The organism is Pseudocitrobacter sp. RIT415, from assembly GCF_003057695.2.
In the GTDB taxonomy this organism is placed as follows: Bacteria; Pseudomonadota; Gammaproteobacteria; order Enterobacterales; family Enterobacteriaceae; genus Pseudocitrobacter; species Pseudocitrobacter faecalis.
Genome location: NZ_QBJC02000014.1, coordinates 54,680 through 111,364, shown reverse-complemented (window position 1 = coordinate 111,364; position 56,685 = coordinate 54,680). Strand labels below are relative to the sequence as shown.

Genomic DNA, 56,685 nt, shown 5'->3' with positions numbered 1-56,685 from the left:
CGGCTGGCGGAAAGCGCCTGACGCGCGGTGTCGGCACGCGAGAGAGAGGCCAACTGACGTTCAACGGCTTCTGCCACGCCACGCGCGATGTCGGCATCGGGCGTTAGCAGGATCACTTGCGAATCCGGGCCGTGTTCCGCCTGTGAAAGAAGATCGGCGGCGATGAAATCTGGCGTCGCGCCGCTGTCGGCAATCACCAGCACTTCGGACGGCCCAGCAGGCATGTCGATGGCGGCACCATCAAGGCGTTGACTCACCTGGCGTTTGGCTTCGGTGACGAATGCGTTGCCCGGGCCAAAGATTTTATCCACCTTAGGAACTGATTCGGTGCCGAGTGCAAGTGCAGCAATGGCCTGTGCGCCCCCCACTTTAAACACCTCTTTCACGCCGCACAGTTGCGCGGCATACAGAATTTCATCGGCAATCGGTGGTGGCGAGCAGATCACCACTTTCTGGCAACCGGCAATGCGCGCCGGCGTCGCCAGCATTAAGACGGTGGAGAAAAGCGGCGCGGAGCCACCCGGAATATAGAGTCCCACCGAGGCGATAGGGCGCGTAACCTGCTGGCAGCGCACGCCCGGCTGGGTTTCGATATCCACGCCCGGCAGAATTTGCGCGGTGTGGAAGGTATCAATATTTTTCACCGCGACGTTCATCGCGGTTTTCAGTTCATCGCTCAGGCGACTGCTGGCCTGGGCGATTTCCTCTTCGGTGACTTTCAGCGCCGTCACTTCGGCTTTATCAAACTTCGCGCTGTATTCGCGCAGGGCACGGTCGCCGTTTTGCTTAATGTTATCCAGGATCTCCGCGACGGTGCGCGTAATGTTGTCGGAAGCCGAAATTGCCGGGCGCATCAGCAGCGCCTGCTGCTCTTCCTTATTACAACCATTCCAGTCGATCAGGGTGTTAAAGCTCATGGTCGTTACTCCATCATCTTCTCAATCGGCAGCACCAGAATCGAGCTGGCACCCAGCGCTTTCAGTTTTTCCATTGTTTCCCAGAACAGGGTTTCGCTGCTTACCATGTGCATTGCCACACGCTGTTGGTCGCCAGCCAGCGGCAGAATGGTTGGGCGTTCAGCACCCGGCAGCAGGGCGATGACTTCGTCCAGACGTTCGGTTGGCGCGTGCATCATGATGTATTTCGATTCGCGCGCCTGAATCACGCCCTGAATACGGGTCAGCAGACGGTCAATCAGCTGTTGTTTGGCTTCGCTCATCTCGCCGTCGCGCTGAATAAGGCAGGCTTTGGAGCGGTAAATCACTTCCACTTCACGCAGGCCGTTGGCTTCAAGTGTCGCGCCGGTGGAAACTAGGTCACAGATCGCATCGGCGAGGCCAGCACGCGGGGCGACTTCAACGGAACCGTTCAGCAGGCACGATTTAAATGCAATACCTTTCTGGTCGAGATAACGTTTGAGCAGGTGCGGATAAGAGGTGGCGATGCGTTTGCCGTCCAGACCTGCCGGGCCATCCCAGGCTTCATCCACGGGGGTTGCCAGTGACAGGCGGCAACCACCGAAATCAAGGCGACGCAGTGTGAAGTAGCGCGGATCTTCACCCTGCGCACGACGGCTCAGGAGTTCCTCTTCCAGCACGTTTTCGCCGATGATGCCGAGGTCAACCACGCCATCCATAATCAGGCCTGGAATGTCGTCGTCTCGCACGCGCAGAATATCGATAGGCATGTTCTCCGCCATCGCAATCAGGCGCTGGGTGTGGAGATTGATTTTGATGCCACAACGGGCGAGTAATTCGCGTGAATCATCGCTCAGGCGACCTGATTTCTGCATAGCTATGCGTAAACGGCTGTTGTCTAACATTCTGATTTCCTCTTACCCTGCTGAATTTAGTTCAAAAAAAAGCCCCCGGAAGAAAATCTTCCGGGGGCTCTCTTGCGTTCATGCACCACTGGAAGATCTAAACGTCTCCCAGCACACATCGCCTGAAAGACTAGTCAGGATGATGGTGATGATGGTGGTGTTTAAATTGAACGCACATAACTTATTTCTCGTTGAATGAGTATTCACTTGATGTCTTTTAACCTAGCCCACTTTCACCGTTGAAGGCAAGGGGTTTTTTCAATCTTTAAATCATTTCATATTCACACTATAAATTGTCAGTTCCCGCAGGCTGGCGTAGCCTTATAGAAGAAGGATAGCCAGAAACCAGGAGAGCAGGCATGAAAAAGGTCGCGATTGTCGGATTAGGTTGGTTGGGCATGCCGCTGGCGCTGGCGCTGACGGCGCGTGGGTGGCAGGTTACCGGCAGCAAAAGGACGCAGGATGGGGTGGAAGCGGCGCGGATGTGCGGGATTGACAGCTACCCGTTACGCCTTGAACCACAACTGGTTTGTGACGCCGAAGATTTAGACGCGCTGATGAATGTTGACGCGCTGGTGATTACTCTGCCGGCGCGTCGCAGCGGTGAGGGTGAAGATTTTTATCGCCAGGCGGTACAAGAAATAGTCGATACCGCGCTTGCGCATCATATTCCGCGCATTATTTTTACCAGCTCAACGTCTGTGTACGGCAACACGCAGGGGACGATTAAAGAGAGCACGCCGCGCGACCCCGTTACGTCGAGCGGGAAAGTTCTCAAAGAGCTGGAGGACTGGCTGCATCATCTGCCAGGGACGTCCGTTGATATTCTGCGCCTTGCGGGGCTGGTGGGGCCGGGGCGTCATCCTGGCCGTTTCTTTGCCGGAAAATCCGCGCCGGACGGCCAGCATGGCGTGAATCTGGTGCATCTGGAAGATGTGATTTCAGCGATTACGCTGTTATTGCAGGCTCCGAAAGGCGGACATATCTATAATATATGTGCGCCCCTCCATCCGGCCCGCGAAATTTTTTATCCGCAAATGGCGCGCGAACTGGGTCTGGAGACGCCGGTGTTTTCGCAGCATGCGGGCAGCGGTACCGGCAAACTTATTGATGGCAACCGTATTTGCCATGAGCTGGGTTTCGAATACCAGCATCCTGATCCGCTGTTAATGCCGATGGAATAACCCGCCTCGGCGTTCAGCCTGATGCAAGGGGACAACCATGAAGCCTTTGCTCGATGTGCTGATTATTCTTGATGCATTAGATAAAGAAGGGAGCTTTGCCGCGGCGTCGGCAAAGCTTTACAAAACGCCGTCAGCCCTCAGTTACACCGTTCATAAGCTTGAAAGCGACCTTAATATTCAACTTCTCGACCGCAGCGGCCACCGGGCGACATTCACCCGCACCGGGCAGATGCTGCTGGAAAAAGGCAGGGAAGTGCTGCACACGGTGCGCGAGCTTGAGCAGCAGGCAATTAAACTGCACGAAGGTTGGGAAAATGAACTGGTGATTGGCGTGGATGATACTTTTCCCTTTTCACTGCTGGCGCCATTAATAGAAACCTTTTATCAACATCACAGTGTTACCCGGCTGAAATTTATTAATGGCGTACTGGGCGGTTCATGGCAGGCATTAATTCAGGGGCATGCGGATATTATCGTCGGCGCATTACGCGAACCGCCGCCGCTAAGTGGCTTTGGTTTCCTGCCGCTTGGCCAACTGGAACAGATTTTTGTGGTGGCGGCGCATCACCCGCTGGCGCAAATGCCAGAGCCTTTATCACGACGCACGATCAAGCGTTTTCGCGCGATAGTAGTGGGTGATAACACCTCGCCAGAATGCGCCACATTTCAGCAACTTTTTGACGATCAGCAAGCGATCACGGTCTTCGATTTCAAAACGAAACTTGAGTTACAAATCAGTGGGTTAGGTTGTGGTTTTGTGCCCCGGTATCTCGCTCAACGCTTCCTTGAAAGTGGGGCGCTGGTTGAAAAATCCGTCGTCGCCCATATCCCCTTTGAACCGGTCTGGATTGGCTGGAATGAACAGACCGCCGGGCTCGCCAGTGCATGGTGGCGGGATGCTGTTTTAGCAAATAGTGCTATAGCTGCGGTCTATAATTCGACCGCTGTTGAATAATCAATCGGTTAGATAGCGAAGTTGGCCGATCGGCTTCACATTCTCTTGTATTTTTATGTCAATTTGATGCAGAATGTGCCGCTTGCAAAATATGAGACTAACCGACGTTTTAATACGCGTCGGTTATTTTTTTGCATCAAACAAATCATTCAATAAAAGAGGCCGGGCTTCGTACCGGATAGATACTTACTTAAAAAACGACAGTTGTTGTCGCTGAGGAAATCAAAAAAATGGGGCAATTTTTTGTTTTTGCGACGGTTTTCACCCGTAAGGAGAATAACCATGTCGCATAACGCTACTCCAAACACCTCTCGCGTGGAATTACGTAAAACCCTTACGCTGATTCCGGTTGTCATGATGGGCCTTGCCTATATGCAGCCAATGACGCTGTTTGATACGTTCGGTATCGTATCTGGTCTGACAGACGGTCATGTGCCGACTGCCTACGGCTTTGCACTGGTGGCGATTCTGTTCACCGCGCTGAGCTATGGCAAGCTGGTACGTCGCTACCCGTCTGCGGGTTCTGCCTATACTTACGCCCAGAAATCCATCAGCCCGACCGTAGGCTTTATGGTGGGCTGGTCGTCGCTGCTCGACTATCTGTTCGCGCCGATGATCAACATTCTGCTGGCGAAAATCTATTTTGAAGCACTGGTGCCGTCTATCCCATCGTGGGTATTCGTGATTGCACTGGTGGCCTTCATGACCGCCTTTAACCTGCGCAGCATTAAATCGGTCGCCAACTTCAACACCGTGATCGTGGTGTTCCAGGTGGTGCTGATTGCGGTGATTCTGGGCATGATCATTTATGGTCTGTTCCACGGTGAAGGGGCGGGTACGCTTAGCAGCACGCGTCCGTTCTGGTCTGGTGATGCGCACGTTATCCCGATGATTACCGGGGCGACAATTCTGTGCTTCTCGTTTACCGGTTTTGACGGCATCAGCAACCTTTCTGAAGAGACGAAAGACGCTGAGCGTGTGATTCCGCGTGCGATTTTCCTGACTGCATTAATCGGTGGCCTGATCTTTATCTTCTCCACCTATTTCCTGCAGCTTTACTTCCCGGATATCTCTCGCTTTAAAGATCCGGATGCGTCACAGCCTGAAATCATGCTGTACGTCGCAGGTAAAGCGTTCCAGGTTGGCGCGCTGATCTTCTCCACCATCACCGTACTGGCATCCGGTATGGCGGCACACGCAGGTGTTGCGCGACTGATGTACGTCATGGGTCGTGACGGCGTGTTCCCGAAAAGCTTCTTCGGTTATGTCCACCCGAAATGGCGTACGCCGGCGATGAACATCATCCTGGTGGGCGCGATTGCTCTGCTGGCAATCAACTTTGACCTGGTCATGGCAACGGCACTGATTAACTTTGGTGCGCTGGTGGCGTTCACCTTCGTGAACCTGTCCGTGATTTCGCAGTTCTGGATCCGCGAGAAGCGTAACAAAACGCTGAAAGACCACTTCCAGTATCTGTTCCTGCCAATCTGTGGCGCGCTGACCGTTGGCGCTCTGTGGGTTAACCTGGAAGAGAGCTCAATGGTTCTGGGGCTGATTTGGGCGGCTATCGGCCTGATCTACCTGGCGTGCGTGACCAAAAGCTTCCGCAACCCGGTTCCGCAGTACGAAGACGTTGCGTAATCTTTAAGATTCGCTGAAAACCGGAGGCTAAATGCCTCCGGTTTTTTTATGCCCTAATTTCACGCGGTTTCTAAAAATAATCGATAAATAACCAAACGGAATATCATAGAGGTTTTGGTTATTGGTTCCTGGCAGGTGTGACTGGAATAATTTACGCACTGATATTTTCCAGGTTGATTAATTTTTATGTTGCAGATGATCGTGAGCGGAATAATTTGTGGCGCGTTGCTGGGGTTTGTCATGCAGCGTGGTCGCTTCTGCCTGACCGGCGGTTTCCGCGATATGTATATCGCGAAAAACAATCGCATGTTTTATGCCTTACTGATTGCCATCTCGGTACAGAGCCTTGGCGTTTTCGCGCTGATTCAAACCGGGCTGGTACACTATGACGCGGGCGCGTTCCCGTGGCTTGGTACCGTGGTGGGCGGTTTTGTCTTTGGTATCGGTATCGTCTATGCGGGTGGCTGTGCAACCGGTACCTGGTACCGCGCCGGGGAAGGGCTTATCGGTAGCTGGATTGCGCTGGTCACCTACATGGTGATGAGCGCGGTGATGCGCTCGCCGCACGCTGCCGGGCTGAACGCATTTCTGGGGCAGCACACCACTGCGCATAACGGCATTGCGGAAACCCTTAATATCTCCGTATGGCCGCTGATTGCCGTGCTGCTGATTGCCACTCTCTGGCTGGTCAGTAAAGAGTTGCGTAAGCCGAAGCTGAAAGTCGCCTCACTGCCGCCTCGCCGTACGGGCCTGGCGCATCTGTTGTTTGAAAAACGCTGGCATCCGTTTGTCACCGCCGTGTTGATTGGCCTTATCGCGCTGCTGGCGTGGCCACTGAGCGAAGCCACCGGACGTATGTTCGGCTTAGGCATCACCTCGCCGACTGCCAACATTTTGCAATTCCTCGTTTCTGGCGAAAGCAAATATGTTAACTGGGGCGTCTTCCTGGTGCTGGGTATTTTCCTGGGTTCTTTTATCGCGGCCAAAGGTAGCCGTGAGTTCCGCGTGCGTGCCGCCGATGCCAGCACCACGCTGCGCAGTGCCTCGGGCGGCGTATTGATGGGCTTTGGTGCCAGCATTGCAGGCGGTTGCTCAATCGGTAACGGCCTGGTGATGACCGCAATGATGACCTGGCAGGGTTGGATTGGCCTGGTATTTATGATCCTTGGCGTGTGGACCGCGTCATGGATGTTGTATGTGCGTCCGCAGCGTAAAGCGAAGTTGAAAACCGCTACGGCATAACAGGAGTAAAAAGATGACGGTAAAAAAACTCGATGTGGTCACTCAGGTGTGCCCGTTCCCACTGATTGAAGCGAAAGCCGCAATGGCTGAAATGGCCAGCGGCGACCAACTGGTGATTGAATTCGACTGCACCCAGGCAACGGAAGCGATTCCTCAGTGGGCAGCGGAAGAGGGGCACATCGTGACTGATTTCCAGCAGGCAGGCGACGCCGCCTGGAGCATCACGGTTCAGAAAGCCTGATAGCGTGCGCCCCGCAAGTGCGGGGCGCTTCGTTAAACAATCTCCTGCGCATACTGATAAAGCGCTTTCAGCAGCTTCAGCTTCTCACTGTTCCCTTCATATTGCGCGTACAGCGCTTCCAGTTGCTGCATATAGGCCTGCAAAAATTCCGGCGTAAAGACATCGCGGCGATGCTCTAACCAGCGCATCTGCTCCTGTTCATCCAGCGTGCCCGGGAAGTTACGCGCCCTGTAGTTAAACAACAGTTTTTCAATGCGCGCATCGGCAAAGGTAAGATCCAGCGCGGGAAGATTACGCGGCTCGGTTTCCAGTACAATTCTCATCGCGGCGCGGTCAGCATCGCTGAAGAAGCCGTTATAGAGCTGCGCATCGACATTTGTTGAGGGCACAAACGGTTCGGCTTCGGCGAAGATTGCCACCACTTTCTCCCGCACCTGCGGGTTTTCGCGCAGCACTTTAAGGTTATCCAGACAGTGCTGGCGATTAATGCCGAGGCGTTCAGCATCTTCCGGGCGCAGGGTATTCGCGACGGCCAGCACCGGGCATTTATTCAGATGCACCAGCTTCACCGGAACCGGGGAAGTCTCACCCAATGCGGCTTTCGGCGTGTAAAGGCGTTCGCGCAGGGTATCGGCGTCCAGATCCAGCAGCCCGGAGATGTCGCCAGCCAGATCCACCATGATCACCGCATTGCGGTTATCCGGATGCCACGCCAGCGGGGCGATCCAACTGGTGTTGCCGCGCCAGGCGCCAAACATCCCGGACACATGCACCAGCGGTTTCATCTGCGGTACATCAATCAGCGTGGTCAGCTTTTGCTTGCTGCGATAGGCATATAAATAGTCAAACAGCTTTGGCTGCTGGGTTTTCACCCGTTTCGCCATGGCGATGGTGGCATAAACGTCTGCCATCGCGTCGTGGGCGTTACTGTGTTCAATACCGTTGGCTTTGGTCAAATGCTCCAGGCGAAAGCTCGGCAGGCCGTCCTCATTTTCTGGCCAGTTGATCCCCTCCGGGCGCAGGGCGTAGCAGGCGCGCATCACATCCAGCAGATCCCAGCGCGAGTTATGATTTTGCCAGCTCCAGGCGTAAGGATCGTAGAAGTTGCGGTAAAAGATATTGCGCGTGACTTCATCATCGAAACGGACATTGTTATAGCCCACCACGCAGGTATTGGGCACGGTGAACAGATCGTGAATGCGGCGAGCGAACGCGGCCTCGTTATCGCCCTTTGCGCGTGCTTCCTGTGGGGTGATACCGGTAATGAGCACTGCTTCCGGCTGCGGCAGATAGTCGTCTGCGGGTTTACAGTAAAAGACCTCGGGCTCCCCAACGATATTAAAATCGTTATCGGTACGAATGGCGGCAAACTGCGCCGGGCGATCCAGCGACGGGCTGGTGCCGAAGGTTTCGTAATCGTGGAAGAGGAATCCGGGGGTGTTGGCAGGTTCTTGCATGGTCAAAACGTAATCCCTGATAAGCGAGCGGGCGAATTAACACCATGGTAAACGATTTACAGAGCCATCAGAAGGGCGGTTTTTCGGGGGCGATTCAGGTTATGTCATATTTTCTTGCAATTAATGGCTGTATGAAAGTGAGAGATTCCGTAAAAAGGACGACGATTTTGAAATTGCTGAGGATTTGCTGTTGAAAGCCCGTTTGTTTATTGCTGTATCTTTGCTCGCTTCGAGTATTTCTTGCGCCTTTGCTACTGACAGCGCGGTTCCTCCCGTCACGCCGCCGGCCATTAAAGCCGGTTCCTGGGTATTAATGGATTATACCACCGGGCAAATTTTAACCGCCGGAAATGAGCACCAGCAGCGCAATCCGGCGAGTCTCACCAAACTGATGACCGGTTATGTCGTCGATCGCGCCATCGACAGCCACCGTATTACGCCGGATGACATCGTCACCGTGGGTCGCGATGCCTGGGCGAAAGGCAATCCGGTGTTTAATGGCTCTTCGCTGATGTTCCTGAAAGAGGGCGATCGCGTCAGCGTGCACGATCTGAGCCGTGGTCTGATTGTCGATTCCGGCAACGACGCCTGCGTCGCGCTGGCGGATTACATCGCCGGGGGCCAGCCACAGTTCGTCGCCATGATGAATCACTATGTCGAAACGCTGAAGCTTCGCGATACCCATTTTGAAACGGTTCACGGGCTGGACGCGCCGGGGCAGCACAGTTCCGCTTACGATCTCGCCGTGTTATCGCGCGCGATCATTCATGGTGAGCCTGAGTTTTATCATATGTACAGCGAAAAAAGCCTGACGTGGAACGGCATCACGCAGCAGAACCGTAACGGTCTGTTGTGGGATAAAACCCTGAACGTTGATGGCCTGAAAACCGGGCATACATCCGGGGCGGGCTTTAACCTGATCGCCTCTGCGGTTGACGGCAAACGTCGCCTGATTGCGGTGGTGATGGGCGCAGATAGCCCGAAGGGGCGTGAAGATCAGGCGCGCACGTTGCTGCACTGGGGACAGCAGAATTTCGACACCGTACAGGTGCTGCAAAACGGCAAAAAAGTGGGTACCGAACGCATCTGGTACGGCGATAAAGAGACGATTGATCTTGGTACCGATCAGGATTTCTGGTTGGCATTGCCGAAAAAAGAGATCCCCAACATTAAAGCGAAATACGTACTGGACGGCAAAGAGCTGGAAGCGCCTATCGCCGCGCATCAGCGGGTAGGGGAAATTCAGCTTTACGATCGCGATAAGATTGTTGCCCACTGGCCGCTGGTCACCCTGGAAAGCGTCAATAAGGGCGGGATGTTCTCGCGCCTGAGCGACTATTTCCATCACAAAGCGTAACGCTGATATGCCGTTATTCCCTGGCGACAATGTGAAGCAGTGCACATACTATCCGGTATAGCACTGCTATATTTTTACTGTATCTATATACAGTAAAATCCAGATCAGGGGGAACTATGCATTACACTATCGAACACATCCATGCCCGTACCGTTGCCGGTTTCCATATGGTGGGGCCGTGGGAAGAGACCGTTAAGCAAGGTTTTGAGCAACTGATGATGTGGGTAGACGGCCAGTCGATTCCGGCGAAGGAGTGGGTGGCGGTCTATTTTGATAATCCCGATGAAGTGCCGCCTGAAAAGTTGCGCTGCAGTACCGTTGTGACGGTGGCTGATGATTTCACATTGCCCCCCAACAGTGAGGGCGTCATCCTCACCCATCTTGAGGGCGGCGAGTATGCGGTTGCCAGCGCCCGGGTTCTTGAGCATGACTTTGCCACGCCGTGGCTACAATTCTTTGATGAATTGCTCAAAGACAACGCGTATCACATTGATGGCAAACCCTGTTTCGAACTCTATCTCAATGATGGCAATAAGGACGGCTACTGGGACATTCAGATGTACGTCGCGGTGGCGCGTAAAGCGGTCTGAAAAACGAGTGAAAGATTTTTTGCGCCTCATGATGCGAGCCGGGCAAAAGCAGGTACAATTGCGCTCTTTTGTTCTGCCGGAGAACCGGTGTGCGTCCTGATAAATCACTCAGTCCTTTTGAAATTCGGCTATACCGCAATTACCGCGCAGTGCACGGCATCCGTATAGCCCTGGCATTTGTGCTGGCCTTTCTGATTGTACGTATCTTCGACATTCCGGAAGGATCGTGGCCGCTGATTACTCTTGTGGTTATCATGGGGCCCATCTCGTTCTGGGGAAACGTGGTGCCGCGCGCCTTCCAGCGTATTGGCGGCACTATCCTCGGCTCGGCGCTGGGCCTGATTGCGCTTAAACTTGAACTCATTTCTTTACCGCTGATGCTGATGTGGTGTGCCGGGGCAATGTTCCTGTGTGGCTGGCTGACGCTCGGTAAACGTCCCTATCAGGCGCTGCTGATTGGCATTACCCTGGGTGTGGTGGTGGGTGCCCCCCCGGGCGACCTGCACACTGCGCTGTGGCGAAGCGGCGACGTTATTTTCGGTTCGCTGCTGGCGATGCTTTTCACCGGCGTTTGGCCGCAGCGGGCGTTTATCCACTGGCGCATCCAGATGGCGACCTTTGTGACCCAATTTAATCGCCTCTATCAGGCCGGCTTTTCACCCAATCTGGTGGAGCGGCCGCATCTGGAAAAACACCTGCAAACGGTGCTTAACGATGTGGTGAAAATCCGTGGGCTGATTACGCCCGCCAGCAAAGAAACGCATATCCAGAAATCGGTATTCGAAGGCATCCAGACCGTGAGCCGTAACCTGGTGTGTATGCTTGAGCTGCAAATCAACGCGCACTGGGCGTCTCGCGAAAGCCATTTTTTAATGCTCAACGCCCATACGCTGCGCGAAACGCAGCAGATGACCCAGCAAACGCTGTTAACCATCGCGCATGCCCTGTATGAGGGTAATCCTCAGCCGGTAAAAGCGAACACCGAAAAACTCAACGAGATCGTCGATGAACTACGCCAGTTGCTGACGGAGCATAAAAGCACTCATTTGGTGGAAACGCCCATTCATGGCTACGTTTGGCTAAGCATGGAGCTGGCGCGTCAGCTTGAGCTATTATCCCTGCTTATCTGCCGCGCGCTGCGTAAATAAGCGACGAATGCAACACCTTTGACCCTGGGTTGTTTCGATTCAGCAGCGTTTAGGGTTATGATGAGGGACAGGTAAAAACCATTGTCATTAGCTTCAGCTATACGTATTGTTAATTCTATCGCTGTAGCATTTACGAATCCGAGTCTCAAATATCAGGGGTGTAAAAATGGAAACAACTAAGCCTTCATTTCAGGATGTACTGGAGTTTGTTCGTCTGTTCCGCCGTAAAAACAAACTGCAGCGTGAAATTCAGGACGTTGAGAAAAAGATCCGTGACAACCAGAAGCGTGTCCTGCTGCTGGACAACCTTAGCGACTACATCAAACCGGGCATGAGCGTTGAAGCGATTCAGGGCATCATCGCCAGCATGAAGAGTGATTACGAAGATCGCGTTGATGATTACATCATCAAAAATGCCGAAATTTCTAAAGAACGCCGCGACATCTCTAAAAAGCTGAAAGCGATGGGCGAACAGAAGGTTGCTGAGCCAAAAGCTGAGTAATTTGTCATCAGGCGGCCTCCGGGCCGCCTGAATACTATCTGACGCCGCCTTCCACCATGGGCAGCACATATTTTTGCGGCCACAAAACATTACCATCGTCCCTTTCCAGTTCCGCCATCACGGCCTCAACATCGTGTTTCGTCCTGTCGAGCATTAACCCCATCACGCTCCCGCTGTGTGCGATGCTCACGCCATACAATGCAAAACGCTCCACAATATCCAGTACGCGCTGAAAACCCGGTTTCGGCAGAATTTGCTGGCTGGCGATAGCGCTGAGCGTCGCGGCTTCTCCGAGTAGTCTGGCACAGCCTGTTTCACACGCCTGACGAGCTTTTTGCCAGGCTTGCGCTAACTGTGGCGCGCCGGCAAGGAGGGCCGCTTGTCTGTCGAGACGATGATAGTCTGCGGTTTGCAGCGTGAGTGGGCTTTCCAGTACCAGAATATCAAGCTCTGGTTGCTCTGAACCGACCGTTAGCGCATGGCCCTGATTATGATCGAACAGCGTCATCTGGCGAAAAGGCGTGCTATCGGTGGGCTCAAGGTTAACGCAAAGCTGTGCCAGCGCCTGTTCAGTCAATGTTTTATCAAAATAGCGTGCGGTGGCGACGGCAGTGGCGGCGATATCGGCAGTACTGCTGGCCATTCCTTTGGCAACCGGTATGGGGGAGTGCAGATTAATGCGCAACTGCTGGCTCCACTCCACCGGGAATTCCCACAGTGCCAGCAACTGATTGACCATTTCGCGCGTCAGCGGACGTTCATTGTCAGCCGGTTTACCGGTTCTTACTTCCACGGTGCTGTAAAGCCCAACCGGGCAGGAAATCAATTTCTCACTGCCCAGGATCCAGCCCTGAATCAGTTCCCCGCAGGATGCAGGGCATTGTGCAACGGCCACGCTGTCACCTAATTTGCCTTATTTTCCAGGCTGATATTATAAATTGAATAAATCATTGCGGCGCAATAGATTGTTTTAGCGCAAAAAGGCAACGGAGTATGAGCGCTACACTGACTCCGACATTAAGCCGACAGGTCAGACACGTTATGTGTCAGGGAAGAGGGTGTAAATCCCTCGCAGCCCCCGCTGCTGTAATGCTGACGAACCCGTAAACACCACTGATCGCAAGATTGGGAAGGACGGGGGAGGACGACGCTAAGCCAGAAGACCTGCCTGTCGGTACATCTCAACAACTTCGGTGGGAAGTGGGTTGCTCAGAAGCGTGCGGTCGCAAGACCGGGAACACGCGCATCTCGACGTACCCTTACCACCCTGAGCAGGATCAGGGCATGGCGGCAAAGCATCACGCATTTATTCTGGCAGGCACCGGCAGCGGCTGTGGTAAAACCACGGTAACGCTTGGCTTGTTGAATGTGCTGAAACAGCGCGGCTGGCGGGTGCAGCCGTGGAAAGTGGGGCCTGATTATCTCGATACTGGCTGGCATACGGCAATTTCCGGCGTGGCGTCGCGTAATCTCGACAGTTTTATGATCCCTGCCCCCGCGCTGAACGCCTTGTTTAACCAACACATGCAGCATGCCGATATCGCGGTGATTGAAGGCGTGATGGGGCTGTACGATGGCCTCGGTATCGACCCCAATCAATGCAGCACCGCTGCGATGGCAAAACAGCTCGGCTGTCCGGTCATTTTGCTGGTGGACGGCAAAGCGGTCTCAACCTCCATTGCTGCAACCGTACTGGGTTTTCAGCACTTCGATCCCTCTGTGAATATCGCAGGCGTGATGGTCAATCGCGTCAACAGCGACAGCCATTTCCAGCTTCTCAAATCCGCCATCGAGCGCTACTGCGCAGTGCCAGTCATTGGTTATGTGCCCACCGTGGCGGGTATCGCCTTGCCGGAGCGGCATCTCGGTCTGGTCACGGCGCGTGAATCGGTTGTTGAACAGCAACCGTGGCAAGATTTTGCCGATACGTTGGGGCGCACGCTCGATATTGAAAAACTGCTGACATTGAGCGAGATGAAAACCCTGCCGCAGGGCGAATGGCCGCCGATGCCCTCAGTGGACGAAGATGAGCGCCTGACGCTCGCGCTGGCGGATGATGAAGCCTTTAACTTCTACTACCCGGACAACATTGCGCTGCTTGAACGTGCAGGCGTCGATATTGTCCGTTTTAGCCCGCTCCACGATGACGTACTGCCAGAATGCCAGATGATCTGGCTCGGCGGCGGGTATCCGGAGCTGCACGCGAAGGCGCTGGCAGCCAATCAGCCGATGCTCAATCAGTTGCGCAAGGCTCATGCACGCGGGGTGGCAATCTATGCCGAATGCGGCGGCCTGATGTATCTGGGCACTTCGCTGGAAGATGCGCAGGGCGATACTCATCTGATGGCGAATATCATTCCCGGTCACAGCAAAATGGGCAAACGGCTGACGCGCTTTGGCTACTGTGAAGCGCAGGCGCAGGAAAACACCCTGCTGGCGGCAGCGGGAGAATGGCTTCGCGGGCACGAATTTCACTACTCCGATTTCACGCCGGAAATCTCGGCAGTGCTGGATTGCCGCAAAGTACGCGACGGGAACGTCCTGCAAACCTGGTCTGGCGGCTGGCAGGTGGTTAACACCTTCGCCAGCTATCTGCATATTCATTTCGCCCAGCGCCCGATGATGCTCACGCATTGGTTGAATGCCGCAAGGAGCGTCCAATGACTCTGCTTGCCTGGTGCATCGCCTGGATCCTCGACCTGCTTATCGGTGATCCGCAAAGTTGGCCTCACCCGGTGCGCTGGATGGGCGCGCTCATTAACCGCGTACAAAAAACAGTGCGCCGCTATTGTCACAGTGACCGCGCGTTGCGGATTGGCGGCGGTGTGATGTGGCTGGTGGTGGTCGGCCTGAGCTGGGCTGTCGCCTGGGGCGCGCTGGCGCTGGCTTACGCGTTACATCCGTGGCTAGGCTGGACGGTGGAGGTTTGGATGATCTTCACGGTACTGGCCGGGCGCTGCCTGGCGAATGCAGCCCGCGATGTTGAGCGGCCGCTACGCGCGGGTGATTTAGCGCAAAGCCGGATAAAACTGTCGTGGATTGTGGGCCGGGATACTTCTCAGCTTCAACCTGCGCAAATCAACCGTGCAGTGGTCGAAACCGTTGCCGAGAACAGCGTCGATGGTGTCATCGCTCCGCTCTTCTTTCTGCTGCTTGGCGGTGCGCCGCTGGCGATGGCTTATAAAGCGGTGAATACGCTGGATTCCATGGTCGGCTACAAACATGAAAAATACCGCGCGATTGGCATGGTGAGCGCCCGGCTGGACGACGTCGCCAACTTTATTCCCGCGCGCCTGAGCTGGTTGCTGCTCAGCGCCGCCGCTCTTCTTTGGCGCGCGAACGCCGCTGCCGCGTTACGCATTGGCTGGCGCGATCGTCATAACCACAGCAGCCCCAACTGCGCATGGTCTGAAGCGACCGTCGCCGGGGCGCTGGGTATCCGCCTGGGCGGCCCGAATGACTATTTTGGCGAGCGCGTTGAGAAGCCGTGGATCGGTGACGAGCAACGCGACATCGCCGTAGATGATATTTCCCGAACGATTCGACTGATGTGGGTAGCTTCCACGCTGGCGCTGGTGCTGTTTATGGCAGCCCGGCGGCTGGTGATGGGCGCGGCCTGAGGAGTAGCACATGGATTACATTCGCCAGCCGCAGGCCATTGAGGCAAAAAGTTTTGACATTATCGGCGAGATTATTCGCGAAACGCGGCCCGATTATCAGTTTGCCAGCCCGCTCCATGAAGCCATCGTCAAACGGGTAATCCACACCACCGCTGATTTTGAGTGGCTGGATATTCTGTGGTTTTCCCCGGATGCGCTGGCGCGTCTGACGTCAGCCCTGAGTCGCCCTTGCACGCTCTACACCGACACTACCATGGCGCTATCGGGGATTAACAAACCGCTGCTGGCAAGCTTTGGCGGCGAATGTCGCTGCTACATCAGCGACCCGCGCGTGGTGCGCGAAGCCAACGCGCAGGGCATGACCCGCTCGATGGCTGCCGTGGATATCGCTGTGCGCGAAGAGGGGGAGAAAGTCTTTGTCTTCGGCAATGCGCCGACCGCGCTGTTCCGCCTGCTGGAGCTGAACGTGCCGGTGAGCGGCGTGGTGGGCGTGCCGGTTGGGTTTGTCGGTGCCGCGGAATCCAAAGACGCGCTGACTCATAGTGCGCTGCCCGCCATTGCCGCGCTGGGGCGTAAGGGCGGCAGCAACGTGGCGGCGGCGATAGTGAACGCCATTCTCTACCACCTGCGGGATGCACAATGAGCGACGCCGCGTTTGACGCCCCGGTCTGGCACAACGGTAAACCGCTGCGCAAAGGGTATACCACCGGTTCCTGCGCCACCGCCGCCGCGAAAGTGGCGGCGCTGATGGTGCTGCGCCAGCACATTATTCATCAGGTCTCGATCGTGACGCCCTCTGGTGTGACGCTCAATCTGAACGTTGAAGTGTCGCAGATTGAGGGGCAGCAGGCGGTGGCGGCGATCCGTAAAGACGGCGGTGATGATGTCGACGCCACGCACGGCATGCTGATTTTTGCCCGCGTGACGCTCAACGACAGCGGCGAAATTGTCTTACGCGGCGGGGAGGGCGTGGGCACCGTAACCCGCAAAGGTGTGGGCCTGCCGCTCGGCAGCGCGGCGATTAACCGTACGCCGCGTCAGACCATCGAAGCTGCCGTTCGCGAGGCGATTGGCCCGGCGCGCGGCGCAGATGTCGAGATTTTTGCGCCGGAAGGCGAAGCGCGGGCGCAGAAAACCTACAACGCCCGGCTCGGCATTCTGGGCGGCATCTCGATTCTTGGCACGACCGGTATCGTCACGCCAATGTCAGAGGAGAGCTGGAAACGTTCGCTGTCGCTGGAGCTGGAAATCAAACGCGCCGCGGGCCTCAGCCGCGTGGTACTGGTGCCGGGCAATCATGGCGAACGTTTTGTCCGCGAACAACTTGGCATTGATAGCGACGTGGTGGTCACCATGAGCAACTTTGTCGGCTATATGCTGGATGAAGCCGTGCGCCTGGGGTTCCGGCACATTGTGTTGATTGGTCACCCCGGCAAACTGATCAAAATTGCCGCCGGGATTTTCCATACCCACAGCCATATTGCCGATGCGCGGATGGAAACGCTGGTGGCGCATCTGGCGCTGCTTGGCGCGCCGCTGGAACTGCTGACGCAGGTGAGCGATTGCGATACCACCGAGGCGGCGATGGAGCACATTGACGCCTTTGGCTATCAACGCATTTACAACCATCTTGCCGAGCGGATTTGCCTGCGGGTGCAGCAAAAACTGCGCTTTACCAAAACACCACCCGTGTGCGACGCCATCATGTTTGCCTTTGACAACCAGGTGCTGGGGAGCAATCGCCCGGTCAAAGCGATCGTGGAGGCGCTGCAATGCTAACGGTCGTAGGCATGGGGCCTGCCGGGTTAACGCTTATCACACCGCTGGCAAGCGAGGCTATCGCGCAGGCGCAGGTGCTGGTTGGGGCAAAACGCCATCTGGCGCAGTTTCCTGCATTCACGGGCGAGCAGCGCCAGCTGGATGCAGATATCCCGCAGTTGCTGGCGTGGATTACCGCGCATTGGCAGAAAAACATCGTGGTGCTGGCTTCCGGCGACCCACTTTTTTACGGCATTGGCACGCGAATGGTGGCCCACTTTGGCCGCGAAAACGTGCGTGTCGTGCCGGGGATCAGCGCGGTGCAGTATCTGTGCGCCCGCGCCGGAGTGGATATGAACGAGATGTGGCTCACCAGTAGCCACGGGCGTGATGTGTCGTTTGATGAACTGGCTCGACACCGCAAAGTGGCGATGGTGACCGATAGCCGCTGTGGCCCTCGCGACATCGCGCAACAGCTTGTGGCAAGAGGAAAAGGGCACCGCTGGATGGTGATTGGGGAACATCTGGCGATGGAAAATGAACAGATCCACTGGCTGCGCGTCAGTGAGGTCAATGCCGATTACGGCATGAACACGGTGGTGATCCTCGATGAAAGATGAACTGTTTCTGCGCGGCGAGAAGGTGCCGATGACCAAAGAGGCCGTGCGGGCGCTGGCCTTATCGAAACTGGATTTACATCACGCACGTCATTTTATTGATGTGGGGGCGGGCACCGGCAGCGTCTCCATTGAAGCGGCGCTTCACTTCCCGGCGCTAAAAATTACTGCAATAGAACGCAACTCGGCCGCACTGGCGCTGATGGCGCAAAACTGCCGCCATTTTGCCTGCGAAAATATTGTGCGCATCCAGGCCGATGCGCCTGTGGTGGTGGACGAAAAAGCCGACGCTATTTTTATCGGCGGCAGCGGCGGGAACCTGGCGTCGCTGATTGACTGGGCGCTTGAACAACTGCATCCCGCAGGGCGTCTGGTGATGACCTTTATTTTGCAGGAAAACCTCAATAGCGCGCTGGCACATCTGCACCAGCGCGGCATTGCTCCGCTGGATTGCCAGCAGATTCAGGTTTCCGCCCTGAGCCCGCTCGGTAGCGGCCACTATTTCAAAGCCAACAACCCCGTCTATGTCATTGCCTGTCAGAAGGAAGAAGCGCATGTCTGAAACATTGGATCCCCGCTGCGTCTGGTTCGTCGGCGCAGGGCCGGGTGACCGGGAACTGATTACCCTCAAAGGCTATCGTCTGCTACAGCAGGCGCAGGTGGTGATTTACGCCGGGTCATTGATTAACACCGAACTGCTGGAGTACTGCCCGCTGGAAGCGGAGTACTACGACAGCGCGGAACTGCATCTCACGCAAATTCTTGATGTGATGGAAGCGGGCATAAAAGCGGGCAAAACCGTGGTGCGCCTGCAAACGGGCGATGTCTCGCTTTACGGTTCGGTGCGCGAACAGGGTGAAGAACTCACCCGCCGTGGTATCGCCTGGCAGGTTGTCCCGGGCGTCAGCGCATTTCTTGGCGCGGCGGCGGAACTCGGCGTTGAATATACGGTACCGGAAGTCTCGCAAAGCCTGATTATTACGCGTCTGGAAGGCCGTACCCCGGTACCCGCGCGCGAACAGCTCGAATCTTTCGCCCAGCATCAGACCTCGATGGCGATTTATCTTTCGGTTCAGCGCATCCATCGCGTCGCCGAGCGCTTGATTGAAGGCGGTTATCCGGCCAGCACCCCGGTTGCGGTGATTTACAAAGCAACCTGGCCGGAAAGCCAGACCGTGCGCGGTACGCTGGCGGATATCGCAGACAAAGTGCGCGAAGCGGATATTCGCAAAACGGCGCTCATCCTCGTGGGGGCGTTCCTGGGCGAGGAGTATCACTACTCAAAACTCTATGACGCGAAATTTAGCCATGAATACCGCAAAGCCTGAATCCATCACGCTGTTTTGCCTGACGCCCGGCGGCGTTGAACTGGCGAAACGGCTGTCGGCTATGTTGCCGATGACCTGCTTTACCCGCGACGAATTGCTTGAACCGGGTTTTTTACCCTTTGACGGCGGTTTTGCCCACGCGGCACGGACGGCGTTTGCGCGCGATTCCGCGCTGATTTTTATCGGTGCGACCGGCATTGCCGTGCGCGTGCTGGCTCCGGCGATCGCAGATAAGTTCAGCGATCCGGCAGTGATCGTCATTGATGAGCGCGGAGAACACGTGATCAGCCTGCTGTCTGGCCATGTGGGCGGGGCGAACGCCCTGACGCGTAAGTTAGCGGATTTGCTGGGGGCTGACCCGGTCATTACCACTGCAACCGATGTTAACGAGTTGGCTGCACTCGACACGCTGGCCGTTGCGTTGAATGCGCGCATGAACGATTTTCGCGCGGCGGTAAAAACGGTTAATCAGATGCTGATTAGCGGAAAACGCGTGGGGTTGTGGTGCGAGCCGGAATATCGCGAGGCGCTTAATCAGTGTGATGTGCGTGGGTTTATCCCCGTGGAGACGTTGCAGTCGCTGCCGCCGCTGGACGGGGTGGTTTGCATTACGCCGGCGCGCGAGCTTCCCGACATCGCCATTGCGCACTGGAAGCTGGTGCCGCAGCGCATTGTGGCGGGCATTGGTTGTCGTCGCGACACCGATTCGGCGCTGCTGGCAACACTCTTCGCGCGTCAGATGGCGGCGTACGGTGTTGACCCGCTGGCGCTAAAGGCGATTGGCAGCATCTCACTGAAAAAAGAGGAACCGGCGCTCAACGCGCTGGCTTGCGCATACCGCGTGCCGTTTTACACCTTCAGTGCAGAGGCGTTGCGCGAACATGAACACCGATTTACCTCCTCTGATTTTGTCCGCCAGACGGTGGGCGTCGGCAGCGTCTCCGGCCCGTCGGCCTGGTTGCTGAGCAGGGGAAATATCTCAGGAGAGACCCTGCGTGAACAGGGCGTCACCATCACTTTGGGAGTAGCACACTGATGTTAACCGTTATTGGAATTGGCCCGGGATCGCAGGCAATGATGACCATGGAAGCGGTGGAAGCCTTGCAGGCCGCAGAAATCATCGTCGGCTACAAAACCTACACCCACCTGGTGAAGGCATTTACCGGTGAAAAGCAGGTGATCAAAACCGGGATGTGCAAAGAGATTGAGCGTTGCCAGACCGCCATTGACCTGGCGCAAGCGGGGCACAATGTGGCGCTTATCAGCAGCGGCGATGCCGGAATTTACGGCATGGCGGGGTTGGTCCTGGAGCTGGTCAGCAAACAGAAGCTTGATGTGGAAGTGCGCCTGATCCCTGGCATGACCGCCAGCATTGCGGCGGCGTCATTGCTGGGCGCACCGCTGATGCATGACTTCTGCCACATTAGCCTGAGCGACCTGCTGACGCCGTGGCCGGTCATTGAAAAACGCATTATCGCCGCCGGGGAGGCTGACTTTGTTATCTGCTTCTATAACCCGCGCAGCCGGGGCCGCGAAGGGCATTTGGCGCGTGCGTTTGAACTGCTGGCGGGCAGTAAAAGTGCCAGTACGCCGGTGGGGGTGGTGAAATCTGCCGGGCGTAAGAAAGAGGAAAAATGGGTGACCACGCTTGGCGAGATGGATTTCACGCCGGTGGATATGACAAGCCTGGTGATTGTCGGCAATAAAACCACCTATGTGCAGGATGGGCTGATGATCACGCCGCGAGGATACGTGCTGTGAGTTTCGGCAATGTGTTGGTCATCGGTGGCACCAGCGACGCGCGGATGATTTGCCAGTTGCTGGACGCCGCAAATGTGCATTACACCCTGTCAGTCGCCACGCCAACCGGGCAGCAACTGGCGGGCGATATTCGCGGGCAGGTGCGCTGCGGACGGCTGGAGCTGGCGCAGATGGTGACGTGGTTAAAGGAAAATAACACGCGCTGGGTGATCGACGCGTCGCATCCTTACGCCGACGTTGTGAGCCGTAACGTACTGCGTGCCTGCGAAGCGGCGGGTGTTTTGCTGAGCCGCTATCAACGCCCGGAACAGCTTCGCGATCTCACCCATCCGTTGCTCCATTTTGTGCCGGATATTCGTCAGGCGTGCGACGTGGCCAGCCGTTTTGGCGAGCGTGTATTGCTCACTACCGGCAGTAAAGATTTAGCGCTATGGCGCGCGGGCCTGCCGGAGAAAACGCTGCTGGCCCGGGTATTACCGGTGCCTGAAGTGATAAACCAGTGTGTCGAACTGGGTTTCGGTGTGGGCGAGATTTTCGCTCTCTGTGGCCCGTTCAGCGCGGAGTTTAACGCCGCGTTTTACCGCCAGTGCCACGCTGATGTGGTGATCACCAAATCCTCAGGCGCCGAGGGCGGTTACCAGGAAAAAGTCCAGCCCTGTCTGGATGCAGGCATTCCCTGCATCGTCATTACGCGCCCGGCACCGCTGGTGTCGGGAGATGAGTTACTGGAAAACCGCGCCGATGTACAGCAGCGTTTAGCACGCTGGCTGGCGACGGCGGAAGGAGAAAATCGATGAAAAAAGCCCTTCTGGTCGTCAGCTTCGGCACCAGCTACCCCGAAACCCGTGAGAAAAACATCGTGGCCTGCGAGCGTGAGCTTGCCGCCAGTTGCCCGGATCGCGACCTGTTTCGCGCCTTCACTTCCGGGATGATTATCCGCAAGCTGAAACAGCGCGACGGTATCGAGATTGATACCCCGTTGCAGGCGCTGCAAAAACTGGCGGAGCAGGGGTATCAGGATGTGGCGATTCAATCGCTGCATATTATCAACGGTGATGAATACGAAAAGATTGCTAACGAAGTACAGTCTTTACGCCCGCTATTTACCCGACTGACGCTGGGCGCGCCTTTATTGAGCACCCACGATGACTACGTTGACCTGATGTCAGCGCTACGCCTGCAAATGCCTGCGCTCACCGCTAACGAGAAAGTGGTCTTTATGGGCCACGGCGCCAGCCACCATGCCTTTGCCGCCTATGCCTGTCTCGACCATATGATGACCGCGCAGCAATTTCCTGCGCGGGTCGGTGCAGTTGAAAGCTACCCGGAAGTGGACGGGTTGATTGCCAGTATGCAACGCGAAGGCGTAAGCGCCGTTCACCTGATGCCGCTGATGCTGGTCGCGGGCGATCATGCGATTAACGATATGGCTTCTGAGGAAGACGACTCCTGGAAAACCTTATTTAACGCCGCTGGGATCTCCGCGACTCCGTGGCTGTGTGGCCTGGGCGAAAACCCGCAGGTAAGGGCGATGTTTGTGAAGCATCTGCATCAGGCACTTAACGAAACCCTGGGAGAAGCCGCATGACGGGGAAATTATATGCGCTAAGCACCGGGCCGGGCGCATCAGACCTGATTACCGTACGCGCCGCCCGCACGCTGGGCTCGCTCGATATTCTCTATGCTCCCGCCGGACGTAAAGGCGGCGACAGCCTGGCGCTCTCTATTGTGCGGGAGTATCTCGGCGAGCAGACGGAAATTCGCTGCTGCCACTTCCCGATGAACGCCGACAGCGCGGAAAAAGAAGCCGTCTGGAACGAGGTTGCCGCCGCGCTGGTGCAGGAAGTGGAAGCTGGCAAACAGGTTGGATTTATCACGCTGGGAGACGCGATGCTGTTCAGCACCTGGGTCTTTCTGCTGGCCCGTATTGGCAATCGAGACTGGCTGGAGATTGTGCCGGGCGTGACGTCGTTTGCCGCCATCGCCGCCCGCAGTAAAACGCCGTTGGCAATGGAGCAGCAGTCGATGGCAGTGATCGCCTGTACCGCGCCGGAAGCGGATATTGCTCAGGCACTGGCGCAACACGACAGCCTGGTACTGATGAAAGTATATGGCCGCTTCGCCCGCATTAAGGCGCTACTGGCGCAGGCGGGGCTGCTGGAGTGCGCGTTGATGATGGCGGAAGCCACGCTTCCCAATGAGCAGTGCTGGCACAACCTGGCTGACGTCAGCGACGACCAGCCGTTGCCGTACTTCTCCACCATTCTGGTCAATAAACAGTGGAGGACCGCACAATGACGCTGGAAAAACAGCTCAAACAGCTTTCCCTGAGCGGCCTGGCCGCCGCGCTGCTGCTGATGGTAGTGCCCGAGCAGGCATTCGCTATGCACATTATGGAAGGTTTTTTACCGCCGATGTGGGCGCTGGCCTGGTGGCTGCTGTTCCTGCCATGCCTGTGGTACGGCTTAGTGCGCCTGCGCCGTATCGTGGCGGAAGATAACCATCAGAAGGTGCTGTTGGCGTTGTGTGGGGCGTTTATCTTCGTGCTCTCCGCGCTGAAAATTCCATCGGTCACCGGAAGCTGTTCGCATCCCACCGGGGTCGGTCTGGCGGTGATTCTGTTTGGCCCCGGCGTCGTGGCGATTTTGGGGGCAATTGTCCTGCTGTTCCAGGCGTTGTTACTGGCCCACGGCGGGTTAACCACGCTGGGCGCCAATGGCATGTCGATGGCGGTCATTGGCCCGGTGGTTGGGTATCTGGTGTGGAAAATGGCCTGCCGCGCCGGGCTGCGTCGCGATGTGTGCGTGTTTTTGTGCGCCATGCTGGCGGATCTGGTGACCTATTTCGTCACTTCAGTACAGCTGGGCGTTGCGTTCCCGGATCCTGAAACCGGTGCGACAGGCTCCATCGTCAAATTTATGGGGATCTTCTGCCTGACGCAGATCCCGATTGCTATTGCTGAAGGGTTATTAACGGTGCTGATTTACGATCAGCTTACCAAACGACAGTTGATTTCCGTACAGGGGCATTAAATGAAAAAGACGTTGATTCTATTGGCGATGGTAATTGCGCTGGTGATCCTGCCGTTTTTCATTAATCACGGCGGCGAATATGGCGGGTCGGACGGTGAAGCGGAAAACCAGATTCAGGTGGTCGCGCCCGACTATCAACCGTGGTTCCAGCCGTTGTATGAACCGGCCAGCGGCGAGATTGAAAGTTTACTGTTTACGCTGCAAGGCTCCATTGGCGCGGCGGTGATTTTCTACATTCTTGGCTACACCAAAGGACGCCAGCGTCGTGATGACCGGGCTTGACCGCATCAGTTATCAGAGCCGCTGGCGACATATCGCGCCGGAGTGGAAATTTCTGCTCTGGCTGTTGCTGATGGTGCTGGCATTTACGCTGCCCGTTATGGGGCGCGTGATGACGCTGCTGTTTACCGCCGCGTTAACCTGCTTTGTGGCACGCATTTCCCTGTGGCGCTGGTGCCGCTGGATGGCGCTGTCGCTGGGGTTTTTGCTGGTGGGCGTGCTGACGATTTTGTTCAGTATCGGTCGCGACCCGCAAAGCCTGTGGTGGGGCATTTCCATTGGCGATTACTGGCTGGGCATGTCGTCTTCAGGGCTTATCACCGCCAACGACACTTTCTGGCGCAGCCTGTGCGCGTTGTCGGCGACGTTCTGGTTGGTGCTTACTCTGCCGTTCGATCAGCTTATCGTTTTGCTACAGCGCGCGCGGGTGCCGCGCTTAATCACCGAACAAATTCTGCTGACCTGGCGCTTCATTTTTATCCTGTTAGATGAAGCTCTGGCCATTCATCGCGCACAGACGCTGCGTTTTGGGTATCGTAGTCTGCCGAAAGGCTATCGCTCGCTGGCGATGCTGGTCGGGTTGCTGTTCACGAGGGTGCTGATGCGTTATCAACAGATGGCGACGACGCTGGATATCAAACTATATCAGGGTGATTTTCACCTTTAGGGGCCCGGATGCTCGCGACCACCAATCTCTGTTTTCGCTATCAGGATTCTCCCGTGTTGACCGGCCTGAATCTTGATTTCTCTGCTCAGGCCGTTACCGGGCTGGTGGGGGCCAACGGCTGTGGAAAATCGACGCTGTTTATGAATTTAAGCGGCATATTACGCCCGCAGCAGGGCGCGGTATTGTGGCAGGGTAAACCGCTGGAATACAGCAAACGCGGGCTGCTGGCGCTTCGCCAGCAGGTGACCACCGTCTTTCAGGATCCGGACCAGCAAATCTTCTATACCGATATCGACAGCGATATTGCCTTCGCGCTGCGCAACCTCGGCGTGGATGAGACTGAAATCACCCGCCGGGTGGAGGACGCACTCACGCTGGTGGATGCACAGCATTTTCGCCATCAGCCGATTCAGTGTCTCAGCCATGGGCAGAAAAAGCGCGTGGCAATTGCCGGCGCGCTGGTGCTGAAGGCGCGCTATCTGTTGCTCGATGAGCCGACGGCAGGGCTTGATCCGTCCGGGCGTACGCAGATGATTGACATAATCAGACGCATTGTTGGTCAGGGAAATCATGTGGTGATCTCCAGCCACGATATTGATCTGATTTATGAAGTGAGCGATGCGGTGTATGTCATGCACCGGGGTGAAGTGCTGGCCGAAGGCGCGCCGGGGGACGTTTTTTCACGCGCGGATGTGATGGCGAAAGCCGGGTTGACGCAGCCCTGGCTGGTAAAGCTGCATGCCCATCTCGGCCTGCCGCTGTGTAAAACCGAAGATGAATTTTTCAGCCGTATGCGCAACAACAATCAGGAACATGCATTATGACGCAGGCAATTATGATTCAGGGTACCGCGTCCGACGTCGGCAAAAGTGTGCTGGTGGCGGGACTGTGCCGTATTTTTCATCAGGACGGGCTGAAGACCGCGCCGTTTAAATCGCAGAATATGGCCCTTAATTCTGGCATCACACCAGATGGCAAAGAGATGGGGCGCGCGCAGATTTTTCAGGCGGAAGCCGCTGGTATTACGCCGGATGTGCGCATTAACCCGGTGCTGCTCAAACCCACCAGCGACCGCAAGGCGCAGGTGGTGCTGATGGGCAAAGTCATGACCGACATGGACGCCGTCAGCTATCACGACTATAAGCCGCGTCTGCGTCAGCAAATTCTTGAGGTGTATACCAGCCTTGGGCAGGAGTACGACGCGCTGGTGCTGGAAGGCGCGGGGAGCCCGGCAGAAATTAATCTGCGCGATCGCGATATCGTCAATATGGGCATGGCCGAACTGGCGCAATGCCCGGTGATTCTGGTGGCTGACATCGACCGGGGCGGCGTTTTTGCCTCTATTTACGGCACGCTGGCGCTGCTGCTTGAGCATGAGCGTGCGCGGGTAAAAGGGGTGATCATCAATAAGTTTCGCGGCGATGTCTCACTGCTGATGCCTGGCGTTAAACAGATTGAAGACCTTACCGGCGTACCGGTGCTCGGCGTGATGCCGTGGCTGGACGTTGATCTTGAAGAGGAAGACAGCGTCGCCATGCAGCGAGGGCTTTATCGCCATATTGGCGATCGCCCGGTGACCATCGCGGTGGCGCAACTTCCGCACTTATCCAACTTCACCGATCTCAATGCGCTGGCGGCGCAGCCGGATGTACGGGTGCGTTATGTGCGCACGCCGGAGGAACTGGCCGATGCCGACCTCATCATTTTACCCGGCAGCAAAAATACGCTTGGGGATCTCAACTGGTTGCGGCAAAGCGGCCTCGCGCAGGCGCTGCTGGCGCGGCATCGCGAAGGCACGCCGGTGATAGGCATTTGCGGCGGCTATCAGATGCTCGGCGAAACCATTACCGATGAGATTGAATCCGGGCTCGGGGTGCTACCGGGTCTGGGGTTGCTGGCGACAGACACGCTGTTTGCACCGGAGAAAACCACCGAGCAAACGCGCGCGCGCCTGCAAACCACGCTTCCTGGCTGGCTGGCGGGTGTATCGGGGATGGATATCTCCGGGTATGAAATTCATATGGGGACTACCACCCGCCACGCGCACTGCCGCGCGGCGCTGGAGCTGCATCGCCCGAACGGATCTACGCTTGCCGAAGGCGCGGTCAGCGACGATGGGCTGGTATTCGGCACCTATCTGCACGGTTTATTCGACAGCGATGCCTTCACGCGCGGTATCGTTAACGCTCTGCGTCAGCGCAAAGGGCTTTCCGCCCTGGATGTCACGGTGAGCTATGCCGATTACAAAGCGCAGCAGTTTGATATCCTCGCTAATGCGATGCGTGAACATATTGATATTGAAAAGATTTATCAGATTATGCACGACTATCAGGAGCCGCAATCATGATACTGGTCACCGGTGGCGCGCGTAGCGGTAAAAGCCATCACGCGGAATCGCTGCTGCGCGATTACCCGCGCGTGCTCTACATCGCCACCTCGCACATTACCGATGCGGAAATGGATGCGCGTATTCAGCATCACCGCGATAGTCGTCCGGCGCACTGGCGCACTGCCGAACGCTGGCAGAATTTAGCCGAGGTGATCGCCCCGACAAACAATCCGGAGGAAGCGATCTTACTGGAGTGCGTCACGACGCTTGTGACCAACGTGTTGTTTGCCAACGGCGGGGAAGGCGATGTCGATAACTGGGATTTCGCGACGCTGGAACGGGCGGTGGATCTGGAAATTGAGAAGCTTATTATAGCGTGCCAGCGCTGCCCATCATTGGTGGTGCTGGTCACCAATGAAGTGGGAATGGGGATCGTGCCAGAGAATCGTCTGGCGCGCCATTTTCGCGACATTGCCGGGCGAGTGAATCAGAAACTGGCGCAGGCGGCGGATGACGTCTGGCTGGTGGTGTCAGGAATTGGAGTCAAAATAAAATGAGCAGGATCTTCTTTGCCACGCTGTCGTTTATGAGTCGTTTGCCGGTGCCTCAGCGCTGGTCGCAGGGCCTGGATATCGATCAATATGTGCGTGGCATCGTCACGTTTCCCCTTGTCGGTTTGTTGCTTGGGGTATTAAGCGGGCTGGTCTTTATGCTGTTACAGCCCTGGTGCGGCGTGCCGCTGGCGGCATTTTTCGCGGTGCTGGCGCTGGCGCTGCTGACCGGCGGTTTCCATCTTGATGGTCTGGCCGATACCTGTGATGGCGTCTTCTCTGCGCGTCGTCGCGAGAAAATGCTGGAGATTATGCGCGACAGTCGCCTGGGCACGCACGGCGGATTAGCGCTCATTTTTGTGCTGCTGGGCAAAGTGCTGGCGGTGAACGAGGTGGCGCTGCGGGATACGCCGATGCTGGCGGCGCTGGCTTGTGCCTGCATCGCCGGCCGCGGCTGTGTGGTGCTGCTGATGTATCGCCACCGCTACGCGCGTGAAGAGGGGCTGGGCAATCTGTTTATTGGCAAAGTCACTTTCCGCCAGGCGGTAATAACCCTCGCATTGACCGCTGTTCTGGTGATGACGCTGCTGGGGGCGCATGGGTTACGCGCACTGCTGGTGACGTTCATCGCCGTGTTTATCCTTGGCCAGTTGCTGAAACGTACCCTGGGCGGCCAGACGGGCGACACCATGGGCGCAAGCATCGAACTGGGCGAACTTATCTTTCTGCTGGCGTTAATCTAAACCAGCCTTAACGGAACATCGGGGAAAAAGATGCAAACACTCTCTACGCTGCTCGCCGCCATTCCGGCGTTAGATAGCGCCGCGCAGGCGCAGGCGCAGCACCATATCGACGGGTTGCTTAAACCGCCCGGAAGCCTGGGACGTCTGGAAGCGCTGGCAATACAGCTGGCGGGCATGCCGGGGCTAAAAGGCAAGCCGCAGGTGGCGCAAAAAGCGATTCTGGTGATGTGCGCCGATCATGGTGTCTGGCATGAAGGCGTAGCGATTTCGCCGCAGGTGGTCACCGCGATTCAGGCCGCCAACATGACTCGCCATAACACCGGCGTTTGCGTGCTGGCGGCACAGGCGGGCGCGAAAGTACATGTGATTGATGTCGGGATTGACGCCGATCCTATCCCTGATGTGGTGAACATGAAAGTGGCGCGCGGCAGCGGCAACATTGCGCGTGGCCCAGCAATGAGCCACCAACAGGCGCAGGAATTGCTGCTGGAAACCATCCGCTATACGCAAAATCTGGCACAGCAGGGCGTGACGCTGTTTGGCGTTGGCGAGCTGGGCATGGCGAATACCACGCCCGCCGCGGCGATTGTCAGTGTGTTAACGGGCGCCGATCCGCAGGAAGCCGTAGGTATCGGCGCGAACCTGCCACAGGCGCAGCTGGCGAATAAAGTCGATGTGGTGCGACGTGCGATCGCCGTCAATCAGCCCAATCCTGCCGATGGCGTTGATGTGCTGGCAAAAGTGGGCGGTTTCGATTTAGTCGGCATGACGGGCGTGATGCTGGGTGCGGCATCCTGTGGTCTGCCGGTGGTACTGGACGGCTTCCTCTCTTACGCTTCGGCGCTGGCGGCGTGTCGGATTGCCCCGGCGGTCAAACCCTATCTGATCCCCTCGCATCTGTCGGCGGAGAAGGGCGCGCGTATTGCGCTGGAAGCATTGCAGCTTGAGCCGTATCTGAATATGCAGATGCGTCTGGGGGAAGGAAGTGGGGCGGCAATGGCGATGCATATCGTGGAATCCGCCTGCGCAATCTATAACAACATGGGGACGTTAGCCGAAAGCAATATCGTCCTGCCAGAGAAGTAATCTTTTCCCTTACCGCTCCGCTCTGGAGCGGTTTCGCTTAGCTTAAATAAAATTCTCCTCGTTAATTGCTGTCTTACTCAGCAGAAGGTGGAGAAAAAAGCTATAGTTAACAGATATTTTCACGGCTGAGGAAGGGAAATTATGCGTCGTGTCAAACTGTTATGCTCCGCGATATTGCTGCTCGCCAGCCAGAGCGTCCTGGCGGTGACCTACCCGCTGCCCCCGGAAGGAAGCCGACTGGTCGGCAGCCCGTTAAAAATCATCGTCCCGCTCGACAGTAACTTCCCGCTGGAAGCCTTTGCCGCCCGCTACGGACAGGGGCTGAGCAATATGCTGGAGGCCAACCCTGGCGTGGATGTGTATCTTCCTGCGCGCGGCTCGACGCTGACCATCCCGCAGCAGCTCATCCTGCCTGATACGCCACGCGAAGGTATCGTGATTAACGTCGCGGAGATGCGCCTGTATTACTATCCACCGGACGGGAGCAGCGTTGAAGTCTTGCCGATTGGTATCGGCCAGGCAGGACGCGAAACGCCGCGCAACTGGGTAACGAAAGTGGAGCGTAAGAAGGAAGGCCCCACCTGGGTGCCGACGGCCAATACGCGCCGTGAATACGCCAAAGAGGGCAAAACCCTGCCCGCGATGGTGCCTGCCGGGCCAGAAAACCCGATGGGGCTGTACGCGATTTATATTGGCAGGCTCTATGCCATCCACGGCACCAATGCGAATTTTGGCATTGGTCTGCGCGTAAGCCAGGGCTGTATTCGCCTGCGTAACGACGATATCAAATATTTGTTTGATACGGTGCCGGTGGGGACGCGAGTACAAATTATCGACCGCCCGGTGAAATACACCACTGAACCAGACGGTAGTCGCTGGCTGGAAGTTCACGAGCCGTTATCCCGTAATCGCTCTGAATATGAATCGGATAAAAAAGTACCGCTTCCGGTGACGCCAGCCATGCAGGCTTTCGTGCGCGGGGAAGGGGTAGATGCGAACCGGGCGCAAAGCGAAATGCAGCGCCGTTCGGGTATGCCGGTGAATATCAGTTCTGTGGAAAACTCGCACTTTTAGTGCAGGGGGATATTTCCGCACATGCTATACCGTGCGGAAATAATCCACAGGGAGCTGTGTATCAAATGTCATTCGCCCAATACCGGTGGAAGTTATCCACCATTCTTTTTACGGCTTTTTTATTTTCCACCCCGCTTAGTGCTGCACAAACGCTGATTTACAGCGACTATGAACCTTTGGGTAACATGCGCACTCGCTTTATAAACGATGTCTTCTTTGCTGCGATAGAAAAAGAGTCTCACGGTCGCATTAACATTGAGGCGCATTGGGACAGTGAACTCAGCAGTGGATACGATGCTTTAGCCATGGTTGGTGAGGGTAAAAAAGCCGATCTAGCCGTCGTGGTTCCTGAATACGCTTCAACAGCATTGCCCCAACATCAACTGTTTAAAAGTTTCCCTGTCGGCCCTTCAGGCGCGCAGCAGGTTGCGTTTTTCCGCGAAGTATTTTCGCGCATCCCCGCTTTTTCCGACGAACTCAGCCGGGCTAATGTTAGCCCCGTTTTTATTGCGACCGGTTATCCGCTCGCGTTCTTCAGCAGCAAGCCCATAAATAACCTTACTGTTATGCGAGGCCAAACCTGGCGTTCAGCGAGCTTCTGGCATCAGGCATTCTTACAAAATACCGGCGCCAGGGCGGTGACCATGCCATGGGGTGATGCGACGTATAAGGCATTGCAAAGCGGCAGCATTGATGGGTTGATGCTTAATGTCGATAGCGGTTACGACCTTAATGCACAACGCTACGCTCCTCACGTGTTGGTGTCTAAAGATCTCTGGCTTGGGCATGTCTATCTGCTGGTTATTAATCAAGCCAGATGGGCTTCGTTATCGGAAGAGGATCGCGCGGCAATCCAGCGTGCCGCTAACGACGCCTATGCGCAGCTGGGTGGCGTGATGGACCGCAGTTTCGATAAACAAATTGCCGATCTGAAGCACAGCGGCGCAAGCGTACGTATTCTTAAGCCACAGGAAGTGCTTGCCTGGGAAGATAAGACCCAATACCAACAGGTTCAATCAGCCTGGGTTAAGGAGCAGGAGGCGAAAGGTGTGGTAGATATGAAAGAGACGCTGGAAAAACTGGTTGAGATTAAGCACTCTTTTGACTAAATGGTGGCGTTGAAAAGCAAAAAGCCCGCTAAAAAGCGGGCTTCTCGAATTTGGCTCCTCTGACTGGACTCGAACCAGTGACATACGGATTAACAGTCCGCCGTTCTACCGACTGAACTACAGAGGAATCGTTGTGGAGGCACATATTAGCGGCGAAAAAAATTTTGTCAAACACCAATTCTGGCTGTTCACGCTGATTGCCGATTCCGTCAACAATTTGTTGTAATTACCGACAAATATTAAGGAAAAATGTTTTGCAGGATTCGGGTTTCTCCCTCATCATTTGAAATGGAGTTTCAACTTTCTCACTAAGGTCCACTTTGAACGTCACCACCGCGCTCCGTCAGGCCGTCGCACGCACGCCCTGGTATAAAAAACGCAAAAGCTATCGAGTTCTCTTCTGGCGTGAAATCACCCCCCTTGCTGTACCTATTTTTCTGGAAAATACCTGCGTCCTGCTGATGGGGGTGTTGAGTACCTTCCTGGTGAGCTGGCTGGGAAAAGAAGCGATGGCGGGCGTCGGGCTCGCCGACAGTTTTAATATGGTGATCATGGCCTTTTTTGCGGCTATCGATCTTGGTACCACGGTGGTGGTGGCCTTTAGCCTGGGTAAACGTGACAGGCGTCGGGCGAGGGCGGCTGCACGGCAATCACTGGTGATTATGACATTGTTCGCCAGTGTGCTGGCGGCGGTTATCCACTATTTCGGTAGTGAGATTATTGATATTGTCGCCGGTGAAGCAACGCCGGAAGTGAAAGGGTTGGCCTTAACCTATCTTGAACTGACGGTATTGAGTTATCCGGCGGCGGCGATTGCGTTAATTGGTAGTGGCGCGCTGCGTGGTGCAGGGAATACGAAAATCCCGCTGATGATTAACGGTGGCATGAACATCCTCAATATTATCATCAGTAGCATCCTGATTTACGGGGCGTTCTCCTGGCAGGGGATGGGGTTCGCGGGCGCGGGACTGGGGTTAACCATTTCACGCTACATCGGCGCGGCGGCGATTATCTGGGTGCTGATGATAGGCTTTAACCCGGCGCTGCGTATTCCGCTGAAAAGCTATTTGAAACCGCTGAATTTCGCCATTATCTGGGAAGTGATGGGGATTGGGATCCCGGCGAGTATTGAGTCGGTACTGTTTAACGGCGGGAAATTACTGACCCAGATGTTCGTTGCCGGGATGGGGACTAACGTTATCGCGGGCAATTTTATTGCCTTTTCGGTGGCGGCGCTGATTAACCTGCCCGGTAACGCTCTGGGGTCGGCATCGACCATCATCACGGGCAAACGTCTGGGTACCGGGCAGATTGGTCAGGCGGAGCGACAACTGCGCCATGTCTTCTGGATGTCGACCATCGTACTGACGGCCATTGCCTGGGGTACCGCACCCTTTGCGGGGCTGTTCGCGTCGTTCTATACCCAGGAGCAGGATGTAAAAGAAGTAGTGAAAGTACTGCTGTGGCTGAACGCCGCATTTATGCCGATCTGGGCCGCTTCCTGGGTGCTGCCCTCGGGCTTTAAAGGCGCGCGTGATGTGCGCTTTGCGATGTGGGTATCAATGCTGGGGATGTGGGGCTGCCGCGTGGTGGCGGGCTATACGCTGGGTATTGTGCTCGGTATGGGCGTCGTCGGTGTGTGGTTAGGGATGTTCCTCGACTGGGCTGTCCGTGGCGCATTGTTCTACTGGCGACTGGTCAGTGGCCGCTGGCTGTGGAAATACCCACGCGTGAAGATGGAGTAAGCGCCGTTGCTGTGAAAATCATCAGAAACCGATGATTTTTAACCGAAGTGTGGAATAAAACAGCAAACGATATTTTTTTGTGAAAACAGGCTTTGACAACCCCGGGGCACCCCGTTAATATTCGCCCCGTTCACACGATTCCTCTGTAGTTCAGTCGGTAGAACGGCGGACTGTTAATCCGTATGTCACTGGTTCGAGTCCAGTCAGAGGAGCCAAATTTAGAAAAGCCCGCTTTTTAGCGGGCTTTTTGCTTTTCTGCGTTCAGTAAAAAAACGGGCCGTGGCGGCCCGTTTGCTGTCTTCTCACCGGAATGGTGGCTCGTTAAAGGTTCTTAGCTTACGCGAATGCAGTTTGTCACCTTCAGCACGCAGCAGATCAATTGCGCGAATGCCTATCTGCAAATGCTCAGAAATCGCCCCTTCATAGAAACGGTTTGCCTGACCCGGCAGTTTAATTTCGCCATGCAGTGGTTTGTCGGAGACGCACAGCAGGGTGCCGTAAGGTACGCGGAAGCGATAACCCTGGGCGGCGATAGTGGCGCTTTCCATATCAATCGCCACGGCGCGGCTGAGGTTAAATCGCAGCGCGGAGGCTGAATAGCGCAACTCCCAGTTCCTGTCATCCGTCGTCACCACGGTGCCGGTGCGCAGACGTTGTTTTACCTCTTCGCCAGGCATGCCGCTGACCTGCTTGGTGGCGTCATAAAGCGCGCGTTGCACTTCGGCAATGCTCGGGATGGGAATATCGGGCGGCAGCACCGCATCCAGCACGTGGTCGTCGCGCAGATAAGCGTGAGCCAGCACGTAGTCGCCGATGGTCTGGCTTTCGCGCAGGCCGCCGCAGTGGCCGATCATCAGCCAGACATCCGGGCGCAGCACCGCAAGGTGATCGCAAATGTTTTTGGCGTTCGACGGGCCTACGCCGATGTTAATCAGCGTGATTCCCTGGCCGTCAGCGGTGATGAGATGCCACGCTGGCATCTGATGTTTTTTCCAGGCCAAATCGGAAATCGCCTGCTCCGGCGCTTCCGTTTCTGCCGTAATCCAAATCCCCCCGGCGCAGGAGAGCGCGATGTACGGGCTTTCCGGGTCGAGAATCTGGCTACAACCCCAACGAACAAACTCATCCACATAACGGGTGTAGTTGGTGAACAACACAAAAGGCTGGAAATGTTCTACCGGCGTGCCGGTGTAGTGACGCAGGCGGGCGAGCGAGAAGTCCACACGACGCGCGTCAAAGTGCGAAAGCGGATAGAACTCGGTGGGATGGAAAATGCCATCCGCCGTTTCATCACCAATCTGAGCCAGTTCAGTCGTAGGGAAAAAGCGCGTCAGGTCAGCGCTCATAGAGCGGTCGAGCATCAAGCCGTCGATTACGTACGGATAAGGGATCTCATGCTGCGACAATCCCACCTCAATGTGCGCATCATAATCTTCATGCAGCAGCGTAAGCTGTTCCAGCAGGTAAGGACGGAACAACGTGGGATGTGTGATGGTCGTGGTGTAACACCCGGAGTGGGTGAAGCGGCCAAAGGCGCGCGTTTTCTGTGCTTTGTGGGCGTTTCCACTCCATGAAACCGAGAGCTGTGGGTAGACAAAAAGCCCATCGGCGCGTGCTTTGGCATCAGGCAGCGAATGATTGTCAATGTACACGGAAATGGCATTACGCAGGGCGGTGACCGACTGGTCATACAGTGCCTGAAGTTTTTCCAGGGCTTGTTCAGGCGTCAGGCTCGCGCTTGTAGTATTCATCCTTCGCTCCTTGTGTCAGGTCTGCGGCGTTTTTCGATAGTATGTCAGCCTCAGATGAAACAAAAGCGTCAGAAGACGCCTTTGTCACAACTGATTAACCTTTAAGCAAGATGCTCAGGCCTGCGGCTTATCCTTCATCAGCAGGGCAGTAGCGGCGGATATCAGGCAGCCTGCCAACAGATAAATGGCCACGCTGTGCCAATCGCCACCCGAGAAGGTGACCAGCGCTGCGGCGATGAACGGTGTGAATCCCCCGCCAACAACGCTTGCGACCTGATAACCAACGCCAGCGCCGCTGTAACGGTAGCCTGCGCCAAACATCCCGGTGAACATCGGCTGCTGAACGCATACCACCATGTCATGCGCGACGTTAGCCAGCATGATGGCGAAGAACACTATCCAGAAAAGGGATTGTGCTTCCAGCGCCATAAAGAACGGGAAAGCGCTAATCGTGCCGGTTAATGCACCAATAATGTAGACGCGGCGTCGGCCAAAGCGATCGGCGAGCCAGGCAAAGAAGGGGATTGTCAGACAGCTCACGCCCCCGACCAGCAGGCCAATGTTGAGAAAAAGTTCGCGGGGCAGCCCGAGATTCTGCGTCGAGTAGTTAAGCGCGAAGGCAGTGACAATGTACATGGTCAACAGTTCACACAGGCGCAAACCGATAATCTTCAGGAAAGCGCCGGGATGACGCACAAGCGCTTCCATCACCGGCAGGCGTTGTTTTACCGGTGGCGTTTGCTGCTGTTGTTCAAACTCCGCGGACTCTTCCATACCATTACGGATCCATAACGCGCCCAGCACCAGAAGGATGCTAAACAGGAAAGGAATGCGCCAGCCCCAGCTCAGGAACTGTTCGTCAGTGGTGAGCATGCTGATAAGCGATACCAGCCCGGTGGAGAGCAGCAAACCCACACCATAGCCCACCTGCACACCACTGCTGTAGAATGCTTTTTTATTCTCTGGCGCGCTCTCTACCGAGAGCAGTGCCGCGCCACCCCATTCCCCGCCGACGGCAAATCCCTGAATGGCGCGCAGGGTGACCAGCAACGTGGGCGCCCACCATCCTGCCGAAGCAAAGGAAGGTAGCAGGCCAATCAATGCCGTTGCACCGCCCATCATCCAGACAGTCAGCATCAACATCCGTTTACGGCCAAGACGATCGCCGAAATGACCAAAGATCACCCCGCCGAGCGGGCGAAACAGAAATCCGACGCCGAAGGTCGCGAACGCGGCAAGCGTGCCCATCGCCGGGCTCACCTGCGGAAAGAATTCCCGATTGAAGACCAGTGCGGCGGTAATGCCATAAAGCAGAAAATCGTACCAATCGACCACGGCTCCGGCAAAGCTGCCGAGCGCGGCGCGTCGTGCGCGGCTAAGCGAAGGTGTTTTCTCCTGGAGGCGCGTGGAGGTGAGGGTGGAGTCCATAGTTATCCTGTCTGTACCGTTTTTTTTCTTATATTCGTAAATAAAATTGTACACATTGCGCCAGTGTATAACTGGTGTTTATGAGACTACCGCGTCAGAGGTGTCAGGGGAATGGTTTTATGTGCTGAATTTTACTGTAACGATAAAATTACACTTGGTTGCGCAGTAAAATTATTCATTTTTACAGAATGGGTCACAAAACGATGCGCAGAACCATCAAGTCGATGGAATGGGATCTGATAGACTGCGGCGAAACATGATATTTCATTCGACAGGGAGTCGTCGCGATTCAATGCAACTGCTAACACTATTCAGGAATAGCCTGTTTAATTTTTACGATTATCACGCTAAAAACATTCACATTGATGATATCAATTTTGTTGTTATTCACATTCCCGATCAGATTGGGGATGCCATGGCGATTTATCCTCTTATTCGCGCGCTGGAACAACAGCCAATAAGCCATCTGTTAATTGTGTCATCCACACTGAATAAACCCGTATTTGAGGCTTTAACGTTAACCCACACAAAATTAACTGTCATGACAATGACGATGCAGGATCACGCCACAATTGCTGAAATAAAGCAGGTCGCGAAGACGATAAAAGAGCAATATGGCACACCCGATCTCTGCATTGAGGCAATGCGTAAAAAGAACCTCAAAACCATGGTTTTTATCCGCACGCTAAAAGCTGGAATGAATTTTCAGGTCGTGGGGCTCACCCAGAAATGCTACTCGCCGTTATGTAAGATAGCCTGCAGAATGGACCAGCACCTGCGCGCACCTGTCCCGATGACCTGGGCGACGTTAATGAGAGACGCGGGTTTCCCTGCTGTTGCTGCGAGATATGAATTCCCGCTAAGCACTGAGACCATCACAGAAGTGCGCCGTGAGACGAGTATGCTGGGGCCCTATATCGCTCTGAATTTTGAAGGCAGCATCGCGGCGAGAACATTTTCATACTCTGTTGCGTACAATCTTATTGCGATAATTCAACGGGAATGCGAAATGCCGATTGTCATTGTGCATAGCCCCAAAGATATTGAGAGTGCGGAAAAACTCACCGAAGCGTGCGCTCATGTTTATCGATTATCATTGCCCCCCTCACTGATGCGCTCGGCGACCATTATTAAAGACGCTTTTCTGGCTATCACACCGGACACATCAATACTGCATATGGCCAGTGCTTATAATACGCCGGCGATTGCTGTTTACGCGGAGTATAAAACCCGCTGGCCGACGATGCAGGACATTGCAGAGAACATTGTGGTGGGTAAAGATATTGACCACATTAATATGAATGAGTTTGAAGTAACGTTACGGCGCATTTTAAAGAGAATCGGCAGACAACCGTGTTCTGACAGGTAACACATACCCACCGCAGAAAAGCAAAAAGCCCGCAATAAGCGGGCTTTTCTAAATTTGGCTCCTCTGACTGGACTCGAACCAGTGACATACGGATTAACAGTCCGCCGTTCTACCGACTGAACTACAGAGGAATCGTGTGAACGGGGCGCATATTAACGGGGTGACTCTGGCTTGTCAAAGGGTGTCTCTCCACTTTGCGTTCGTTTGCTGACAATTTCAGCAATTCGCAGGTGAATGGCTCTTTTTTCGCTGCTTTGCACCGGGCTGGTGCGAATTTACCACAAATGGGGCAGATCGACATCCTCTGACAGCAGGCAAAAATGGGCTTATCGATTAGAAAGCCTTGTTACGGGCGTATGGCGTCCTGTCTTAAAAGCTGGCAAGCATCTTGCAACTCCTCTGATATCTAAACGCCATTGTTGGCAGTACAGGAGGCAAAATGAACTTAAGACGGCTGAAGTACTTTGTGAAAATCGTCGATATCGGTAGCCTGACCCAGGCCGCTGAAGTGTTACATATCGCACAGCCCGCACTGAGCCAGCAGGTTGCCACCCTTGAGGGGGAGCTTGACCAGCAATTGCTGATCCGCACCAAGCGCGGCGTCACGCCAACGGAAGCGGGAAAGGTTCTTTATACCCATGCGCGGACGATACTGCGCCAGTGTGAACAGGCGCAACTGGCGGTGAATAATGTCGGGCAAACGTTAAGCGGCCCGGTCTCCATTGGCCTGGCGCCGGGTACTGCCGCATCGTCCATCACCATGCCGCTATTGCAGGCCGTGCGTAATGAACTCCCGGAAGTGCTGATTTATCTCCATGAAAACAGCGGCGCGGCGTTAAATGACAAACTGCTAAGCGGTCAGCTGGATATGGCGGTACTTTACGACCGCTCTCCCGTGGCTGGCGTGAACAGTCAGCCGTTGCTGAAAGAAGATCTCTATCTGGTTGGCACGCGTGATTGTCCGGGGCAGAGTATCGATCTCACGGCGGTTGCTGAAATGAATCTGTTCCTGCCGCGCGACTACAGTGCCGTACGCGCCAGAGTGGATGAGGCATTTTCGTTGCGTCGCCTGACGGCCAAAATCATTGGCGAGATAGAATCGATTTCTACGCTGACGGCGGCGATTGCCAGCGGGATGGGCGTCACCGTTTTACCAGAATCAGCCGCGCGCACGCTGTCACAGGCGGCCAATGGCTGGATGGCACGGATCACCACGCCATCAATGAGTCTGCCGCTATCGCTGAATATGTCCGCTCGCGGATCGCTCTCTCCACAGGCGCAGGCGGTGAAAGAAATCTTGATATCGTTGGTCAGTCGCCCGGCGCTGGATAATCGCGAATTGCAGTTGGTAAGCTAACGTATATTCTTTTAAGTAATAAGTTGCTGGTTTTTATTATTTGTTAGCGGACGCGACAGACTTTAACAATAGTGCAATGTCTGTTTGACCCGGAGGGGAAGGTGAACTTCCAGCAACTAAAAATAATTCGTGAAGCAGCAAGGCAGGATTACAACCTGACTGAAGTTGCCAATATGCTCTATACGTCGCAATCGGGTGTCAGCCGTCATATCCGTGAGCTGGAGGAAGAACTGGGGATTGAGATCTTCATCCGCCGCGGAAAGCGATTGCTTGGGATGACCGAGCCGGGTAAAGCGTTGTTGGTGATTGCGGAACGTATTCTGAATGAGGCAAGTAACGTTCGTCGTCTTGCCGATCTTTTCACTAACGAGGGTTCCGGCGTTCTGACCGTCGCAACCACCCATACACAGGCGCGCTATAGCCTGCCTCCAGTGATTAAAGCCTTTCGTGAAATCTTTCCGGATGTGCGTCTGGAGCTGGTGCAGGGAACGCCGCAGGAAATCGAAGCCCTACTGCACAATGGCGGCGCGGATATCGGCATTGCCAGTGAACGATTAAGTAATGACAGCACGCTGGTGGCATTCCCATGGTTCCGTTGGCACCACAACGTGCTGGTTCCTCATGACCACCCTTTAACGCAAATCACGCCGCTCACGCTGGAAGCTATTGCGCGCTGGCCGCTGATTACTTACCGACAGGGGATAACCGGGCGTTCGCGTATAGATGAAGCCTTCAACCGTAAAGGGTTGTTGCCGGATATCGTGCTCAGCGCGCAGGACTCAGACGTTATCAAAACTTACGTTGAGTTGGGCTTGGGTATTGGGCTGGTGGCTGAGCAGTCAGGAGATGCACAGGAGTCGGGAAAACTGGTGCGTCTGGATACCCATCATCTGTTTGATGCCAACACGGTATGGCTTGGCCTGAAACGCGGGCAGTTGCAGCGAAACTATGTCTGGCGTTTTATCGAACTCTGTAACGCTGGGTTGTCGCTGGAGGAAATTAAGCGGCAGGCGATGGAGCCTGATGAGCTGGCGCTGGATTATCAAATCTGAAAAAGCAAAAAGCCCGCAATAAGCGGGCTTTTCTAAATTTGGCTCCTCTGACTGGACTCGAACCAGTGACATACGGATTAACAGTCCGCCGTTCTACCGACTGAACTACAGAGGAATCGTGTGAACGGGGCGAATACTACTGGCCCCGAAAATTTGTGTCAACACTAAATTTAACTGTTTGATTCAATTGCGTGAATTTAGTGCAAACTGTTGTTTTAGTGAACTACAGGTGAAATATCTTCCTGTGTGCCGTTATCTCGCATGCGCGCGAGCGGATCCTGGCGGTAGAACAGGCAAAAACGCTGCCACAGCGCCGGGAAGCGCGGGGCGAAAAGTTCGGGAGCGCTGAAAAAATACTCGGACAGCACGGCGAAACACTCTGCCGGATCGGTTGCCGCATAAGCATCAATGCTGGCGGCACTTTCACCCACTAAATCAATCTCATCCTGAATATTATCCATCGCCGCATGGAGATCGTGCTCCCAGCCGGCGACTTCCCGCAGCGGAATTAATGGAATACCGCTGGCGCGATCGCCGTTGCGGGTATCCAGTTTATGGGCGACTTCATGGATAACCAGATTAAAGCCGGATGCGTCGAAGGAGTCCTGAATATCGAGCCAGTTAAGAACGATGGGCCCTTGCTGCCAGCTTTGACCAGACTGCACCACGCGTTGATTATGCACCAGACCAATATCATCTTCCCATTCGTCATCAACCACGAAGGGGGCAGGGTAGATAAGCACTTCATGGAAGCCATCAAGCCACTCAAGCCCCAGTTCCATCACCGGCAGGCAAAACAGCAGTGCAATGCGTGCCTGGGTGATGGGCTCCAGTATGAGCCCCTGCAGAGGAACCAGTCGCTTTTGCTGTAAAAAACGTTCGGCAAGCACGCGGAGTTTGGCCTGTTCATCTATGCTGAGATTGGCTAAAAGTGGGACGGAAAACGCCTGTTCCCACGGGATGTCGGTTTTTTCAGCAGACTCATCTGCCTTCCAGGGCCATTTAATCATCATTTTGCTCGCAAACTCGTCACTTGAACGCAATTGAAGAGACTGGGTCTGTTAAAATGCCAAATAACCTGGCATCATGGCAACCATCAAAACGGAGAGATGCCGGAGCGGCTGAACGGACCGGTCTCGAAAACCGGAGTAGGGGCAACTCTACCGGGGGTTCAAATCCCCCTCTCTCCGCCACTATTCAAGCACTTACCGCATCAATTTTCAGTGACTCATCTCGCATTGAGATAATCCCCACAAAAAATCTTCAACCCGTTGCCTCTTTGCTTTATGTCAGTATTAGCAAAAAAAAGGGTGCACGCCTTACGTAGATTCCGTATCGGCTTAAAACCGGATTAATCCTCATACGCTGACAATTGTTTCCTGTCCTCCATTTCAGATGCAGTAACAACTACCGCTAAGCGCTACCGTCAAAATATAAATGCCATGTGACTTTCATCGTTATGAAATAACTGAAAGGCGAAAAAGTAATGACTCGACAACGACGTTGAGCCGCTTTCCTGGCAGGCAGTTGATAAGCTGATTTGATGCATGAGCAGTGTAAAAAGATTAATTATCGGCTATTCGCATGGCCTGAAGCCTGCGTATAGATATCTGCATAAATTAAAACATGGGTAAGTAACCGTACTTGTTGAGGGTGTATTTAACGCAACGGTCAGAAATCAGGCTATGATTAAAAAACCGACAGAATGTCGGGTGGAGAAAACAAACAATAAAGGAGCTTATATGTTTGAGTTTTGTCCAAAGTCTATGAAAACTAACGTAGATTTTATCGCCTTTACCGTTGCGAAAATGGAGTATGAACAACGTGGCCTGTGTGCACGCGCTGTCGTGGGTAATATGCCGTTAGAAATGTCAGAGCACTTCCAACAGCGTTTGCGCTTTTATCGCGATCAGCTAAAGGGCGTAGTTCCGCAGCCTGTCGAACGTTATCCCTCTTCGAAGCTTGATTTCCGTTAAATGCCATCACGCCCCGGATAAATATTCGGGGCGCTTTCATCACTATTACGTGTAATACATATGCCGTTGGGCTAAATTTAATCCACAACCTTTTGTTGAGGATGAATAATGACCACCACCGCCTCCAGCGGCTTTGGCCCATTACGCCAGACTGTATTCGCAGTTCTGTGGGTAGCAACAATAATTGGCAATATAGGCTCTTTCGCACGCGATATTGCCAGCTCATGGCTCGTGACCGATCTCTCTTCTTCACCGCTGGCCGTGGCGATGGTTCAGGCCGCTGCGACGCTGCCGGTGTTTCTGCTCGCCATCCCTGCCGGCGTACTCTCAGATATTCTTGATCGCCGTAAATTCTTGATTGGCATTCAGATATTGATGGCAAGCGTCAGTATTTGCCTGTTATTGCTTTCCGCAACGGGGCTGCAAACCATTCTTTCGCTGGTGACGTTGACCTTTGTGGGCGGGGTTGGCGCGGCGTTAATGGGGCCGACCTGGCAGGCGATAGTGCCTGAACTGGTGAAAAAGCAGGATTTACGCGATGCCGTCGCGCTGAACTCGCTGGGCATCAACATCGCGCGCGCCATTGGCCCGGCGCTGGGCGGGATTGTGCTGGCAACTTTTGGTACATCAGTCACTTATGGCGTGGACGTAATCAGTTATCTGTTTGTGATTACGGCATTACTGTGGTGGAAAAGAGCGAAAACCGATAGCGATGAGCTGGCGGAGAAATTTCTCGGCGCCTTTCGTGCCGGGTTGCGTTACACCATGGCGAGCCGTGAGCTGCACGTCGTGCTGCTGCGCACGTTTCTGTTCTTCGCATTTTGCAGCTCTGTTTGGGCGTTGCTGCCGCTGGTTGCGCGCCGTGTGCTGGGCGGTGATGCGGGTTTCTACGGGATTTTGCTGGGGGCGGTCGGGGTAGGGGCGATTGCTGGCGCGTTTCTATTACCTAAATTACGGCAAAAATGCAGCGCGGATGGCCTGCTTTTACTGGCGTCAGTGATTACCGCTTCGGTGATGGCGCTGCTGTCAATTGCGCCCCCACAATGGCTCGCCGTAGTGGCGTTGGTGGTGCTGGGCTGTGGCTGGATTATTGCGTTGACCACATTCAACGGTGTTGCGCAGTCAATTTTGCCGAACTGGGTTCGCGGGCGTTCGCTGGCGGTCTACCTGACCGTCTTTAATGGGGCGATGACGGCGGGCAGCCTGGCCTGGGGGGCGCTGGCGCAATCGGCAGGCGTGCAGGAAACGTTGTTTATCGGTGCTATTGGTATCATTGTTATTGGTGTTGTCAGTTATCGCCTGCGCCTGCCAAAAGGGGAATCAGATCTGCTGCCCTCTAACCATTGGCCCGAGCCGCTGACGGCAGAGGTGGTAGAGCACGATCGTGGGCCGGTATTGATTCAGATTGAATATCATGTTGATCCGCAGCATCGTGCGCCTTTCCTGAAAGCCATTTATAACCTGGCTTATGAGCGGCGACGGGATGGTGCCTATAACTGGGGGATCACCGAAGATTCAGCCAACCCTCGCATTTTGCTGGAGTGGTTTATGGTGGAGTCCTGGGCTGAACATTTGCGCCAGCACAGAAGGGTGTCGAAGGCCGATGCGGATATTCAGGCAGAACTGCTGCAATATCACACGGGCGATGAGCCGCCAAAAGTGCGGCACTTTATCACTACCTCCAGACCATAAATTATCCGCGTCAGGGGCGAGGCTCCTGACGCGTAATCATCACGCTTTCTTCGCACTTATCGCCGCGGCAACCAGTCCATCCAGCCACTCCTGATGTCCGTTGAGCATTGGGTTGGGGCGCGTGGCGGCGAGCTCTTTTGCGGGCTGGCCGTTCTGCGTTTCCTGGGTAAGAATGCGCACGCGGTTTCCCGGCAAGTCTTCCAGCAGCCACGCGTGATGTACATCGAGACGATCAGGTGCATTTTCATCACCAGACCAGCCATGCCAGGCGATACGTGCCGGTTGTCCATCCGCTGCGGGAACGTGTTCCACTACCTGCGATTCCACCGGGAAGCCGAAAGTGCTGAAGTAAAAACGGATGCCGTGTTCCAGTTCCGGCCCTTTGTTATCGTAGAAACGAACGTCGGCGGAATTTTTGTAATAGTCTGGCCAGAGGAAAGGTTGGTTCAGGAGTGGCCAAATGTCGCTGACGCTAAGCCCGGCAATAATCATTTCGTTCGAGACGAAGTTATCGGTGAAGCCCGGAACAAAACCGTCTGGCCAGTTAATCGCGTTCATTGTGTATCTCCTCAAATCGTGTCAATGGCGTTGAGCACTTACATCTCAGCGGTATGAAGGTATTATCGGTAGATTCACTTATAAGACAAATTAGCAATCGCAATGGAATGCATAAGATAACTTATATCAGGAAGCCGCTTTTTGGCTGACCTCGACACACAGTGCGCGGATCCATTGATGCGCAGGATCGCGATGGTTGCGTTCGTGCCAGGCCATACTTTTGGTGAATCCGGGCACGTCCAGCGGTGGTGGCATAAGCGTCAAGTGTTCATGCTGTAAGGCGAGGCGGCGGGGCACGACGGCAATCATATCCGTCATCCGCAAAATCTCTGGCAATACAAGGAAGCTGTTTACGGACATGCCGACATGCCGCGTGCGGCCAAGCTTCGCCAGCGCCTCGTCCGTCACGCCCCAGAAACCACCTTCTGAGGAGACAAGAATGTGTTCCTGGTCGCAAAACTGGTCGAGAGTAAGTGAGCCCGAGACGGCGACAGGATGATCGGCGCGCATCATGCAAACGTACTCTTCCTCATACAGCGCACGTCCGTGAAGATCGCCAGGTGTTGTTGCAGGCGTGACCAGCGCCAGGTCAACATCGCCACGCTCCAGCAGGGAAAACAGCCGTTCATCATCAACAGGACGCACGGCGACGCGGATACCCGGTGCGCGTTTTTTTAGCGCACTCATCAGCGGCGCTATCACCGCTTTTAACGCGTAATCGGTGGCCATAATTGAATAGGTCATTTCCGCGCTCAGTGGGTTGAAATGGGCGGGCTTCAGCAGAATAGAGATATCGGTCAGGATCTGCTTCACCGGCGCGGCAAGCTCGCGGGCTCGTGCCGTCGGCACCATACCACGCTGCGCGCGAACAAACAGCGGATCGCCAAAATAGTCGCGTAAGCGCGTCAACATGCCGCTGACGGCGGGTTGTGTCAGAGAAAGCCGTTGCGCGGCGCGGGTGACGCTGCCTTCGTCAATCAATGCGTCGAGCGCCTTTAACAGATTGAGATCCAGCGATCTGATATCATTATTCATTATGGTAGCGTCACATTGCGATAAGAATAGTTATGGAATGCTAGCGGTTGGGCGAGGTGGTGTCTATACAGCGACGAAGCAAAATGGGCGACGCGGTGTCGCCCGGAAGGTTCACAGGTGTTCCAGAAACTCAGCGATATTGTGGGCCATGTTATCAATGCCGGACTCAACGCGCCGATAGTAGGTCCATTTACCCACTTTGCTGGCCTCCAGCAAGCCTGCTTCCTGCATCGCCTTCAGGCACAGGGAAGTGGCAGGCTGCGAGAGACCGGCTTTGTCCTGAATCAGGCTGGCGCAGACACCATAGACATCATAGTCATAAAGTTGGCTGTACTCGGCGAATGACTCGTGCGGGTTTTTCAGCCACTTCAAAATGGCAACGCGCGTGGGATTCGACAGTAACTTCATGGCGTTTTCAGGTGTCATGCGACCTCATTACTCTGTTCAGGAATAAACCGGGTAATCAGTATACCCGTTACTGCCGCCACCATACATGGATGATTCATCAACAGCATTCAGTGGGAAGCCGTTTTTCAGACGCGCCGGAAGGTCAGGGTTGGCGATAAACGGGCGGCCAAAACCAAACATATCGCCCAAGTGGTTATCCAGCATGCGTTGTGCTTTTTCTGCCGTGTAGCGGCCCGCATACATTATCGGGTTGCGGAATGCCACACGTAGCGCGGCGCGGAACTCTTCCGGTAGCTCCGGGCTGTTGTTCCAGTCCGCTTCTGCAATGGAGAGATAACCCACGCCGGCATCGTTCAGCAGACGAGCAGCGGTAGTCCAGGTTTCATGCGGATCAGATTCAACCAGGCCGAGATAAACCCTGTCTTCTTCGGTGGTGGTGAACAGCGGCGAGAAACGCACGCCGACGCGCTGGCTGCCAAATACATCACTCACCGCATCGGTGACTTCTTTTAAAAAGCGCAGGCGGTTTGTCAGACTGCCGCCGTATTCGTCCGTACGCTGGTTGGTGTGCTCGGAAATAAACTGATTGATGAGATAACCGTTGGCCGCATGGAGTTCCACGCCGTCGAAGCCAGCGCGTTTAGCATTAATAGCGGCCTGGCGGTAGAGTTCGATCAATTCTTTGACCTCTGCCGTACTCAGCTCGCGCGGCTGGCTTGGGGCGGTTAGCATGCCTTCACCGGGGGCGGTTTCAATAAAGACACGCACGTTCGTGGCGGCAATGGCTGACGGTGCCACTGGCGGCTGTTGATTCGGCTGAAGCGAGGTGTGCGACACGCGCCCAACGTGCCACAGCTGGCAGAAAATCACACCGCCTTGCTGGTGGACGGTGTCCGTCACTTTTTTCCAGCCTTCAACCTGGGCGTCGCTGTGAATGCCCGGCGTCCAGGCATAGCCCTGACCTCGAGGTTCAATCTGCGTGCCTTCGGTGATCAACAGCCCGGCGCTGGCGCGTTGACGGTAATATTCAATCATCAGCGGGCCAGGCACATTCCCCGGCTGTTCACTGCGACAACGGGTGAGTGGCGGTAAGATTACGCGGTTGCGTAATGTCATGCCACCGAGGGAGAGTGGGCTAAAGAGAGTGTTGTTTTTCATGATAAAGCATTCTTCTGCGACAAAAGGTGTGGTTCATTATATTTATAAATTTAAATGTGTAAATGCAAAATGCAAAATGCAAAATGCAAAATGCGATGTGTCGGTGACGATTTTTACGCTGATTACTGGCATAGTGAGGAAAAATAAGTCGAACAGACAATAAGTTACTGGTCAACATCCGAGAAAGAGGTGAAACATGAAAGTTGCCCACATTGCACTATGGACGCGCCAGCTTGAGACTCAGGCTCGCTTCTGGGTTGATTTCTTTGCGGGATCTGTCAACGAAAAGTATTGCAGCCAAACGAATTCTATTATCGTTTTATTGAGACAAACAAAAAGCCAGGCAGATGCCTGGCTTTGTTCATGATATTGCAGAAACCTTGTAGGCCTGATAAGCGTAGCGCATCAGGCTTTTTTAGGCGATTAACGCTGTGAGCAGCCTGAGCACTGTTTGTTCTGGATCTGCTGGAAGAAGTCATTCCCTTTATCATCCACCAGGATAAAGGCCGGGAAGTTTTCCACTTCGATTTTCCAGATAGCCTCCATACCCAGCTCAGGATACGCCACGCATTCCAGACTCTTAATGCTGTCCTGCGCCAGAATGGCTGCCGGGCCGCCGATGCTGCCGAGGTAGAAGCCACCGTGCTGTTTACAGGCATCGGTGACCTGCTGGCTGCGGTTGCCTTTTGCCAGCATCACCATGCTTGCGCCGTGCGACTGCAACAGATCCACGTAGCTGTCCATTCGACCTGCGGTGGTTGGGCCAAGAGAGCCGGATGCATAACCTTCCGGTGTTTTAGCCGGGCCTGCGTAGTAGATTGGGTGATCTTTCACGTACTGCGGCAGCTCTTCACCGTTATCAATCAGCTCTTTCAGTTTGGCGTGCGCGATATCACGGGCAACGATAATGGTTCCGTTCAGCGACAGACGCGTGGAGACCGGGTGTGCGGAAAGCTGCGCCAGAATTTCACTCATCGGCTGGTTCAGATTGATTGCAATTGCACTGCCTTCCCCTTGCTGACGCAGCGCTTCCGGAATGTACTGCGCCGGATTGTGCTCCATCTTCTCGATCCAGATACCGTCGCGGTTGATCTTCGCTTTGATATTACGGTCAGCCGAGCAGGAAACCCCCATGCCGACCGGGCAGGATGCACCGTGACGCGGCAGGCGGATCACGCGGATATCATGGGCGAAATATTTCCCGCCGAACTGCGCGCCGAGGCCCAGGTTCTGCGCTTCCTGTAACAGTTCTTGCTCCAGCTTAACGTCACGGAACGCCTGGCCGTGCTCGTTACCTTCGGTTGGCAGGCTGTCATAGTAACGGGTGGACGCCAGTTTAACGGTTTTCAGCGTGCTCTCAGCAGAGGTACCACCAATCACAAATGCAATGTGATACGGAGGGCAGGCCGCTGTACCCAGCGTGCGCATTTTCTCAACCAGATAGTTTTTCAGTTTCGCCGGGGTGATCAGCGCTTTGGTTTCCTGGTAGAGATAGGTTTTGTTGGCTGAACCGCCGCCTTTAGCGACGCACAGAAATTTATACTCGTCGCCATCGACGCTGTAGAGGTCAATCTGCGCAGGCAGGTTGGTTTTGGTGTTCACCTCATTGTACATATCCAGCGGGGCGTTCTGTGAGTAGCGCAGGTTATCTTCGGTGTAGGTATTGTAAACACCGCGCGCCAGAGCGGCTTCATCGCCGCCGCCGGTCCACACGCGCTGGCCTTTTTTCCCCATGATGATGGCGGTGCCGGTATCCTGACAGGTCGGCAGCACACCTTTGGCAGCGATTTCCGAGTTACGCAGGAATTGCAGCGCGACGTATTTGTCGTTCTCGCTGGCTTGCGGGTCATTCAGAATGGCGGCGACCTGTTTCTGGTGAGAAGGGCGCAGCATGAAAGAGGCATCGTGGAAGGCTTGTTGTGCCAGCAGCGTCAGGGCCTCAGGCTCAACTTTGAGAATTTCCTGGCCTTCAAATTCGGCAACAGAAACGTGCTCGCGGCTCAGCAGATAGTATTCGGTGTCATCTTTGCCAAGCGGGAAGGGGTTCTGGTAAACAAAAGGTTTATTCGACATAGCTATTGCTCCATAAAATAAAACCGCCGGACGTTACCCTCCGGCGGTTGAGAATCAGAACATCATGGACATCCACGGGTAACCAATCAGCAGCAGGGCTGCCAGGAAGATGGCACCGAAGATGGTGCCTAACCGCCAGTAGTCCTTGGTCGGCAGGTAGCCACTCCCGTAGTAAATAGGGCTCGGGCCAGTACCGTACGGGGTGATGATCCCCATGATACCCAGTGAAGTCACCATCAGCAGGACGAACACTTCCATGTTCATGCCCGGAATAGTGGCGGCGATGGTCAGCATCGCTGGCAGCAGCGCCGTGGTGTGCGCGGTGGTACTGGCAAACAGATAGTGCAACAGGTAGAACGCCAGCAGCAGAACGATAGTCGCGACGCCCGGAGAGATACCGCTCATTAGCAGGCCGCCTTCTTTACCCAGCCAGCTGATAAAGCCTGTCGAGGAGAGGCCGTCGGCCAGTGCTACCAATGTTGCGAACCACACAAAGGTGTTCCATGCGGCTTTGTTGCCGGTGATATCGTTCCACTCCAGCACGCCTGTCCACAGCATCAGGCCGACGATTAACAGCGCAGCCATTGCCGGTTCAATCCACGCCGCAGCGAAGATCCACATCAGCAGTGCACAGCATACGAAGACCAGCAACAGAATTTCGTTACGTGACAGTTTACCCAGTTTTTCCAGTTCACGACTCGCCCACAGCGGCACTTCGTCGTTCACTTTCACTTCCGGCGGATAGAACCAGTAAGCCAGCAGCGGCATGGTCAGAATCAGCAGGATCCCCAGCGGCAGGAAGGCGATGAACCAGGTGCCCCAGGAGATGGTGATACCGAGGATGCTTTTTACCAGCGCCAGCGCCAGCAGGTTCGGTGCCAGGGCGGACAGGAACATGGAACTGGTGATACACGCGGCGGTGATCGCCACCCACATCAGGTAAGAACCGATTTTACGCGCGCTTGGGTCGTTCGGTTTTGAACCGTACAGCGGCGGCAGGTTGGCAATAATCGGGTAGATTGTCCCGCCGCTACGTGCGGTGTTAGACGGGGTGAACGGGGCCAGCAGCAGGTCGGCAAAGGTAATGGCATAACCGAGCGTCAGACTGCGACGACCCAGATATTTCACCAGGATCAGCGCCAGGCGGCGACCGAAACGGGTTTTGTCATAACCGGCGGCAAACATAAAGGCACCGAAAATCAGCCAAACGGTTGAGTTACCGAAGCCGCTTACCGCCCATTTGAAGGACGCACCTGCCAGTTTGAATTTCGGATCGGCCAGCTGTTCCGGGCTGAAAAGCACCCATTGGCTGCACAGTGCGATGGCGACGACGCCCGTCAGACCGATGACCGCACCCGGCAGGGGTTCGAAAATCAGGCCGACGATGACGCCGACAAAGATTGCGAAGTAGTGCCAGGCATACGGCGGCAGCCCGTCAGGAACCGGCACAAACAGCAACAGCACGGCGACGATAATCGGCAGTGCCATCATCATCAGACGGTTTTTCTTTCCGTCTTTTGGCTTGCTCGCCACGGGGGGCGTTACGGCGGTTTTTTCTTTCATAGTTTTGCGTCTTAAGTTGTTAGTAATTCGGTTATGCCAGAAATAACTTTTTGCTTTCTTTAGTTTCTTTACTTTATTTAATTATTAAAGACGGCTTTTTGTATTACTGGCATGGAAATTTAGCGCTATTTTGTCAGCGATAAATCAGGAATTCTTTATATTTATTTAATGCTCTTTTAAAGAATAAGGCAATTGATCTCGATCAAAAAAACAGGACGATAATGCGCTTTTTATTATTTTTGAATAACCCTGTTGAGCTATAAGGGTATTGGTTGTTAATTGCTCACGCCAGCGCGTGTATATTAAATATAGAACATAAACTACATCTTGTCTATATTATTGGTTTTTATGGGTTTTTGTGATTTTGTTGGTACTTTTTATCATACCTCTTGAGGTAGCAAAAAAGTAATAATTATTTAAATAATTGTGAACGGAATATTTTTTATTAATAACACTATGGAGGTACTGGTGTTATAGCGGCGCTTAATTAGTTTTTTAACTAACGTAATTGCTTTAGTAACTAAAAATACCATTATATTAGTAGCATCAATATCGGAAAGAAAAAATAACTCAAATACACACCGATTCAGAATTCGCAGATTTCAATTTTTAAAGTTTGGAGTTTTTATATGATGAACACAAACCATCGCATACTTGAGGCATTCACCTTACCGAACGGAACTGAAATTAAAAACCGTTTGTTTATGGCTCCGATGACCACTTGTTCGGGGTATTACGACGGTTCAGTCAGCAGCGAGCTGATTGAGTACTATCGCGCCCGTTCCGGCAGCATCGGTACTATCATTGTCGAGTGCTGCTTTGTTGACGATCTCGGCCTTGCCTTCCCGGGCGCGCTGGGTATCGACAACGACGACAAAATCGCCGGCCTGGCGAAAATTGCCGAAGCGATCAAATCTAAAGGTTCTAAAGCGCTGCTGCAGATCTACCACGGTGGCCGTATGGTCGATCCGAAGCTGATTGGCGGACGTACACCGGTTGGCCCAAGTGCGGTAGCTGCGCCGCGTGATGGTGCTGCCAAACCGGTCGCGCTGACCACGGAAGAAGTGTATGGCATGGTCGGTAAATTCGGCGATGCGGTACGTCGTGCCATCCAGGCCGGTTTCGACGGCGTGGAAATTCACGGCGCCAACACTTATTTGATTCAACAATTCTATTCGCCGAACTCCAACCAGCGTGACGATGAGTGGGGCGGTAGCCGCGACAATCGCGCAAAATTCCCGCTGGCGGTACTGGATATCACCCATAAAATGGTGCGCCAGTATGCTGATGATTCGTTCATTATCGGCTATCGCTTCTCACCGGAAGAGATGGAAGTCCCCGGTATCCGCTTTGACGACACCATGTATCTGCTGGAAAAACTGGCGGAGCGCGGCGTCGATTACCTGCACTTCTCCGTCGGCGCTACGCTGCGTCCTTCTATCGTCGAAACCAACGATCCGACGCCGCTGATTCAAAAATATGTCGCGATGCGTTCTGAAACACTGGCTCAGGTTCCGGTAATGGGTGTGGGCGGTGTCGTAAATGGAGCGGATGTGGATACCGCGCTGGATAATGGTTACGACCTGGTTGCCGTGGGTCGCGCCTGTATCGCCTATCCGGACTGGACAGACCGCATTGCGCGTGACGAAGCGCCCGAGCTGTTTATCGATAGCACCCAGCGTGAAGCCCTGTGTATTCCAGAACCGCTGTGGCGTTTCTTCCTGGTCGAAGCGATGATCCGCGACATGAGCATGGGCGAGTCCAAATTCAAAGCGGGTACCTTTGTGGAAACCGTGATGGACGACACCAACGAACTGGTTATCAATGTTAGCCTGGATACAGACCGTATCGCCGATATTGAGCTGGCGAGCGCGCCGGATCAGAGCGTGGAATTCACCACCAGTTTTGAAGAAATTCGTACCCGTATTCTCGATGCTAACACCCCTCATGTTGATGCTATCTCCGGCGCAACCAGCCAGAGTGAAGCCGTGAAAAAAGCCGTCTCTAAAGCGATGCTGAAATCGAGCAAAGCGCGAGTAGCCGAAGAGGGCGGCGACGTCGAAGAAGCGAAAAGCTACGACGTGGTGGTTGTGGGGAGCGGCGGCGCGGGTCTGGCTGCGGCGATTCAGGCGCATGACGAAGGCGCAAGCGTGCTGATTGTCGAGAAAATGCCGACCATCGGCGGGAACACCATTAAAGCGTCTGCCGGGATGAACGCAGCGGAAACCCGCTTCCAGCGCGTGAAAGGGATCCAGGACAGCAAAGAGCTGTTCTACCAGGAAACCCTGAAAGGCGGAAAAAACAAGAATAACCCGGAACTGCTGCGTCGCTTTGTGGAAAACGCACCTGAAGCGATTGAATGGCTGGCAACACGCGGCATTATGCTGAACGACATCACCACCACCGGTGGGATGAGCATCGACCGTACTCACCGTCCGCGCGACGGATCGGCGGTGGGCGGCTATCTTATCAGCGGCCTGGTGCGTAATGTCAACAAACGCAATATTGATGTCATGCTCGATACTTCTGTGGTCGATATCGTGATGGATGGCGGTGAAGTTTCCGCAGTCCGTCTGCTGACCGAAGAGAAAGAAACGCTGACCGTCGCAACAAAAAGCATCATCGTCGCGACCGGTGGTTTCAGCGCCAACAGTGCGATGGTAGTGAAATATCGCCCGGATCTGGCCGGCTTCGTGACCACCAACCACAAAGGCGCGACCGGTGGCGGTATTTCGCTTCTGGAAAATATCGGCGCAGGCACAGTGGATATGGGCGAAATTCAGATTCACCCGACCGTTGAGCAAAAAACATCGTACCTGATTTCCGAATCCATCCGCGGTGGCGGGGCAATTCTGGTGAATCAGCAGGGCAACCGTTTCTTCAATGAAATGGAGACCCGTGACAAAGTCTCCGCGCAAATTATTGCGCTGCCAGAAAAATATGCCTATATCGTGTTTGATGAGCACGTTCGCGCGAAAAACAAAGCCGCTGATGAGTACATTGGCCGTGGCTTTGTCACCAGCGCCAGCTCACCGCGCGATCTGGCGAAAAAACTGGGGCTCAATGAAGACGCTTTCCTGGCGACCCTGGAACGCTACAACGGTTTTGTGGAAAAACAGCACGATGATGACTTTGGTCGTACTACCGCGCTGCGCGCACCGATCAATGAAGGCCCGTTCCATGCAATTCAGATTGCGCCGGGCGTGCACCACACGATGGGGGGCGTCACCATCAACACTGAGACCTGCGTGCTGGATAAAGAGCACAAGGTTATAGCCGGCGCATATGCCGCGGGTGAAGTGGTTGGCGGTATCCACGGTGGTAACCGTATCGGCGGTAACGCTGTCGCCGATATCATTATCTTTGGTACACTCGCCGGTCATCAGGCCGCGATGCGCGCAAAACGCAGCTAGCCGCCCATGAAACCCCGGTAGCCCTGGCTACCGGGTTCTCTTTTGTGAAAGGAGGCTGGAATGTCAGACGATGCACGGGTGTACAGTTATTCTGCAGTCCTGATGGGCTCGCCCATTCTGCTCAAGCTCTTCGAACACAACGAACCGCTCGCTTCCCGCGTTTTCCACCTCATTAAACAATACGAAGATCTCCTTACCGTTAACCGCGCGCAGTCGCAGGTAATGGATATCAATCACGCCGCAGGATTACACCCCGTCAGCGTCAGCCGCCCGGTTTTTGAGCTTATCAAATGTGCCAAAACCGCAAGTCTGGTGCCAGGCGGGGCGTTTAATCTGGCGATTGGCCCACTGGTGAAACGCTGGAAAATCGGTTTTAAGGGCGACAGTGTGCCACCCGCTGATGATATTGCGCAGTTACTGACGCTGACCGATGCACATAATGTGCTGCTGGATGATACCCAAAGCAGCGTGTTTTTGACGCGTCCCGGTATGGAAATTGATTTAGGCGCAATTGCAAAAGGGTACATCGCTGACCGTGTGCGCGACTTTTTGCGCAAACAGGGCGTAACGCTGGGGCTGATAAATCTTGGTGGCAATGTACAAACGCTGGGCTCGCCAGAGGGCGGTTGGTCGATTGGCCTGAAAAAGCCCTTTGCACAGGATAATGCGTTGCTCGGAGCCATTGAGGTGATGAACAAGTCGGTGGTGACCTCTGGCGTGTACGAGCGCTTTTTCGAGCTGGACGGGCGCCGCTATCACCATATTCTTGACCCGCGCAGCGGCTATCCGCTGGATAACGAGCTTGACAGCGTCACCATTATCGCCAGCGAATCCCTCGACTGTGATATCTGGACCACGCTGATTTATGGAATGGGCGTTGAGAAGGGGGTTGCAGCGCTGCGCAAACGCCCGGACATTGAAGCGATATTTGTCACCAAACAGCGGGAGATCATTCTCTCCTCGGCCAGACATTACCGGTTTACGCTGCTTGATGACGATTACCGGCTTACTGTGCGTACTGCTTAAGCAGGCCGTACTGTTCCGGCAGCAGGTGATAGCGATACACCGGGCGTCCGGTTGCGCCGTAGTGAATGCTGGTAAACAGAATATTTATTTGTGCCAGCCAAATCAGATATTTACGGCATGATACGCGGGAAATATTCACCGCATTCGCCAGGTCGTCGGTGGAAAACTCGCTTTCCGGATGTGCGTCAATCCACTGGCAAATGGTGCGCAGCGTCTGCGGCGTTAAGCCCTTCGGCAGACGTTTGGTGTCGGCAAGCTCCGGTGCGCCGCCGTGCAGCAGGCGATCGACATCGGCCTGTTCGTAATATTTATGGCTGCCCATCAGCTGCTTTTTTTCGCGCCAGCCGGTTAACGCCTCTTCAAAGCGTGGGAACTGGAATGGTTTGATCAGGTAATCCACCACGCCATAATGCATCGATGTTTGAATAGTTTCCGCGTCTGAAGCGGAAGAGATCATGATAACGTCGATAGCCCGTCCCGATGCGCGAATGACAGGCAGTAGATCCAAACCATTATCCTGCTGCATATAGACATCCAGCAGCACCAGGTCGATAGGCTGCACACTCTCTTCAATAAATTCGCGAGCCTGGCTGAGGGTTGAGGCGATGCCACAGCAGCTAAACCCCTCGACCCGTTCGATATAGAGACGGTTCAGGTCGGCCACCATGGCATCATCATCAACAATTAACACATTAATCACTCGGCATTCCTCTCGCTGTCCCAGGGGATTTGTACAAAAAATTGCGTAAAGACGCCCGGCTCTGATTCTACGGCGATGCTGCCGCCGAGGTTTTCAGTTTGCTGACGGGCCAGAAAGAGCCCGACGCCGCGATTCTCGCCTTTCGTCGAAAAACCTTTGGTAAAAATAGCATCAATTTTATCCGGGGCGATGCCTGGCCCGTCATCACTGACTTCACTGGAGAGCCAGCCATTTTGATAGTGCAGCAGCAGGCTTATCTCGCCTTCTGGCTGGCCGGACATGGCGTCC

At 54.8% G+C, this 56,685-nt stretch carries 55 protein-coding genes, 5 tRNA genes, 1 pseudogene, 1 riboswitch and 1 other annotated feature (2 of these 63 only partly in view); of the genes and pseudogenes, 42 read left to right on the top strand and 19 right to left on the bottom strand.

What is annotated here, in order from left to right; all coding sequences use genetic code 11:
- The 3 genes from hisD to hisL all read right to left on the bottom strand — a co-directional run.
- On the bottom strand, positions 1-917 hold the 5' portion of the coding sequence (gene hisD / locus DBY68_RS15065; protein ID WP_108475157.1) for a histidinol dehydrogenase. The gene continues 388 nt to the left of window position 1, outside the view; the window shows 917 of its 1,305 coding nt (coding positions 1-917); it begins with the start codon at positions 915-917; its stop codon lies beyond the left edge, outside the window.
- Between the two features lie 5 nt (positions 918-922).
- A complete protein-coding gene (gene hisG, locus DBY68_RS15060; RefSeq protein ID WP_108475158.1) occupies positions 923-1,822 on the bottom strand; it encodes an ATP phosphoribosyltransferase in 900 nt (299 codons plus the stop codon).
- Between the two features lie 33 nt (positions 1,823-1,855).
- Positions 1,856-1,977: a sequence feature (His leader region), on the bottom strand.
- Entirely contained in the window at positions 1,953-2,000 is a 48-nt protein-coding gene (hisL, locus tag DBY68_RS15055) for a his operon leader peptide (protein ID WP_108475378.1), read from the bottom strand. Its footprint overlaps the feature before it by 25 nt.
- A gap of 181 nt (positions 2,001-2,181) precedes the next feature.
- Between hisL and DBY68_RS15050 the strand changes: the two genes are divergently transcribed.
- From DBY68_RS15050 to tsuB, 5 genes are all read left to right on the top strand, one after another.
- Complete coding sequence (locus DBY68_RS15050; RefSeq protein ID WP_108475159.1) at positions 2,182-3,006, top strand: SDR family oxidoreductase; 825 nt, start codon at positions 2,182-2,184, stop codon at positions 3,004-3,006.
- A gap of 37 nt (positions 3,007-3,043) precedes the next feature.
- Positions 3,044-3,961 carry a LysR family transcriptional regulator gene (locus tag DBY68_RS15045; RefSeq protein WP_108475160.1) on the top strand — a complete coding sequence of 306 codons (918 nt, stop codon included), beginning with the start codon at positions 3,044-3,046 and terminating at the stop codon, positions 3,959-3,961.
- Between the two features lie 282 nt (positions 3,962-4,243).
- Positions 4,244-5,602, top strand: a complete 1,359-nt coding sequence (gene plaP / locus DBY68_RS15035; protein ID WP_108475161.1) for a putrescine/proton symporter PlaP — start codon at positions 4,244-4,246, stop codon at positions 5,600-5,602.
- Positions 5,603-5,788: 186 nt separating this feature from the next.
- Positions 5,789-6,844 (top strand): thiosulfate utilization transporter TsuA/YeeE, encoded by a 1,056-nt coding sequence (gene tsuA / locus DBY68_RS15030; protein ID WP_108475162.1) that lies wholly within the window; start codon positions 5,789-5,791, stop codon positions 6,842-6,844.
- Between the two features lie 13 nt (positions 6,845-6,857).
- Positions 6,858-7,085, top strand: coding sequence for a thiosulfate utilization sulfurtransferase TsuB/YeeD (gene tsuB / locus DBY68_RS15025; protein ID WP_108475163.1), 228 nt, complete (start codon positions 6,858-6,860; stop codon positions 7,083-7,085).
- Positions 7,086-7,117: 32 nt separating this feature from the next.
- On the opposite strand, the gene sbcB is transcribed toward tsuB, so the two are convergent.
- Positions 7,118-8,542, bottom strand: a complete 1,425-nt coding sequence (gene sbcB, locus DBY68_RS15020; protein ID WP_108475164.1) for an exodeoxyribonuclease I — start codon at positions 8,540-8,542, stop codon at positions 7,118-7,120.
- Between the two features lie 190 nt (positions 8,543-8,732).
- Here sbcB and dacD point away from each other — a divergent pair, with 190 nt between their 5' ends.
- The 4 genes from dacD to DBY68_RS15000 all read left to right on the top strand — a co-directional run bounded on the left by dacD (position 8,733) and on the right by DBY68_RS15000 (position 12,139).
- Positions 8,733-9,899, top strand: coding sequence for a serine-type D-Ala-D-Ala carboxypeptidase DacD (gene dacD, locus DBY68_RS15015; protein ID WP_108475165.1), 1,167 nt, complete (start codon positions 8,733-8,735; stop codon positions 9,897-9,899).
- Positions 9,900-10,015: 116 nt separating this feature from the next.
- The gene (gene sbmC, locus DBY68_RS15010) at positions 10,016-10,489 is read left to right on the top strand and encodes a DNA gyrase inhibitor SbmC (RefSeq protein ID WP_108475166.1); all 474 of its coding nucleotides are present in this window, start codon (positions 10,016-10,018) and stop codon (positions 10,487-10,489) included.
- 89 nt (positions 10,490-10,578) lie between these two features.
- The gene (locus DBY68_RS15005; RefSeq protein ID WP_108475167.1) at positions 10,579-11,637 is read left to right on the top strand and encodes an FUSC family protein; all 1,059 of its coding nucleotides are present in this window, start codon (positions 10,579-10,581) and stop codon (positions 11,635-11,637) included.
- Positions 11,638-11,803: 166 nt separating this feature from the next.
- Positions 11,804-12,139, top strand: coding sequence for a DUF496 family protein (locus tag DBY68_RS15000; protein ID WP_015963878.1), 336 nt, complete (start codon positions 11,804-11,806; stop codon positions 12,137-12,139).
- A gap of 34 nt (positions 12,140-12,173) precedes the next feature.
- On the opposite strand, the gene DBY68_RS14995 is transcribed toward DBY68_RS15000, so the two are convergent.
- Complete coding sequence (locus DBY68_RS14995; protein ID WP_108475168.1) at positions 12,174-13,034, bottom strand: GHMP kinase; 861 nt, start codon at positions 13,032-13,034, stop codon at positions 12,174-12,176.
- A 115-nt stretch (positions 13,035-13,149) separates the two neighbouring features.
- A riboswitch (cobalamin riboswitch) is annotated at positions 13,150-13,326 on the top strand.
- 97 nt (positions 13,327-13,423) lie between these two features.
- On the opposite strand from DBY68_RS14995, the gene DBY68_RS14990 reads away from it, so the two are divergent.
- The 22 genes from DBY68_RS14990 to dctP all read left to right on the top strand — a co-directional run bounded on the left by DBY68_RS14990 (position 13,424) and on the right by dctP (position 32,093).
- Positions 13,424-14,803, top strand: coding sequence for a cobyrinate a,c-diamide synthase (locus tag DBY68_RS14990; RefSeq protein ID WP_108475169.1), 1,380 nt, complete (start codon positions 13,424-13,426; stop codon positions 14,801-14,803).
- Positions 14,800-15,759: an adenosylcobinamide-phosphate synthase CbiB gene (gene cbiB / locus DBY68_RS14985; protein WP_108475170.1), complete on the top strand. Its 960-nt coding sequence runs from the start codon at positions 14,800-14,802 to the stop codon at positions 15,757-15,759. The genes DBY68_RS14990 and cbiB overlap by 4 nt, the downstream gene beginning before the upstream one ends.
- Positions 15,760-15,769: 10 nt before the next feature.
- A complete protein-coding gene (locus DBY68_RS14980; RefSeq protein WP_108475171.1) occupies positions 15,770-16,402 on the top strand; it encodes a cobalt-precorrin-8 methylmutase in 633 nt (210 codons plus the stop codon).
- On the top strand, positions 16,399-17,538 hold the full coding sequence (gene cbiD / locus DBY68_RS14975; protein WP_108475172.1) for a cobalt-precorrin-5B (C(1))-methyltransferase CbiD: 1,140 nt from the start codon (positions 16,399-16,401) through the stop codon (positions 17,536-17,538). Before DBY68_RS14980 ends, cbiD begins: the two co-directional genes overlap by 4 nt.
- Positions 17,532-18,137: a cobalt-precorrin-7 (C(5))-methyltransferase gene (locus DBY68_RS14970; RefSeq protein ID WP_108475173.1), complete on the top strand. Its 606-nt coding sequence runs from the start codon at positions 17,532-17,534 to the stop codon at positions 18,135-18,137. Before cbiD ends, DBY68_RS14970 begins: the two co-directional genes overlap by 7 nt.
- The gene (locus DBY68_RS14965; protein WP_108475174.1) at positions 18,127-18,696 is read left to right on the top strand and encodes a decarboxylating cobalt-precorrin-6B (C(15))-methyltransferase; all 570 of its coding nucleotides are present in this window, start codon (positions 18,127-18,129) and stop codon (positions 18,694-18,696) included. Before DBY68_RS14970 ends, DBY68_RS14965 begins: the two co-directional genes overlap by 11 nt.
- On the top strand, positions 18,689-19,462 hold the full coding sequence (locus DBY68_RS14960; RefSeq protein ID WP_108475175.1) for a cobalt-precorrin-4 methyltransferase: 774 nt from the start codon (positions 18,689-18,691) through the stop codon (positions 19,460-19,462). The genes DBY68_RS14965 and DBY68_RS14960 overlap by 8 nt, the downstream gene beginning before the upstream one ends.
- Complete coding sequence (gene cbiG / locus DBY68_RS14955; protein ID WP_108475176.1) at positions 19,443-20,498, top strand: cobalt-precorrin 5A hydrolase; 1,056 nt, start codon at positions 19,443-19,445, stop codon at positions 20,496-20,498. Before DBY68_RS14960 ends, cbiG begins: the two co-directional genes overlap by 20 nt.
- The gene (locus tag DBY68_RS14950) at positions 20,498-21,223 is read left to right on the top strand and encodes a precorrin-3B C(17)-methyltransferase (protein ID WP_108475177.1); all 726 of its coding nucleotides are present in this window, start codon (positions 20,498-20,500) and stop codon (positions 21,221-21,223) included. The genes cbiG and DBY68_RS14950 overlap by 1 nt, the downstream gene beginning before the upstream one ends.
- Positions 21,220-22,020: a cobalt-precorrin-6A reductase gene (locus tag DBY68_RS14945; protein WP_108475178.1), complete on the top strand. Its 801-nt coding sequence runs from the start codon at positions 21,220-21,222 to the stop codon at positions 22,018-22,020. Before DBY68_RS14950 ends, DBY68_RS14945 begins: the two co-directional genes overlap by 4 nt.
- On the top strand, positions 22,017-22,811 hold the full coding sequence (locus DBY68_RS14940; RefSeq protein WP_108475179.1) for a sirohydrochlorin cobaltochelatase: 795 nt from the start codon (positions 22,017-22,019) through the stop codon (positions 22,809-22,811). Before DBY68_RS14945 ends, DBY68_RS14940 begins: the two co-directional genes overlap by 4 nt.
- A complete protein-coding gene (locus DBY68_RS14935; protein WP_108475180.1) occupies positions 22,808-23,521 on the top strand; it encodes a cobalt-factor II C(20)-methyltransferase in 714 nt (237 codons plus the stop codon). The genes DBY68_RS14940 and DBY68_RS14935 overlap by 4 nt, the downstream gene beginning before the upstream one ends.
- Positions 23,518-24,255 (top strand): cobalt ECF transporter S component CbiM, encoded by a 738-nt coding sequence (gene cbiM / locus DBY68_RS14930; protein WP_108475181.1) that lies wholly within the window; start codon positions 23,518-23,520, stop codon positions 24,253-24,255. The genes DBY68_RS14935 and cbiM overlap by 4 nt, the downstream gene beginning before the upstream one ends.
- On the top strand, positions 24,256-24,537 hold the full coding sequence (locus DBY68_RS14925; RefSeq protein ID WP_015963893.1) for an energy-coupling factor ABC transporter substrate-binding protein: 282 nt from the start codon (positions 24,256-24,258) through the stop codon (positions 24,535-24,537).
- Complete coding sequence (locus DBY68_RS14920) at positions 24,524-25,201, top strand: energy-coupling factor ABC transporter transmembrane protein (protein WP_108475182.1); 678 nt, start codon at positions 24,524-24,526, stop codon at positions 25,199-25,201. The genes DBY68_RS14925 and DBY68_RS14920 overlap by 14 nt, the downstream gene beginning before the upstream one ends.
- A gap of 8 nt (positions 25,202-25,209) precedes the next feature.
- The gene (locus DBY68_RS14915) at positions 25,210-26,025 is read left to right on the top strand and encodes an energy-coupling factor ABC transporter ATP-binding protein (protein WP_108475183.1); all 816 of its coding nucleotides are present in this window, start codon (positions 25,210-25,212) and stop codon (positions 26,023-26,025) included.
- On the top strand, positions 26,022-27,548 hold the full coding sequence (locus DBY68_RS14910; protein WP_108475184.1) for a cobyric acid synthase: 1,527 nt from the start codon (positions 26,022-26,024) through the stop codon (positions 27,546-27,548). The genes DBY68_RS14915 and DBY68_RS14910 overlap by 4 nt, the downstream gene beginning before the upstream one ends.
- A complete protein-coding gene (cobU, locus tag DBY68_RS14905) occupies positions 27,542-28,087 on the top strand; it encodes a bifunctional adenosylcobinamide kinase/adenosylcobinamide-phosphate guanylyltransferase (RefSeq protein WP_108475185.1) in 546 nt (181 codons plus the stop codon). The genes DBY68_RS14910 and cobU overlap by 7 nt, the downstream gene beginning before the upstream one ends.
- Entirely contained in the window at positions 28,084-28,824 is a 741-nt protein-coding gene (gene cobS / locus DBY68_RS14900) for an adenosylcobinamide-GDP ribazoletransferase (protein WP_108475186.1), read from the top strand. Before cobU ends, cobS begins: the two co-directional genes overlap by 4 nt.
- Positions 28,825-28,854: 30 nt before the next feature.
- A complete protein-coding gene (gene cobT, locus DBY68_RS14895) occupies positions 28,855-29,910 on the top strand; it encodes a nicotinate-nucleotide--dimethylbenzimidazole phosphoribosyltransferase (RefSeq protein WP_108475187.1) in 1,056 nt (351 codons plus the stop codon).
- Between the two features lie 141 nt (positions 29,911-30,051).
- A complete protein-coding gene (ldtA, locus tag DBY68_RS14890; RefSeq protein ID WP_108475188.1) occupies positions 30,052-30,984 on the top strand; it encodes a L,D-transpeptidase in 933 nt (310 codons plus the stop codon).
- Positions 30,985-31,049: 65 nt separating this feature from the next.
- Positions 31,050-32,093, top strand: a complete 1,044-nt coding sequence (gene dctP / locus DBY68_RS14885) for a TRAP transporter substrate-binding protein DctP (RefSeq protein WP_108475189.1) — start codon at positions 31,050-31,052, stop codon at positions 32,091-32,093.
- A 51-nt stretch (positions 32,094-32,144) separates the two neighbouring features.
- On the opposite strand, the gene DBY68_RS14880 is transcribed toward dctP, so the two are convergent.
- Positions 32,145-32,220, bottom strand: a tRNA-Asn gene (locus DBY68_RS14880).
- Between the two features lie 193 nt (positions 32,221-32,413).
- Here DBY68_RS14880 and DBY68_RS14875 point away from each other — a divergent pair.
- Together DBY68_RS14875 and DBY68_RS14870 are read left to right on the top strand one after the other, a co-directional pair.
- Positions 32,414-33,838, top strand: coding sequence for an EmmdR/YeeO family multidrug/toxin efflux MATE transporter (locus DBY68_RS14875; protein ID WP_108475190.1), 1,425 nt, complete (start codon positions 32,414-32,416; stop codon positions 33,836-33,838).
- 139 nt (positions 33,839-33,977) lie between these two features.
- A tRNA-Asn gene (locus DBY68_RS14870) sits at positions 33,978-34,053 on the top strand.
- Between the two features lie 87 nt (positions 34,054-34,140).
- Here the strand turns inward: DBY68_RS14870 and DBY68_RS14865 are convergent.
- A complete protein-coding gene (locus DBY68_RS14865; RefSeq protein WP_108475191.1) occupies positions 34,141-35,589 on the bottom strand; it encodes an AMP nucleosidase in 1,449 nt (482 codons plus the stop codon).
- Between the two features lie 114 nt (positions 35,590-35,703).
- The gene (shiA, locus tag DBY68_RS14860) at positions 35,704-37,017 is read right to left on the bottom strand and encodes a shikimate transporter (protein WP_108475192.1); all 1,314 of its coding nucleotides are present in this window, start codon (positions 37,015-37,017) and stop codon (positions 35,704-35,706) included.
- A gap of 292 nt (positions 37,018-37,309) precedes the next feature.
- Here shiA and DBY68_RS14855 point away from each other — a divergent pair, with 292 nt between their 5' ends.
- Positions 37,310-38,386: a glycosyltransferase family 9 protein gene (locus DBY68_RS14855; RefSeq protein ID WP_108475193.1), complete on the top strand. Its 1,077-nt coding sequence runs from the start codon at positions 37,310-37,312 to the stop codon at positions 38,384-38,386.
- Between the two features lie 55 nt (positions 38,387-38,441).
- On the opposite strand, the gene DBY68_RS14850 is transcribed toward DBY68_RS14855, so the two are convergent.
- A tRNA-Asn gene (locus tag DBY68_RS14850) sits at positions 38,442-38,517 on the bottom strand.
- Positions 38,518-38,825: 308 nt separating this feature from the next.
- Here DBY68_RS14850 and nac point away from each other — a divergent pair.
- Together nac and cbl are read left to right on the top strand one after the other, a co-directional pair.
- Complete coding sequence (gene nac / locus DBY68_RS14845) at positions 38,826-39,743, top strand: nitrogen assimilation transcriptional regulator NAC (protein ID WP_108475194.1); 918 nt, start codon at positions 38,826-38,828, stop codon at positions 39,741-39,743.
- 101 nt (positions 39,744-39,844) lie between these two features.
- On the top strand, positions 39,845-40,795 hold the full coding sequence (cbl, locus tag DBY68_RS14840; RefSeq protein WP_108475195.1) for an HTH-type transcriptional regulator Cbl: 951 nt from the start codon (positions 39,845-39,847) through the stop codon (positions 40,793-40,795).
- A 39-nt stretch (positions 40,796-40,834) separates the two neighbouring features.
- Here cbl and DBY68_RS14835 read toward each other — a convergent pair.
- Positions 40,835-40,910, bottom strand: a tRNA-Asn gene (locus DBY68_RS14835).
- A gap of 100 nt (positions 40,911-41,010) precedes the next feature.
- Positions 41,011-41,808, bottom strand: coding sequence for a DgsA anti-repressor MtfA (gene mtfA / locus DBY68_RS14830; RefSeq protein ID WP_167405852.1), 798 nt, complete (start codon positions 41,806-41,808; stop codon positions 41,011-41,013).
- 90 nt (positions 41,809-41,898) lie between these two features.
- Here mtfA and DBY68_RS14825 point away from each other — a divergent pair.
- The 3 genes from DBY68_RS14825 to DBY68_RS14815 all read left to right on the top strand — a co-directional run bounded on the left by DBY68_RS14825 (position 41,899) and on the right by DBY68_RS14815 (position 44,463).
- Positions 41,899-41,988 (top strand) — tRNA-Ser (locus DBY68_RS14825).
- Between the two features lie 492 nt (positions 41,989-42,480).
- Positions 42,481-42,771 (top strand): hypothetical protein, encoded by a 291-nt coding sequence (locus DBY68_RS14820; RefSeq protein ID WP_108475196.1) that lies wholly within the window; start codon positions 42,481-42,483, stop codon positions 42,769-42,771.
- Positions 42,772-42,879: 108 nt separating this feature from the next.
- Complete coding sequence (locus tag DBY68_RS14815) at positions 42,880-44,463, top strand: MFS transporter (RefSeq protein WP_108475197.1); 1,584 nt, start codon at positions 42,880-42,882, stop codon at positions 44,461-44,463.
- A 39-nt stretch (positions 44,464-44,502) separates the two neighbouring features.
- Here the strand turns inward: DBY68_RS14815 and DBY68_RS14810 are convergent, their stop codons facing one another.
- The 4 genes from DBY68_RS14810 to DBY68_RS14795 all read right to left on the bottom strand — a co-directional run bounded on the left by DBY68_RS14810 (position 44,503) and on the right by DBY68_RS14795 (position 47,622).
- Complete coding sequence (locus DBY68_RS14810) at positions 44,503-45,021, bottom strand: polyketide cyclase (RefSeq protein ID WP_108475198.1); 519 nt, start codon at positions 45,019-45,021, stop codon at positions 44,503-44,505.
- 126 nt (positions 45,022-45,147) lie between these two features.
- The gene (locus tag DBY68_RS14805; protein WP_108475199.1) at positions 45,148-46,056 is read right to left on the bottom strand and encodes a LysR family transcriptional regulator; all 909 of its coding nucleotides are present in this window, start codon (positions 46,054-46,056) and stop codon (positions 45,148-45,150) included.
- 111 nt (positions 46,057-46,167) lie between these two features.
- Positions 46,168-46,482, bottom strand: coding sequence for a helix-turn-helix transcriptional regulator (locus tag DBY68_RS14800; RefSeq protein WP_108475200.1), 315 nt, complete (start codon positions 46,480-46,482; stop codon positions 46,168-46,170).
- Positions 46,483-46,500: 18 nt separating this feature from the next.
- The gene (locus DBY68_RS14795; RefSeq protein ID WP_108475201.1) at positions 46,501-47,622 is read right to left on the bottom strand and encodes an alkene reductase; all 1,122 of its coding nucleotides are present in this window, start codon (positions 47,620-47,622) and stop codon (positions 46,501-46,503) included.
- A gap of 196 nt (positions 47,623-47,818) precedes the next feature.
- Between DBY68_RS14795 and DBY68_RS14790 the strand changes: the two are divergent.
- Positions 47,819-47,929, top strand: a pseudogene (locus DBY68_RS14790) (glyoxalase/bleomycin resistance/extradiol dioxygenase family protein); the annotation flags it as partial.
- 116 nt (positions 47,930-48,045) lie between these two features.
- Here the strand turns inward: DBY68_RS14790 and fumA are convergent.
- Positions 48,046-49,695 carry a class I fumarate hydratase FumA gene (gene fumA / locus DBY68_RS14785; RefSeq protein ID WP_108475202.1) on the bottom strand — a complete coding sequence of 550 codons (1,650 nt, stop codon included), beginning with the start codon at positions 49,693-49,695 and terminating at the stop codon, positions 48,046-48,048.
- 54 nt (positions 49,696-49,749) lie between these two features.
- The gene (locus DBY68_RS14780) at positions 49,750-51,258 is read right to left on the bottom strand and encodes an anion permease (RefSeq protein ID WP_199538667.1); all 1,509 of its coding nucleotides are present in this window, start codon (positions 51,256-51,258) and stop codon (positions 49,750-49,752) included.
- A gap of 632 nt (positions 51,259-51,890) precedes the next feature.
- Between DBY68_RS14780 and DBY68_RS14775 the strand changes: the two genes are divergently transcribed.
- Positions 51,891-54,671, top strand: a complete 2,781-nt coding sequence (locus DBY68_RS14775; protein WP_108475382.1) for a flavocytochrome c — start codon at positions 51,891-51,893, stop codon at positions 54,669-54,671.
- Positions 54,672-54,731: 60 nt separating this feature from the next.
- The gene (locus DBY68_RS14770; RefSeq protein ID WP_108475203.1) at positions 54,732-55,697 is read left to right on the top strand and encodes an FAD:protein FMN transferase; all 966 of its coding nucleotides are present in this window, start codon (positions 54,732-54,734) and stop codon (positions 55,695-55,697) included.
- On the opposite strand, the gene dcuR is transcribed toward DBY68_RS14770, so the two are convergent.
- Both dcuR and DBY68_RS14760 read right to left on the bottom strand, forming a co-directional pair.
- Positions 55,678-56,397 carry a two-component system response regulator DcuR gene (dcuR, locus tag DBY68_RS14765; RefSeq protein WP_108475204.1) on the bottom strand — a complete coding sequence of 240 codons (720 nt, stop codon included), beginning with the start codon at positions 56,395-56,397 and terminating at the stop codon, positions 55,678-55,680. The genes DBY68_RS14770 and dcuR overlap by 20 nt on opposite strands.
- A protein-coding gene (locus DBY68_RS14760) for a sensor histidine kinase (RefSeq protein ID WP_108475205.1) crosses the window boundary here: on the bottom strand, positions 56,394-56,685 show its 3' portion. Its footprint extends 1,328 nt past the window's final position; 292 of the gene's 1,620 nt are visible here — the last part of the coding sequence; its start codon lies off the right edge, out of view; it ends in the stop codon at positions 56,394-56,396. The genes dcuR and DBY68_RS14760 overlap by 4 nt, the downstream gene beginning before the upstream one ends.

Coding starts and splice junctions, on each gene's coding strand:
- DBY68_RS14990 (WP_108475169.1), top strand. CDS start 13,424: ATGGCGGCAAAGCATCACGCATTTATTCTGGCAGGCACCGGCAGCGGC.
- dctP (WP_108475189.1), top strand. CDS start 31,050: ATGTCATTCGCCCAATACCGGTGGAAGTTATCCACCATTCTTTTTACG.
- DBY68_RS14800 (WP_108475200.1), bottom strand. CDS start 46,482: ATGACACCTGAAAACGCCATGAAGTTACTGTCGAATCCCACGCGCGTT.
- fumA (WP_108475202.1), bottom strand. CDS start 49,695: ATGTCGAATAAACCTTTTGTTTACCAGAACCCCTTCCCGCTTGGCAAA.
- DBY68_RS14780 (WP_199538667.1), bottom strand. CDS start 51,258: ATGAAAGAAAAAACCGCCGTAACGCCCCCCGTGGCGAGCAAGCCAAAA.
- DBY68_RS14950 (WP_108475177.1), top strand. CDS start 20,498: ATGTTAACCGTTATTGGAATTGGCCCGGGATCGCAGGCAATGATGACC.
- cobT (WP_108475187.1), top strand. CDS start 28,855: ATGCAAACACTCTCTACGCTGCTCGCCGCCATTCCGGCGTTAGATAGC.
- DBY68_RS14940 (WP_108475179.1), top strand. CDS start 22,017: ATGAAAAAAGCCCTTCTGGTCGTCAGCTTCGGCACCAGCTACCCCGAA.
- DBY68_RS14855 (WP_108475193.1), top strand. CDS start 37,310: ATGCAACTGCTAACACTATTCAGGAATAGCCTGTTTAATTTTTACGAT.
- plaP (WP_108475161.1), top strand. CDS start 4,244: ATGTCGCATAACGCTACTCCAAACACCTCTCGCGTGGAATTACGTAAA.
- DBY68_RS15000 (WP_015963878.1), top strand. CDS start 11,804: ATGGAAACAACTAAGCCTTCATTTCAGGATGTACTGGAGTTTGTTCGT.
- DBY68_RS14815 (WP_108475197.1), top strand. CDS start 42,880: ATGACCACCACCGCCTCCAGCGGCTTTGGCCCATTACGCCAGACTGTA.
- DBY68_RS15045 (WP_108475160.1), top strand. CDS start 3,044: ATGAAGCCTTTGCTCGATGTGCTGATTATTCTTGATGCATTAGATAAA.
- DBY68_RS14980 (WP_108475171.1), top strand. CDS start 15,770: ATGGATTACATTCGCCAGCCGCAGGCCATTGAGGCAAAAAGTTTTGAC.
- DBY68_RS14775 (WP_108475382.1), top strand. CDS start 51,891: ATGAACACAAACCATCGCATACTTGAGGCATTCACCTTACCGAACGGA.
- cbiM (WP_108475181.1), top strand. CDS start 23,518: ATGACGCTGGAAAAACAGCTCAAACAGCTTTCCCTGAGCGGCCTGGCC.
- cbiB (WP_108475170.1), top strand. CDS start 14,800: ATGACTCTGCTTGCCTGGTGCATCGCCTGGATCCTCGACCTGCTTATC.
- DBY68_RS14820 (WP_108475196.1), top strand. CDS start 42,481: ATGATTAAAAAACCGACAGAATGTCGGGTGGAGAAAACAAACAATAAA.
- cbiD (WP_108475172.1), top strand. CDS start 16,399: ATGAGCGACGCCGCGTTTGACGCCCCGGTCTGGCACAACGGTAAACCG.
- DBY68_RS15050 (WP_108475159.1), top strand. CDS start 2,182: ATGAAAAAGGTCGCGATTGTCGGATTAGGTTGGTTGGGCATGCCGCTG.
- ldtA (WP_108475188.1), top strand. CDS start 30,052: ATGCGTCGTGTCAAACTGTTATGCTCCGCGATATTGCTGCTCGCCAGC.
- hisG (WP_108475158.1), bottom strand. CDS start 1,822: ATGTTAGACAACAGCCGTTTACGCATAGCTATGCAGAAATCAGGTCGC.
- DBY68_RS14910 (WP_108475184.1), top strand. CDS start 26,022: ATGACGCAGGCAATTATGATTCAGGGTACCGCGTCCGACGTCGGCAAA.
- DBY68_RS14865 (WP_108475191.1), bottom strand. CDS start 35,589: ATGAATACTACAAGCGCGAGCCTGACGCCTGAACAAGCCCTGGAAAAA.
- DBY68_RS14925 (WP_015963893.1), top strand. CDS start 24,256: ATGAAAAAGACGTTGATTCTATTGGCGATGGTAATTGCGCTGGTGATC.
- DBY68_RS14935 (WP_108475180.1), top strand. CDS start 22,808: ATGACGGGGAAATTATATGCGCTAAGCACCGGGCCGGGCGCATCAGAC.
- DBY68_RS14920 (WP_108475182.1), top strand. CDS start 24,524: ATGACCGGGCTTGACCGCATCAGTTATCAGAGCCGCTGGCGACATATC.
- cbiG (WP_108475176.1), top strand. CDS start 19,443: ATGAATACCGCAAAGCCTGAATCCATCACGCTGTTTTGCCTGACGCCC.
- shiA (WP_108475192.1), bottom strand. CDS start 37,017: ATGGACTCCACCCTCACCTCCACGCGCCTCCAGGAGAAAACACCTTCG.
- DBY68_RS14960 (WP_108475175.1), top strand. CDS start 18,689: ATGTCTGAAACATTGGATCCCCGCTGCGTCTGGTTCGTCGGCGCAGGG.
- nac (WP_108475194.1), top strand. CDS start 38,826: ATGAACTTAAGACGGCTGAAGTACTTTGTGAAAATCGTCGATATCGGT.
- cobS (WP_108475186.1), top strand. CDS start 28,084: ATGAGCAGGATCTTCTTTGCCACGCTGTCGTTTATGAGTCGTTTGCCG.
- DBY68_RS14915 (WP_108475183.1), top strand. CDS start 25,210: ATGCTCGCGACCACCAATCTCTGTTTTCGCTATCAGGATTCTCCCGTG.
- DBY68_RS14970 (WP_108475173.1), top strand. CDS start 17,532: ATGCTAACGGTCGTAGGCATGGGGCCTGCCGGGTTAACGCTTATCACA.
- sbmC (WP_108475166.1), top strand. CDS start 10,016: ATGCATTACACTATCGAACACATCCATGCCCGTACCGTTGCCGGTTTC.
- DBY68_RS14770 (WP_108475203.1), top strand. CDS start 54,732: ATGTCAGACGATGCACGGGTGTACAGTTATTCTGCAGTCCTGATGGGC.
- DBY68_RS14805 (WP_108475199.1), bottom strand. CDS start 46,056: ATGAATAATGATATCAGATCGCTGGATCTCAATCTGTTAAAGGCGCTC.
- mtfA (WP_167405852.1), bottom strand. CDS start 41,808: ATGATGATTAAATGGCCCTGGAAGGCAGATGAGTCTGCTGAAAAAACC.
- sbcB (WP_108475164.1), bottom strand. CDS start 8,542: ATGCAAGAACCTGCCAACACCCCCGGATTCCTCTTCCACGATTACGAA.
- DBY68_RS14965 (WP_108475174.1), top strand. CDS start 18,127: ATGAAAGATGAACTGTTTCTGCGCGGCGAGAAGGTGCCGATGACCAAA.
- DBY68_RS14810 (WP_108475198.1), bottom strand. CDS start 45,021: ATGAACGCGATTAACTGGCCAGACGGTTTTGTTCCGGGCTTCACCGAT.
- tsuB (WP_108475163.1), top strand. CDS start 6,858: ATGACGGTAAAAAAACTCGATGTGGTCACTCAGGTGTGCCCGTTCCCA.
- DBY68_RS14795 (WP_108475201.1), bottom strand. CDS start 47,622: ATGAAAAACAACACTCTCTTTAGCCCACTCTCCCTCGGTGGCATGACA.
- tsuA (WP_108475162.1), top strand. CDS start 5,789: ATGTTGCAGATGATCGTGAGCGGAATAATTTGTGGCGCGTTGCTGGGG.